This is a genomic window from Bacillus cereus, assembly GCF_002561295.1.
GTDB lineage: Bacteria > Bacillota > Bacilli > Bacillales > Bacillaceae_G > Bacillus_A > Bacillus_A cereus_S.
The window spans coordinates 1-49,532 of the sequence record NZ_NTUG01000050.1; the positions used below are offsets into that span (position 1 = coordinate 1).

Below are 49,532 nucleotides of genomic sequence, written 5' to 3' on the forward strand. Positions count from 1 at the left end.
ATCAGAACCGGAAGAAGTAGAAGAAACAGAAGCTGTATCGGAACTGGAAGAAGTAGAAGAAACAGAAGCTGTATCAGAACCGGAAGAAGTAGAAGAAGCAGAAGCTGTATCAGAACCGGAAGAAGTAGAAGAAACAGAAGCTGTATCAGAACCGGAAGAAGTAGAAGAAACAGAAGTTGCATCAGAACCGGAAGAAGTGGAAGAAACAGAAGCTGTATCGGAACTGGAAGAAGTAGAAATAGCAGAGCCTACCGCTCAAGTAGTAGTTGTAGAAACTACGGAACAAGAGAAGGGTACTTCTAAAGAAGAGAACGATATTTCTGAAAGATCTTTAGTAGCAGACGAGCATACGAAGAAAGAAGTTCAAAACTTTGCAAATGTATTAATAGAAGAAGCTGAAGAAAAGCAAGAGGTGGCTGTAGAACAGCCTGTTAAGAAAATAGAAGAACCGAAGCGTGAGAAAAAGCGTCATGTGCCGTTTAATGTTGTGATGTTAAAACAAGATAGAAGAAAATTGATGGAGAGACATGCAAATCGAATGTCAGCAGCGCAGACTCCCGTAAAACAAGCAGAAGAAACTTCGAAAGTGAGCATGCAACCTGTACAACAAGTTGAAGTAGAAGAGAGCCCAATAGAGCAAGTTGCAGTGGAAACTCAAGTAGAAGAGAGACCAGTAGAGCAAGTTGTAGTGGAAACTCGAGAAGAAGAGAGACCAGTAGAGCAAGTTGTAGTGGAAACTCGAGAAGAAGAGAGCCCCGCACAGCAAGTTGTAGTGGAGACTCGAGAAGAAGAGAGCCCAATAGAGCAAGTTGTAGTGGAAACTCGAGAAGAAGAGAACCTAGTAGAGCAAGTTGTAGTGGAAGCTCGAGAAGAAGAGAGCCCCGCACAGCAAGTTGTAGTGGAAGCTCGAGAAGAAGAGAGACCCACACAGCAAGTTGTAGTGGAAGCTCAAGTGGAAGAGAAGCCAGCACAGCAAATGAAAGTAATGACACCTGTTGCAAATGAAGGAGTACAAGAAAAAGCATACGTTGTAGCAAAAAGAGAGAATGATATGCGTAATGTACTGCAAACACCTCCGGAATATACAATGCCACCATTAACATTATTGACGATTCCAACTCAAGCGGCGTTAGACAATACAGAATGGTTGAAAGAACAGCAAGAATTATTAGATACGACTTTTAATAATTTCCATGTTGGGGCTCATGTTATCAATGTGTCACAAGGACCAGCTGTAACCCGCTTTGAAGTGCAACCCGATCCAGGTGTGAAAGTAAATAAAATTACAAACTTAAGTGATGATATTAAGCTAAGTTTAGCTGCAAAAGATATTCGAATTGAAGCACCAATTCCAGGGAAAAGCGCAATCGGAATTGAAGTTCCGAATAAAGAAAGTAAGCCGGTATTTTTAAGAGAAATCTTGAGAAGTCCAGTGTTCACGAAGAGTGAATCACCGCTTACAGTTGCACTTGGACTTGATATTTCTGGAGAGCCAATTGTAACGGATATTAGAAAAATGCCACATGGACTGATTGCTGGTGCAACTGGTTCAGGGAAAAGTGTGTGTATTAACGCGATTTTAACGAGCATTTTATATAAAGCAAAACCACATGAAGTGAAGTTGATGTTGATTGATCCGAAAATGGTTGAGCTTGCACCATATAATTCTGTTCCGCATCTTGTAGCACCTGTTATTACAGATGTGAAGGCAGCTACAGCAGCGTTAAAGTGGGCTGTAGAAGAGATGGAACGTCGTTATGAATTGTTTGCACATGCTGGCGCACGTGATTTAAATCGTTATAATACAATTGTGGGCGATCAAGAAGTTCCAGGTGAGACATTGCCATATATCGTCATTGTAATTGATGAGTTAGCAGATTTAATGATGGTTGCTCCTGGCGATGTTGAGGAAGCAATTTGTCGTATCGCTCAAAAAGCACGAGCTTGCGGTATCCATCTATTAGTCGCGACGCAGCGTCCATCTGTAGATGTTATTACAGGATTAATTAAATCAAATATTCCAACGCGTATTGCGTTTACAGTATCCTCTCAAGTCGATTCACGTACAATCATTGACATTGGAGGAGCGGAAAAATTACTTGGCCGCGGTGATATGCTATTTTTAGGGAACGGTACATCAAAACCTGTTCGCGTCCAAGGTGTATATGTATCGGATGATGAAATTGAAAACACAGTTGAACATGTGAAAAAGCAAATGAAACCAAACTATTTATTTAAACAAGAGGATTTATTAGCAAAATCAGAGCAGAGTGAATCTGAAGATGAACTGTTTTTTGATGCATGTCAATTTGTTGTAGAACAAGGGGGAGCGTCCACATCTTCTGTACAGAGAAAATTCCGCATCGGTTATAATCGTGCGGCACGTCTTATTGAAGAGATGGAAGCACAAGGGATTATTTCTGAAGCACGGGGAACAAAACCGAGAGATGTCCTTATTTCAGAGGATGAGTTTGCTGCTATGCAGGAAACGAATGTATAGGGAGCGGTTTTGCTGTATACTAAGAGAAAATGTTGGATAGTAAAGTAGGGAGTAAACGACATGAAAGAAATTGAATTAAAATTAAAAGGTGAAATCAATCGACTAACAAATAATACATTTAAATTTGATGAACGAGTTGGGGAAGGCTGGTTCTCTGCCGTTTACTTTTTAAAAACTCGTGACATTATTCAAGAATTTCGCCCGAAAAGTGTTGTGACAATGCAATTTTTCCAAAAAGAGCATGCGGTACTTTGCGGAACAGATGAAGTATTAGCATTGTTACAAACATTTGCTGCACATCCTGAAGAACTTGAAATTCATTCTTTAAAGGATGGAGACAATATTAATCCGTTTGAAACAGTTTTAACAATTACAGGGCCTTATGAATATTTCGGGTTTTTAGAAGGTGTAATTGATGGGATTTTAGCACGTCGTACATCTGTTGCAACAAATGTATATAACGTTGTACAAGCTGCCCGTAGCGGTGAAAAAGAAAAACCTGTTATTTTCATGGGAGACCGTGATGATCATTATACACAGCAAGCTGGTGACGGATATGCCGCTTATATTGGTGGCATGAGTGCACAGGCAACGCATGCTATGAATGAATGGTGGGGCAAAAGTGGAATGGGGACGATGCCTCACGCATTAATTCAAATGTTTAATGGTGACGTTGTAGAAGCTGCGAAAGCATACCATAAAAAGTTTCCAGAAGACGACCTTGTTGTGCTGATTGATTATAACAATGATGTTATTACAGATGGACTTCGTGTTGCACGCGAATTTGGTCCAGAATTAAAAGGTGTACGTATTGATACATCACGTACGATGATTGATCAATACTTCATTCGCCACCCAGAAGTACTTGGAACATTTGACCCACGTGGTGTAAATCCATCACTTGTTTTCGCTCTTCGTAAAGCGCTCGATGATGAGGGATTCCAGCACGTTGATATTGTTGTAACGGGTGGATTTGACGAAAAGCGTATTCGTGAATTTGAAGCGCAAAATGTTCCTGTAGATTTATACGGAGTAGGAAGCAGCTTGTTAAAAATGAACATTGGTTTTACAGGTGATAATGTAGAATTAAATGGAAAGCCAGAAGCGAAGGCTGGACGTAAATATCGTCCAAACCCACGTTTAGAGCGTGTTCAATTAGAAAAAAGAGAAGATATGTAAGAAACGGAAAACTGATAGGTGATTGACCCTATCAGTTTTTCTGTTATCATAGTATAACGGATTGTTTTTTGCTATAATAGGTTTGTTATGGACATATAAGAAGTACGTACGTGTTTATCCCGATTGGCGAGAAATGATAAAAGTTCCGCTATATCGAAAATGTATGATGATTACCAAAATAAGAAAAGATTCATATACTGTCTTATAGATAGGCCGTTGTATTAGTTCGAAATGTTGGAGGTTCTTTAAGATGACAGTTTACCATTTTGTAGGAATTAAAGGAACAGGAATGAGTTCATTAGCACAAATTCTTCATGATATGAAGCATACTGTTCAAGGCTCTGATTTTGAAAAGCGTTTCTTTACACAAACAGCATTGGAAAAGCGTGGTATCTCCATCCTTCCTTTTGATAAAAATAATGTAAAAGAAGGACAAGTGATTATCGCTGGAAATGCGTTTCCTGATACGCATGAAGAGATTGTAGCAGCAAAAGAATTAAATATCCCAGTACATCGTTACCATCACTTTTTAGGTGATCTTATGAGTCAATATACAAGTGTTGCTGTAACTGGTGCACATGGAAAAACATCAACAACAGGTTTGTTAGCCCATGTAATACAAGGCGCACACCCAACATCTTACCTTATCGGAGATGGAACAGGGCATGGGGTAGAAAATAGTAAGTATTTTGTGTTTGAGGCATGTGAGTATCGTCGTCATTTCTTGTCTTACTATCCAGATTATGCAATTATGACAAATATTGATTTTGACCATCCAGACTACTTTACAGACGTTAACGATGTATTCAGTGCATTCCAAGAGATGGCGCTTCAAGTGAAAAAAGGAATTATTGCATGTGGTGATGATGAAGAACTTCAAAAAATTCAAGCGAAAGTACCTGTTATTTTCTATGGATTTGGCGAAGATAATGATTTCCAAGCACGTAACATCCAAAAGAGAACAGATGGTACTGTATTCGATGTATTCGTTCGTAATACGTATTATGAAACGTTCAAAATTACAGGATACGGCAATCATAGCGTCTTAAATGCATTAGCAGTTATTGCGCTTTGCCACTATGAAAATGTTGATGTAGAAGCAGTGAAGCATCAATTAACAACGTTTGAAGGCGTAAAACGTCGCTTTAATGAAAAGCCGATGGGAGAACAAGTCATCATCGATGATTATGCGCACCATCCAACAGAAATTAATGCAACGATTGAAGCAGCTCGTCAAAAACATCCAGAGCGTGAAGTTGTCGCTGTATTCCAGCCGCACACATTCTCACGTACAGAAAAGTTCTTAGATGAGTTCGCGGAAAGTCTAAGCAAAGCTGATCAAGTATATCTATGTGATATTTTCGGATCAGCACGTGAAAACAAAGGTGAATTAACGATTCAAGATCTGCAACAACGCATTGATGGTGCAGAGTTAATTACAGATACAACAACAGATGTATTAAAGAAACATAAAAACGGCGTTCTTATTTTCATGGGCGCAGGTGACATCCAAAAATTCGAAGCAGCTTACGTGAAAGAAGTGCAAGTTGCGGAGAAGTAATAAGATGAAAAAGACGTGCAGCGTTGGCTGCACGTCTTTTTTGTTTGTTTTGTATCGAACGCTGTCGGATGGTCGATATATTTTAAAAACCGCCGATATATTGGTGATGCATGTTCTTTTTATAGTGTTTTTACTATTTTTGTTAAAAGTGTTAGAATAATAAGAAAATAAACAAGGGGATGGAGAAATGTTCACACTTCACGTAGATGATGACATTGAACTTCAATTACTAGAAAAGCACCATAAAGAAGAGTTGTATCAATTAATAGACAAAAACAGGGAACATTTAAGAGAGTGGCTTTCATGGGTTGATGGAACAAAATCAGCTGATGCATATGATGAAGTTTTTCCAATGTGGCTGAAGAAATTTGCAGATGGAAATGGTTTTGAAACAGGTATCCGTTATAAAGGAAAGCTTGTTGGGATGGTAGGTATTCATGAAGTAAGCTGGGGGAAGAAAGCAACGAGTCTTGGATATTACCTTGCAGAAGAAGCGGGCGGAAAAGGAATTATGACGCGAAGTGTAAAAGCGGTGCTACATTATGCGTTTGAAGAATTAAAATTGAATAAGATAGAAATCCGTTGCGGGGCAGGGAATCAGAAAAGCCGTGCGATTCCAGAGCGTCTTGGTTTTCGCTTAGACGGGATTCTGCGTGAGGAAGAATGGCTATATGACCATTTTCATGATCTTGCTGTATACAGTTTACTAGCTTCAGAGTGGAAGAAGCATTAAAAAATACCGAATTGTATAGACGGTGAAAACTAGGGAGAAAAGTGTCTCTAGTTTTTTTATTGTTAAAAATGGTATAATTTGGTTAAGGGGTGATGGTATGAATTTTCCTATCCAAAGAAGTACGCCTATTATGGTTTTTGTAAGTGTAATGTTAATTCTTACGGTTGTTTGGCCAATCGGAATGCTCATTATGGACAATGGAAACTGGGGATCAGCACTGATTGGGATGGCAATTTGCCTTGTTGTAAATGTCCCGCTCGTGTGGGAAATATTTATTAAAAAACATACAGTGAAAAATGGTGTATTGAAATACGGAATACTAAATGATGATATTGTCTTATCTGATGTGAGAGTTGTCCGCCAAGTTGGAAAGTCACTTGAAATTACAACAAATCAATATAACGTGCATATGATTGCGATGCCGCGAAATAAAGAAAAGTTATTGTCGCTTATTCAAGAAGCAAATCCACATGTGAAAATAGATGTGAAAGCATAACAGGAGTGAGCAATGAAGCACATTAGACTGTTATTTTGTTTTGAATTATTGATGGTGTTAGTTGTTTGTGTTAGAGGACATATTCGCTGGGGCTCGCCTTTATATTTGTCGATAGCAGTAGGCATTTTAGCAGTTGTACTTTTGTTTTATTATTATTTTCGTCAAACTCGAAGTAAAGGACAGGAAGTGGAGAAATAATATATCGGATTTAATATGCAAAAAGAGCTTTCCCATCAAAGGGAGAGCTCTTTTTCACTTATTTTAAGTTTTCAGGATTCAATGCTTCTAATTCAGATACAACGAAGCGTCCATCTTTACGGATTAATACGTCGTCGAAGTAAATTTCACCGCCGCCGTATTCTGGGCGTTGGATGCATACTAAATCCCAGTGGATGTTAGAGTTGTTGCCGTTCCATGCATCGTCGTAAGCTTGTCCAGGAGTGAAGTGGAAGCTGCCGTCGATTTTTTCATCAAATAGGATATCGCCCATTGGATGTAAGATGTATGGGTTTACGCCGATTGCAAACTCACCAACGTAGCGTGCACCTTCGTCTGTATCAAAGATTTTGTTAATACGTTCTGTATCGTTTGCAGTTGCTTCAACGATTTGACCGTTTTTAAATGTAAGCTGTACGTTTTCGAAAGTGTAGCCGTTATATGGTGATGGTGTGTTATAAGAAACTGTACCATTAACAGAATCACGAACTGGTGCAGAGTATACTTCACCGTCTGGAATATTTAAATGACCAGAGCACTTAATAGCTGGAATATCTTTAATAGAGAATGTTAAGTCAGTTCCAGGGCCAACTAGGCGAACTTTATCTGTTTTGTTCATAAGTTCAACAAGGTTATCCATTGCTTTGTCCATTTTACCGTAATCTAAGTTACATACTTCGAAGTAGAAGTCCTCGAATGCTTCTGTGCTCATTTTCGCAAGCTGTGCCATAGATGCATTTGGATAGCGAAGAACAACCCATCGTGTTTTTGGAACACGGATGTCTCTATGAACTTTTTTACCAACTGTTTGACCATGGATTTTCATGCGTTCACTTGGAACATCTGCTTGTTCGTTAATGTTGTCGCCAGAACGAAGACCGATGTAAGCATCCATATCTTTCATTACGCTTGCTTCATATGCAGCGATTTGCTCGAAATGTTCTTCAGTAGCGCCCATTAATAAAGAGCGGTCAACTTGATGATCTTTTAATGAGACGAATGGGAAACCGCCAGCTGCATACGCTTCTTTTACAAGTGCAGTTACAAGTTCCTTTTGTAAGCCAAAGTTTTCAATTAATACTTTTTCACCTTTTTGTAAACGGATGGAATAGTTAATTAAATTATGTGCTAAAGTTTCAATACGTGGGTCTTTCATATGTAAAAGCCTCCCTATTAATTATGTATCCTTTCTTATTGTACCCTAATTGGTGGTATTTGTTGAATGATTTATGTTACAGTTGACGAACAAGTATGAAAATTCGTACGTCCTTATAAGGATTAGAACGAAACGGAAAATGATTGTATAATAGGGGAAAGTATAAAAAAGATAAAGGAAGTGATGAAATGCAAGTTCTTTTATACGTAAGTGCAGCTATAGCTGCTGTTGCTTTTGCAATCTTAGTGATATATACATGTAGAACATTATTATCATTGCAGAAGACGTTAGAAAATGTTGCAAGTACATTAGAAGGCTTAGAGAAGCAAATGCAAGGGATAAGCGTAGAGACAGAACAATTATTACATAAGACGAATGCATTAGCTGATGATATTCAGCAAAAATCTCAGTCGTTAAATAAAGTAGTAGAAGGCGTAAATGGAATCGGAACAACAATTCATTCTTTAAATACGAAACTACGCGATGTATCAGATTCTGTAACAAATGAAATCGAAAATAATGCAGACAAAGTAGCGCAAGTCGTACAATGGAGTAGTGCAGCGATTGAAGTGTACAATCATTATCGCACGAGTAGACAAGAGAAAAAGCTAGAAAAGGCTGAGAAGAAATTAGAGAAGGCAGAGAAAAAAGAGAAGCGCTCTAGACTTCCGATTCGTATGAGAGGTGAATAACGTGAGCATGACGAAAATTGAAACAATGGAAGAGTTTGACGCAGTATTAGAAACAGCGGAACCATATATTCTTTTTAAACATAGTACAACATGTCCAATTAGCCAAGGGGCATACGCAGAGTTCGAGGCATATTGTCACGATGCAAAAGAAGCACCTGCTTATTATTTATACGTGCAAGACGCAAGAGAGGTTTCGAATCGTATTGCAGAGCACTTTGGTATTAAACATGAGTCACCACAAGTGCTATACATAAAAGATGGGATAGTAGTATGGCATACATCTCATTGGGATATTAAGAAGCAGACTTTAGAAGAGAATGTGAAGTAGGAAAGAAGCAAGCGGAGACGCTTGTTTTTTTGCTATGAAAATGGGAACGATTCCGTCTGTAAAGTATATCATGTGACAACCTGACATCTATCGGATATAATAAATTATCTTAATCATGATAATAAGGTAATCTTTATATATGACTTAAAAGAGGTGGCTTTCTTATGACATCACAAGAATTAGATCGCTTACGTTTTCAAATAGATGAGATGAACATGAAGATACTAGAGTTATTAAACGAGCGAGGTCGTCTTGTACAAGAAGTAGGTAAATTAAAAGAAGTCCAAGGTGTAAAACGATTTGAGCCTGTACGGGAAAGAAAGATGCTTGATTTAATTGCGGAGAATAACGATGGGCCATTTGAAACATCGACTCTTCAACATATTTTTAAACAAATTTTTCAAACAAGCCTAGAGTTACAAGAAGATGATCATCGTAAGGCACTGCTTGTTTCTCGTAAGAAGAAGCCAGAGGATACGATTGTTGATATAAAAGGTGAAAAAATTGGTGATGGCAATGCGCACTTTATTATGGGACCATGTGCGGTAGAAAGTTATGAGCAAGTGCGCCAAGTGGCAGAAGCAATGAAAGAACAAGGTTTAAAACTGATGCGCGGCGGTGCGTTTAAACCTCGTACATCACCTTACGATTTCCAAGGCCTTGGGTTAGAAGGGCTGAAGATTTTACGTCAAGTAGCGGATGAATATGATGTAGCGGTGATTAGTGAAATTTTAAACCCGAGTGATATTGAAATGGCATTAGAGTATGTTGATGTAATTCAAATTGGTGCTCGTAATATGCAAAACTTTGAACTTTTGAAAGCGGCTGGATCGGTGAAAAAACCAGTATTACTAAAACGTGGTTTATCAGCAACGATTGAAGAGTTTATCTATGCGGCGGAATATATTATCGCACAAGGTAATGGGGATATTATTTTATGTGAGCGCGGTATTCGGACTTACGAAAAGGCAACGCGTAATACGCTCGATATTTCTGCTGTGCCGATCTTGAAGAAAGAAACACATTTACCTGTTGTAGTCGATGTAACGCACTCTACAGGGCGACGTGGCCTTTTATTACCGACTGCAAAAGCAGCGATGGCAATTGGTGCTGATGCAGTTATGGCTGAAGTACATCCAGACCCGGCTGTTGCGTTATCAGATTCAGCACAACAGATGGATATTCCAGAATTCAATGAGTTTATGAAAGAACTAAAAGCATTTCGCGGTAGATAGTTATATATATCTAACTTGATTTTCCAACATATAAATCCATTTTGATTTTCAAGCACTTAAGTAGCGGTTATGAAGATAAAAGAAGATCTCCACTCGCTTTCTCCTTTTGTTCTTACTTGGCATGGGGTTAAAAAAGGCACTGACCGCTTCTATGCATGGCAGGATGCTCTCTCCCATCTAAAAAGAATGGTTTGATGTTCGTTTTTTAATTTGGATTTATATAGAATGGATTTTAAAGTCTATGCGACACTTGTTGCATAGACTTTTTCGCGGAAAATGTCCTTTTTTACATAAAAAATACGAAAATAGGAGAAAAGAAGCGAATTTTTTCGAAACTTTTGCGGGAAAATATTGTATGAGCCTGCATTTTTATCGTATCATTAGTAAAAGGACTCGGGAGTGACATCTGCAAGATGAGTTGATGTCTTTTTTTCATTTAAGTGAACCGATACATAAAGATAGATAACATAATATAGAAGGAGTGTGCGGAAGAGATGAACGTAACAATCTATGACGTAGCGCGCGAAGCAAACGTTTCGATGGCAACTGTATCACGCGTTGTGAACGGTAATCCGAATGTAAAACCTACAACAAGAAAGAAAGTATTAGAAGCAATTGATCGATTAGGGTATCGCCCAAATGCGGTAGCACGTGGACTAGCAAGTAAGAAAACAACAACAGTAGGTGTTATTATTCCAGATATCTCTAATACATTTTATGCAGAACTTGCACGTGGAATCGAAGATATCGCAACAATGTACAAATATAACATCATTTTAAGTAACTCTGACCAAAATAGAGAAAAAGAATTTCACTTATTAAATACGATGCTTGGTAAACAAGTGGATGGTATTGTATTTATGGGTGAAGATATTACAGATACGCATGTAGAAGAATTTAAAAAGTCTCCAGTACCAATCGTACTAGCAGCGTCATTTGATGAGGAAAATGAAACATCATCAGTAAATATCGATTATACACAAGCAGCTTATGATGCAATGAAACATTTCTTAGAACAAGGCCATAAGCGTATCGGTTTCGTATCGGGTCCTTACATTGACAAAGCTGCAAGTGCAAAGAAATTACAAGGTTACAAAAAAGCTTTAGAAGAAGTTGGCATCGCTTATGATGAAAATCTTGTAATTGATGGAGATTACACATATGATTCAGGTTTAGAAGCATTTGAAAAACTTTGGGAGCTTGATCAAAAACCAACAGCAATCTTCGTATCTTCAGATGAAATGGCACTAGGTGTAATCCACGCGGCACAAGACGCTGGATTAAACGTACCAGAAGACATAGAAGTACTTGGCTTTGACAATACGCGTCTTGCATTAATGGTACGCCCACAGCTTTCAACAGTTGTACAACCAATGTATGACATCGGTGCAGTAGCAATGCGTCTATTAACAAAGTACATGAACAAAGAAAAAGTAGAAGATCATACAGTTATCTTACCTCACCGTATCCAATTTAGAGATTCAACGAAGTAAGTAAAATAAAAACTCACAGCGTGGTGCTGTGAGTTTTTTATCTATGCTTTATTTTATCCCGCATTAACGTGCAGTAAGATCCCCACCTCAAGATTCAGAGAGAAACGAGGAGAAGATAGGTAGGGAATCAACTGCCCGTAAAAGCCCGATTGGTGCGGGCTGATAATTAGTGGGGGATGAAGAAAACCCCCACTAATTAAAGTTTCACTTTATAAACAATACTAGCCAAAATAGAGGCTGGTACGTAATAGATGATGCCTTGTTGGTGAAGGTGTCTTTGAGATTCTGCGTAGGACATATTTTCATACATTTCTGGCTGAGAAACATTCATTTTTTTCTGTATTTCTTTTAATCTTTTTCAATAAATGCCCATAACTCATCTTGATTTCGCAAGTTATGATCGATACATAGTTGCGCCGTTATTTTGAATCCTGCTAGCAAATCATCAATTTGTAAAGTGCGATACTTTTCTATATCTCCGTTTACTGTTGTTTTGTTTTTCTGTAAATCAAGTGATACCCCTAATAATACTTTACTCGTTTTTATGTCAACGACTTCAATGTAGAAAAACTTGTTTTCTAAATCGATTGTAATATAATCAAATCTTTCTACTTGCTCCAATGTAGCATAACTGGTGTAGGAATCCTCCATTAATTATTCCTCCTTGTATTTGAATTATTATTGTTCATAATTCGTTACATCTTTCATTATTCCCTGTTATTGTGCATGCTTCAAAATCAAATTTTCCTATAACTACGCAATGTCATGTATAATAGAAAGAAAAGGCTTGTGAGGGGGGAAGAGATGATCGTTCTTTGGATAATTACGCTTTGCATGACGGCTTTTTTTGCATATATGACGTTAAAACAAAATGGCTTAAAGCGCTTTGTTCCAGGAAGTATTCTTGCAGGAATTGCCCTTATCACGTATGTAGCTTCTATTTTTGTTGAAAGTATTTCAGTAAATGTAAGTGCAAGTCTCGTATTTGTTGCGATTACATTATTTGCAGGTTCCATTATGGTATTGATGGTTGCTGGCATTATTTTGTTCATTCATATGAATTCGGAAACGTTATAAGATATAAAAAAAAGCATGTCCTATATGGGCATGCTTTTTATCCGTTCCATTATGCGTTGTCTTTTGAAGAATTTTGTTGTTTCAATAAGTCGCGAATTTCGCTAAGAAGTACTTCTTCTTTTGTTGGTTCTGGAATTTCTTCTACTACTTCTTCTTCTTTTTTGAATGTTAGCTTGTTGAACAGCTTAATGAACATGAAGATAGAGAATGCGATAATTAAGAAGTCAACAACTGTTTGAATGAATGCACCATATTTTACAACTGCATCGCCAAATGTAAAGGAAAGTCCTTTAAAGTTTACCCCACCAAGTAGTAATCCAACTAATGGCATGATAACATCAGCTACTAATGAAGAAACAATTTTACCAAATGCACCACCGATTACAACCCCGACTGCTAAATCCATAACATTCCCTTTTAAAGCGAACTTTTTAAACTCGTTCCACATGTATGATTCCCAACCTTTCCACGATTCGGTATAAAATTTATAATTCCTATCAACATATTCTATAGAAGTTTGTGATAGAAATAAAGGGGAAATGGGAATGAAAGTAAATTCTGAAAAATGTATCCGTTTTATTTTGAGGAAGTTTCTACTGTATAAAAATTATCAATTATGGATGAAAAATAATCACTTTCTTCTAAAAAAGGATAATGATTGCTATGTTCAAATGGAATAAAGATAGAACCAGGTATACCTTTGTGCATATCGATAGAATATTGCACTGGACATTGAACGTCATGATTTCCGCAAATGATGAGTGTTTTTGTCTTGATTGAGGAGAGAGCATCTCTTACATCAAATTGTGGATATTCTTTAGCAAAAGCGTTCATGCGACTCACTGCCATAGTCTTATAGATAGGTTTGGAAAAATAAGTTTCATATCGATCGGGCTGATGTAAAGATAATTTGGTCCGTTCAATAGATAATTTTCTTCGATCTTCTTGTGTACGATACAGGAGTTTCAATTCTTCGATAAGGTCTTGCATATATTGAAATCGAGGATGATCAGGATGATAAATACAATCGGGTGTTTCTGTATAGTTACTTGCAGCAGCACCGACAACAACTAAGGATTGCAAGGAGGCAGGATAGGTAATTGCATACAGAAGACCAAGCATACCACCAGTAGAATGACCAGCGAAATGCCACGCTGAAAGGTGCAGAGATTCTTTTATTGCTTCTAAATCTTCAATTGTTTCGCTCATACTTAATTCATGTTCCGTTGTAGCTTTCGCAGAATGACCAGCATTTCTTAAATTAATAAGAAATACTTGGTGAGTAGAAGTAAAGATTTCCGCAAAATAATCACCGGATTCGTTAAATTCGGAGTAATGATGTGTAACACATAGTGGTTCACCAATACCTTTTATGAAAATTTCAAAAGTGCCGCGTTTTGTATGTAAGAGTTGTTGTTTCCACATGAAGTATCCTCCTTCTATTCTTATCCCAAGTGTTGAGAAACGAAAGGAAACAGATTTTGGTGTCGAGATTTGCTGAATGGCCGATATATAGTGAGAAATGGTCGATATATTAAAAAAATCGCTGATAAAATTTCATTTGCCATATTACGCGAACTGTCGATTCCACAATATATCTCCTTTTACAGCATGAATAAGAATAGGAGAAAACCCCCTATTCTTATCACTTAATACAATGCTTTTTTTGTATTATTCCGAATAATTTCAAGGCACTTTGCTACTGTTAACGCATTTTTCTCTTCAATTTCTGGTTTTCGAGGGATCGGATTATACATGTTGTTAGGATCTTCCCATGTAAGGGGAAGGTCTATCGGTGCTTGTCCTTTCCAAGCTTCAATCCATTCTGGAGGGAGATAACCTGAGATGTTTTGGATGTTGTTCATTTCGAGCCAAATGAGTGCCCATGCTCTTGGAACGACGCGCCACATATCGTAGCCACCACCTCCAACAGCAATCCAGCGCCCATCACAATATTCATTGGCAATTTCATGAGCAAGTTTTGGGATTTCACGATAAATTTGCATCGTTGCACAAAGGTGAGTAAGGGGATCGTAATAGTGTGCATCGGCGCCATTTTGCGTTAAAATGATATCCGGTTTAAAGTAATCTGCTACTTCTTTTACAACAGTGCGATACGATTGTAAAAACGATTCATCTTCTGTGAAGGCATCGAGTGGCACGTTAAAAGAATAATTGTAGCCCATGCCTTGTCCACGTTCATTTACAGCGCCCGTTCCAGGGAATAAATAGCGTCCGGTTTCATGTAGTGAGATTGTGCAAACGTTAGGATCATCATAGAAAGACCACTGTACACCATCACCGTGATGAGCATCTGTATCAATATATAAAACGCGCAAGCCGTATTTTTTCTGCATATATTTTATTGCAATTGAGCTGTCATTATAAATACAAAAACCAGATGCCTTCCCACGGAACCCGTGGTGCAGCCCACCGCCTAAATTTAAAGCATGTTTTACCTTACCTGAAAGGACGGCATCTACAGCTGTTAATGTACCGCCAACAAGTAGTGCACCTGCTTCATGCATATTTGGAAACATTGGTGTATCTTCTGTTCCAAGACCGTATGACATAGCAATTGATTGTTCTAATTTACCTTCCCCAGCACGTTTTACCGCATTTATGTATTCCTCTGTATGAATGAAAGCAATTTCCTCATCCGTCGCCATCCGTGGTGGAATTACTTGAGAAGGATGAATGAATCCACTCTTTACTAGTAAATCATAGGTGAGTGTTACGCGAAGCTGATTAAAGGGATGTTCAGGGCTAAAGGAATAGCCCCGAAAATCCTCTGAATAGATGAAGGCACTTGTCATGCCTGCATCCCCATAATATTTGGCCATAAAACATGGTAGCCTTTTTTCTCTAGCGCTTCAATTACTCTTAGAGGATTCATCGTTTGAATGCGGAAAACGAGTACTTTATCATTCTCATCTTTTGCTGGATAGACGAGAACGCTTACGATGTTAATGTGTAAGTCACTAAAAATAGCAACTACTTTTCCGAGAATACCAGGTTCATTTTTCACTTGAATTTCAATTTGTGAACTTGGTTGATGGGCACCTGTTAGTTTAACGAGCGTATGTAATACTGTGGATTCCGATATGATTCCGACAAGTTTACCGCCCTTTGTCACAGGAAGGCAGCCGATTTTATTTTCAAAAAATAATGTGGCAATTTCTTCGACGAAATCGAGAGGATGACACGTCATTACTGGTTGTTTCATAATTAATTGAATCGGTTGTTTAAGCATATCCAGTGAAACTTCTTCATCGAGAATCGATGGACTTGCATCACGTACGTCGCGGTCAGAAATAATACCGACTACGTTGTTGTTCTGCCCAACAATGGGAATATGACGAATTCCATTTGTACGTATTGTACGAATTGCGGTTTCAATTGTGTCATCTGGACGCAGTGTAATTACGTCATGATTCATGATTTCTTCTACAATCACTTCATATGCCCCCTTTCTTAATACATAAAGCGATTTTGAAAGCGTAAGCGATCAAAATCTTGGATGGAATTTGTATCAACGCGCTTGCCGATACGAACCATTAAACAGTTAGCCGGATGCGAACAAATTTCTGGATCGTCTGTTGCCATCCATTCTAAACCACCGGCATTCATCATTTTTTCCATTACTTTTCGATATTCCCAAACATTTAAGCCGGTTTGTTTTAAATCCCAGTGCCAATAATACTCAGTTGTTAATATAATATAATCTTCCATATGATCATCCATCATCGAAACTTCTAATAGATTTTTTCCAACAGAGCATCCACGGAATGCTGGGATCACTTCAATTGCCCCGAGTTCAATTAAATTATCCATTTTTCCTTCTGACCATCTCTCTAATGGGTCAGGATATAAATATGTAACATATCCGACAATCATTTGATCATGCCTTGCAATAATAAGACGAGCTTCTGGCAACTTAGAAATTTCGACAATTGCTTTATATTGTTGATCAGCAGGGCGAAATGCAACTAAGTCTGGGTGAAATTCATACATTTCGAGATTATGGGTAGATACTGGTCCTTCAATGATTAAAGTACCTTTGGAAGTTTTTAAATTTCGTGCATTATATATTTTTTTATGAATCAATGTTTTGCTCACCACCTTGAGGGTTTGAGAATCTACTATATATCGTACATTACAGTATATGCGATGTGAATCGAATTTTGTCAGTAAAAATTTGTCTAAAAAACAACAAATATACTGAAAATTTTAAATAATATCATTATAATAGATAATAGAATACATAGGAGGGGGATGTAAAGTATGAAAGTAGAAACGCTTCCAGTTATTAAAGGAGAAAATAATTTGTTGAACTATGAAGAAACATATGCGGGTTTTAACTGGGAAGAGGTGAATAAAAACTTTTCTTGGTATGAAACTGGTCGAGTAAATATGGCATATGAAGTAATTGATAAACATGCGAAATCTGATCGGAAGAATAAAGTAGCGCTTTATTATCAAGACGGATCGCGTAAAGAGAAATATACATTTAAAGAAATGAAGGAATTCTCCAATAAAGCGGGAAATGTCCTAAAAAACTATGGTGATGTCGAAAAAGGCGATCGCGTTTTTATTTTCATGCCGCGTTCACCAGAATTATATTTTGCGCTTCTTGGTGCAGTCAAATTAGGCGCAATTGTTGGGCCGTTATTTGAAGCATTTATGGAAGGAGCAGTACGTGATCGCTTAGAAGATAGTGAAGCAAAGGTGTTAATTACAACGCCTGAATTACTAGAGCGTGTACCATTAAATGATTTACCAGCATTAAAAACAGTCTTTCTTGTTGGAGAGAATGTAGAAGAAGGTGGAAAGCTTGTCGCATTTAATCCATTATTTGAACAAGCTTCTAATAAGCTGCAAATTGAATGGTTAGATCGCGAAGATGGATTAATCCTTCACTATACGTCAGGTTCTACTGGGAAACCAAAAGGTGTTTTGCATGCACAAAATGCAATGGTGCAGCACTATCAAACGGCAAAATGGGTGCTTGATTTAAAAGAAGACGATGTATACTGGTGCACAGCTGATCCAGGCTGGGTAACAGGAACAGCTTATGGCATTTTTGCACCGTGGTTAGTCGGTGGATCAAATGTCGTTTTAGGAGGACGTTTTAGCCCGGATGCATGGTACGAAGCGCTAGAGAATTATGGTGTAACAGTTTGGTACAGTGCACCAACAGCATTCCGTATGTTAATGGGAGCTGGTGAAGAAGCGATTAAGAAATACGACTTATCAGCACTTCGTCACGTATTAAGTGTTGGAGAACCGTTAAATCCAGAAGTTATTCGCTGGGGAATGAACGCATTCGGTCTTCGTATTCATGATACATGGTGGATGACAGAAACTGGAGGACAAGTAATCTGTAACTATCCTTGTATGGAAATTCGTCCAGGCTCAATGGGAAAACCAATTCCAGGTGTGAAGGCAGCGATTGTTGATAACGAAGGAAATGAAGTGCCGCCGTATACAATGGGGAACTTAGCAATTGCTAAAGGATGGCCATCCATGATGCGTGCTGTTTGGAACAACCCACAAAAATATGAATCTTACTTTATGCCAGGGGATTGGTATGTATCAGGTGATTCGGCTTATATGGATGAAGATGGTTACTTCTGGTTCCAAGGGCGTATTGATGATGTCATTATGACATCTGGTGAGCGCGTTGGTCCTTTTGAAGTAGAAAGTAAATTAATCGAACACCCTGCAGTAGCAGAAGCTGGTGTAATCGGTATTCCAGATCCAGTGCGCGGTGAAATTATTAAAGCATTTATCGCACTGCGTGCAGGATATGAAGCATCAGATGAATTAAAAGAAGAGATTCGTCAATTTGTGAAAAAAGGCTTAGCAGCTCATGCAGCGCCAAGACAAATTGAATTCCGAGATAAATTACCGAAAACGAGAAGTGGTAAAATTATGCGCCGCGTGTTAAAAGCGTGGGAGCTGAATTTACCAACAGGTGACTTATCAACGATGGAAGATTAAGAAGGAAAGGTCTGAACGTATTATTTCGTTCAGACCTTTTGTTTGTTTTATCATAAGTGGCAAACTTATATATACGTGTTGAAGGGGATGCTATTATGAAAACAGAAAAAGAAAAGATGATCCAAGGTGAAATGTACATACCTGCTGATTCAGTGTTAGTACAAGAGAGGGAGCAGGCTCGTATATTAACAAGAAAATTAAATGAAACGCCAGAAGTAAAATTAGAAGAACGTAGTGTAATTGTAAAAGAACTATTCGGGGCGACAGGGGATAATATTCATATTGAATCTTCCTTTAAGTGTGATTATGGTTATAACATCCATGTTGGAGAAAACTTTTACGCGAATTTTGATTGCGTCATTTTAGACGTATGTCCTGTAACAGTCGGTGAGAACTGTATGTTAGCTCCAGGTGTTCATATTTATACTGCAACACATCCCATTGATCCAATTGAACGCATTAGTGGCAAAGAATTTGGTAAACCAGTAACAATTGGGAATAACGTTTGGATTGGCGGGAGAGCCATAATTAATCCAGGGGTTACAATTGGAGATAATGCGGTGATTGCTTCTGGTGCAGTTGTAACGAAGGATGTTCCAAGTAATGTAGTAGTGGGTGGGAATCCAGCGAAGGTAATTAAAAAATAAAATAAATCCTTTTGAACCATTTGCCTCTGTCGGTTGTATAAGTTTATGACATGATAGATTAGGAGGCGACTTACATGCAAATTGGATTTATTGTTTCAGGCGCTGTAGTAGTTATTATAATGATTGTTATTTTTGGAATTCTGATACCTTTTGACAGAAAATATATCGTTCGAACAAACGGATATAAAATTGATTTTACAAAAACCAAAATATATTTTCGCTGGAATGTATTTGATACCATTTCAGTCTGTCTTGCAGTGTATGCGTGCATATGCGTACAAGTATTGAATATTTTAGTCTCGATTGGATTTACGGTTCAAAATCCATATGTCCAGTTTTTTACGAATCAATCACAAGTATGGACACTTGTAGCAAGTATATATTTAATTTCCCGCATTTCATTAACGCTAAAAGGAATAAAGGAGATCAAAAAACATGGCGCAGATTGGGATTGAGGAAGAGCTCATGCTTGCGTATCAAAGTGGAGATAAGCAGGCTGGGGAAAAACTATACGTTTTGATCAAACCAGCGCTATATACATTTTTGTATCGATTTAACCGTGATGAGCAATTGAGTATAGACCTCGTTCAAGATACGTTTTTAATGTTAGAGCGTAAGAAACATATGTATGAGATTGAAAAGGGGAAGATTAAGACATATTTGTTCCAAATCGGTTATCGGCTTATGATTAATAAATTGAATCGAAGAAAAAAATGGCGTTCTCTTTTGCCGTTTTTAGTGCCGATACAGGAGAAGGAATTTTCTCAAGAAGATAGGCTCACGGTAAGAGAGGCAATCTTGAAAGTTCCTGAAGAGCAGAGAGCCGTCCTTATTCTTTCTTATTATCATGATATGCCGCAAAAGGAAATTGCGGAGGTTTTAGGGATTCCTGTAGGAACAGTGAAATCGAGACTTCATAATGGTATAAAGAAATTGAAACAATTGCTGGAGGTGGATGAAATTGAGCGAAAATCCTTTTAAGAATGAATATAAAATAAAGCAACATTTAGATAGCGACCATGTAGAAATACCGGATTTTCCGAAAACGGTAAGTCGTTTTGATAGAATGCTTGGATTCCTTGCCTCTCCAGCAAAAGATCCTGTGGAAGCAACGATTGGAAATGATTTATCAATTGTTTTTCATATCTCACTATTAGTCGGTGTTCCAATGCTCTCCCTTATTACAATATTCATTGCGACTTTGTAAGGGGGTGGTAAGAAAAGAATTCCCACCTCTATTTGACACGCCTATACAAATAATGATATAAAGAAAAGTATATGAATAATTGAGCGTGGAAAGGGAGAAGTAGTGATCATTTCCCTGTTTTAGAGAGCTGATGGTCGGTGGAAATCAGCACATAGATGATCGCGAATTACGCCCCTAGAGCATCTTTTTTCGATTGAATTGTATTCAAAAGGGAAAAGACGGTGCTAAGCCGTTATGTAAATAAGGTGGTAGGCTTTTTTTGCCTGCAACTAGGGTGGTAACGCGATGATCAAAATCGTCCCTTATTTGAAGGGGCGATTTTTTTATGTTTTCAACATTCACGCCAGATTTAACTTAAAGGAGAGTATGTAGGATATGGGTATTTTACAAGATCTTGAATTTCGCGGACTAATTAATCAGCAAACAGATGCTGAAGGTTTAGAGCAGTTATTAGAAAAAGAAAGCGTTAAATTATACTGTGGTTTCGACCCAACAGCGGATAGCTTACACATCGGTCATATGTTACCAGTATTAATGTTACGTCGTTTCCAATTAGCTGGTCACCAACCAATCGCACTTGTTGGCGGTGGTACGGGTATGATCGGTGACCCAAGTGGTAAAAAAGCAGAGCGTACATTAAATACGAAAGATACAGTTGCTTACTACACGGAAAGTATTAAAAATCAGCTTTCAAACTTCTTAGAATTTGAAAATGTGGACAACCCAGCAACAATGGCTAACAACTATGACTGGCTTGGTAACTTAGATGTCATCACATTCTTACGCGATATCGGTAAAAACTTCGGCTTAAATTATATGTTAGCAAAAGATACAGTAGCATCTCGTTTAGAGACTGGTATTTCATTTACTGAGTTTAGTTACATGATTTTACAATCATACGACTTCTTAAACTTATACCAACAACATAATTGCCGTCTGCAAATTGGTGGTAGTGACCAATGGGGTAACATTACAGCTGGTCTTGAATTAATCCGTAAATCAGAAGAAGACGCGAAAGCATTCGGTTTAACAATTCCGCTTGTTACAAAATCTGACGGTACGAAGTTTGGTAAAACAGAAGGCGGCGCAATTTGGTTAGATCCAGAGAAAACAACGCCTTACGAGTTCTACCAATTCTGGATCAACACAGATGACCGCGATGTTGTAAAATACTTAAAATACTTCACATTCTTATCTCATGAAGAAATTCTTGAGCTTGAGAAGCAAGTAGCTGAAGCGCCAGAAAAACGTGCAGCGCAAAAAGCATTAGGATCTGAAATGACAAAACTTGTTCATGGCGAAGAAGCATTAGAACAAGCAATTAAAATTTCAGCTGCATTATTCAGCGGTTCTGTAGCAGAACTTACTGCAAGCGAAATCGAGCAAGGATTTAAAGACGTACCATCTGTAGAACGTACTGCAGAAGATACAGTATTAATCGACTTACTTGTAGAAAGCAAAATTTCACCATCAAAACGTCAAGCGCGTGAAGATGTAACAAATGGTGCAATTTATGTAAATGGTGAGCGTACACAAGCACTAGATTATGTTGTAACAGAAAACGACCGCATTGAAGGTAAATTTACAATTATCCGCCGCGGTAAAAAGAAATATTTCTTAATTCGTTACTAATCAATAGAGAATGATTAAAGAGCTTTGAGGAGATGGATTCCTCAAAGCTCTTTTGTTTTAATCTTCTTTTCATGTTCATACGGAAATCACATGTAAGCGTTATGATGAATGTATATAATCAATTGGACGAAAGGAGTGGTAAAATACAATGTCACTAGAAGCGCTCATCATCTTTTCTTTGCTAAATGCGGGTCAGCTTGCGGAGAATACACAAGGTGAGATACATAAAAGTGCGAAAGATGCTTATGTGTATGTGGAGAAACAAGAAGATAATAAGTAAGTTTATTTTATATATAAGAGTGAATTCAAAAAAGAGGATGAAGATAGCTGCTCGCTACCTTTATCCTCTTTTTAAACAAGTACCATAAGAACGAAAAAAGCCAATCCAAAAGGATTGGCTTTTTGTCATTAACGAGAGTAGAACTCTACGATTAATGCTTCGTTGATTTCAGCTGGTAACTCAGCGCGCTCAGCGTGACGAGTGTAAGTAGCTTCTAATTTGTCAGCATCGAAAGTTAAGTATTCTGGTACGAAGTTGTTAACTTCGATCGCTTCTTTAACAACAACAAGGCTGTTAGATTTTTCGCGAACGCTGATAGTTTGACCAGGTTTTACACGGTAAGATGGGATGTCTACGCGAGCTCCATCAACCATGATGTGACCGTGGTTTACTAATTGGCGAGCTGCACGACGAGTGCGAGCTAAGCCCATACGGTAAACTAAGTTGTCAAGACGAGCTTCAAGAAGGATCATGAAGTTTTCGCCGTGCTTACCAGGCATTTTACCTGCTTGGTCAAATGTGCGACGGAATTGACGCTCAGTCATGCCGTACATGTGACGAAGTTTTTGTTTCTCTTGTAATTGTAAACCGTATTCTGAAAGTTTCTTACGTTGGTTAGGACCGTGAGGACCTGGTGCGTAAGGGCGTTTTTCTAATTCTTTTCCTGTGCCGCTTAGAGAGATTCCAAGACGACGAGACAGTTTCCAAGCTGGACCTGTATAACGAGCCATAGTTGACTCCTCCTTTAAAATGTTTTTATTTTCGTAAAATAAAAACAGACGTAATCGATATTTACGGGTATTTTGTTTTCATGTACCTTCGCTCCAGCAGCAGGGAGTTACGAGATACACCTCCGTAGAGGAACAAAATACAAACGATAAACTCACATTACAAGGCTGCCTTTTTATTTTACACAAACGCTATTATATCTTTTGAATGGAATTTCGTCAAGTGAGTTTCCCTTTTGTTTTATGCATGTAAAGTTTGGAAATTGCAAGAAGGAATTCATAGCGGTATGAAAGAAAGGATAGCAACAGATAGAAAACGCTTACATAAAATAGAAACATAAGGGGGATGTTTGTATGAAAAAGAAACAGATAGAAACAGCACTGATTCATCACGGGTATGATTCTAAGATGCATAAAGGGAGTTTAACGCCACCGCTATTTCAAACGTCAACTTATACATTTGAAACAGCGCAGCAAGGAGAAGCAAGTTTCGCTGGACAGGATCCATCTTACATTTATTCCAGAATTGGAAATCCGACTGTGGAATTGTTTGAGGAGCGTATGGCTGTTTTAGAAGGAGGAGAATCGGCGTTAGCGTTCGGTTCTGGAATGGCCGCAATTTCGGCAACGCTTCTCGCATTTTTACGTGCTGGAGATCATATTATTTGTTCAAACGGTTTGTATGGATGTACGTATGGTTTTTTAGAAGTGTTAGAAGAGAAGTTTATGATCACACATTCATTATGTGATATGGAAACTGAAGAAGAGATTCAGGCAAGTATACGCCCGAATACAAAGTTGATATTTGTTGAAACGCCCATTAATCCAACAATGAAACTTATTGATTTAGAAAAGGTTATAAAAGTTGCAAAACAAAATGGACTGCTTGTCGTTGTTGATAATACATTTTGTTCACCTTATTTACAAACGCCTCTTACACTTGGATGTGATGTTGTTCTTCATAGTGCAACCAAATATATTGGTGGACATGGAGATGTTGTTGCGGGTGTGACGGTTTGCAAAACGAAGGAGCTAGCTGAACAAATTCGACCGATTCGAAAAGATATTGGCGGAATTATGGCGCCTTTTGATGCATGGCTCTTGCTCCGCGGTTTAAAGACGTTAGCTGTACGAATGGATCGGCACTGTGAGAATGCAGAAAAAGTGGTCGAGTTTTTGAAAAATCACGAAAGTATTGAAGCGGTATGGTATCCAGAAGGGGAACTCGCATCTCGCCAAATGAAGCGCGGGGGCGGTGTGATTTCATTTACGATTAAAGGCGGAAAAGAAGAAGCACAAGCATTTATGAATGAGTTGAACTTTATTACGATTGCAGTAAGTCTTGGTGATACAGAAACATTAGTGCAGCATCCGGCAACGATGACACATGCTGTGATTCCAGCAGAAGTGCGCCATGAAATGGATATTTTCGATAATTTAATACGCCTATCTATTGGATTAGAAGCATGGGAGGATATTACTCTAGATTTGGCGGATGCACTGCAGAAGCTATCGGATACATTTTCTCACGTGAACGGAGAATAGAAATGAGCCACCGATTTATGAGATCGGTGGCTCTTATCTTTTACATATGTTTGAGGAGCGTTTCCACAAATTTTTCTAAGTAGTGTTGATCTACTTCATCGAAGCGATTTTTTTCAGGACTATCGATATCTAACACACCGATGACGTTACCTTCTTTTATAATTGGTACAACAATCTCAGAATTAGAGGCGCTATCACAAGCGATATGACCTGGGAATTGATGAACATCTGCAACAAGCTGAGTTGTTTTTGTTTCAGCTGCCACGCCGCAAACACCGCGTCCAAAAGGAATGCGAACGCATGCAGGCATTCCTTGAAATGGCCCTAGTACAAGCTCGCTGCCTTCTGTTACATAAAAGCCAACCCAATTAATGCGCTCTAAAAATTGGTTTAGTAGTGCAGAAGCATTTGCTAAATTAGCGATTACATTTGGTTCACCAGTTAACAATGCATCAAGCTGTTTAATTACTGTTTCATATTGCTGTTCACGTGATCCTGCATAACTTTCTTTTGTAAACATGGAAACGTCACCCTTTCTATCGAGAAATGTAAAATTATAGCAAAATACGCTGTATTTCATATGACTTTGTCGATAGAAAATTAAAGGAATTTGTCTTAAAAGTCAAGAAATTTAGATTATAGCTGTTCAGAGTGAGAGGAAGTGAGCGCATGAAGCAGACGAAACAAAAAGTAATTGATGCGGCAATTTCGTTGTTTTATACGAAAGGATACGATGGGACATCGGTGCGAGATATTGCAAAGCGAGCGGATGTGAATGTAGCTAATATTTCATATTATTTTGCTGGGAAGCAAGGTTTATTAGAACAGCTTATAACAGATTTCTTAGAAGGATATATTGGGGTAATTGAGAGGTCATTTGAACAAAGAGACTATTTGTCAGCTAAAGAAGTGATGAATCAAATCGTACGAGGGATTTTACGTTATCAGTTTGATCATAGGGAACTTACGCGATTCTTTTATAGAGAACTATCTCTTGATACAACGTTAATTCGGGAAGTGATGACTGTTTATTTTTCTAAAGAAAGATATTATATAGAGCAAATTATTAAGCAGGGACAAATGCGACAGGAGTTCCAAAAGGTTTCTTTTACAATGTTTATGACGCAGTTAAAAGGTATGATAAATATGCCTTATTTATATCCGCAGTATATATCGGAGGTGCTGCATTCGTTTCCATCAGAAACATTCTTTTTGGAAATGTATACGAAAGAAATAGAGCAGTGGCTAGATCAAATATTATGTGCAACGAATACGTATTATCCTCTGCCGCGAGCAGTTCATATGTAAAATCCCCCCGCCATATTTATAGGTGGGGGATTTTATAGTTTGTTACGAAGTAGTTTTTTGTTGTACACGCCCTTGTTTTCTTTGCCATAAGTTGTTGCATAGTAAAGCGATAATTGTAATGATCGCGCCGATTACTTCAATTTTTTCAACTTGATATCCGCGGAAAATAGATCCTATCAGTGCAAGAACAGGTACTAAATTCATAAATAATATGCCGTTAATAGGTGAAATAAGGCGATTGCCCATGTTCCAGCAAAAGACGGCGATGACCCCAGCAATGATGGACATATACAATAGTTCGAAACGTACTGTAAAAATCGTATGGAGTGTAGGTACAGAAACGACTTTCATATATGTTAATACAGTAACAGTAAGAATTAACGAAATAGATCCGAATAAACATGTGAGTGTTGTATAGCGAAGCGGTGACCAAGTTGGGAAATGAGAGGCACCATTTGTGTAAATAACCCAGCAAATAACCCCAGAGAGCATGAATATATTTGTGGAGAGATGACTGGCTGTTCCAAATAATAGATGAATATTGCCTTTTGAAATAACGAGTAATACGCCGATAAGTGCACAAAACATACAAAGAAATGTATAGTTTTGAGGTTTTTTATTTTGTAAGCCCCATTGCAATAGTAAGGCAAGCAGTGGCATAAGAGATTGAATCATAGCCGCGTGAATGGCGCCTGAAGGCCCTGCTAATTGTTGTCCGTAAAAAACAAGAAATCCGTATCCAGCAAAACCGACTGTTCCATAAAATAACAAATAGAAACTTTGTTGTTCTAAGCGAAACGCACGTTTCCCTTCAATTATGAAGAGAAGAACGATAAAAATAATAGCTGCTGATCCGTAACGAAAAGTAGTGAAAAAGAATGGATCTATAAATTGTAGAGCGCTGGCCATAACGGGAAACATAAAGCCCCAAGCTGTTACAGCGAGTAAGCATAAGAGAGAGCCAAATAGTATTTGTTTTTTATCCAAGAGTATCTTTCTCCTTTTTATTTCGATATAGTAAGTTCATAAAAATAAGCATGAAATGAGTATATCGCTCCCTTTCTACGTACAGGAAATAGTGATTTGTTATAGCGGTTATAATTTTTTGTTAGAGGTGTATATGAGATGGATTTTGAAGCAGTGCAATCGTTTATTGAGGTGAAGCAGACAAGAAGTTTATCAAAAGCAAGTAAGCATCTGCATATTTCACAGCCAGCCCTTAGTAAACAAATTCAAAGGTTAGAGACGGATTTAGGAGTCAAGTTATTAACGCGGTCTTCAAAAGGGGTAGCGTTAACAGCGGCTGGGGAACTATTTATAAAACGGATAGAGCCAATTAGAGAGCAAATGAATGATTTGAGAAGGGAACTTCAGGAGTATCGAGAAAAGAAGAAGGTTTCAATTGGTGTATTGCCTAGTTTAGCTGCTTATTACATAGCAAACTGTAGAACTGCATTAGAGACATACGAAGTAGAATGGCAAATTGAACATACGAAAGTATTAATGGAATTATTCAAGGAGCGCAAACTTGATGCGATGTTAGTCGATTCGGAAGTGGCAGGAGCCAAGTTTGTTAAAGAAGTGAAGAGGGAAAATATTGTTTGTGTTGTTTCGAATGAACACGCTTATAAGGATGAACGTACGATTCAAATAGAAAGATTACAGCATGAAAAGCTGATTATTTATCCGGAAATTTGTGATATTAGAAAGATGATTATGACAACGTTTAAAGGAATGGGCGTTAAGCCCACAATCGCAGTAGAAACATCATACGCTGAACCAATGCTTGCGATGGTTAGAGCGGGTCTTGGCGTTACGTTATTGCCAGAAATTGCAGTGGAGCAGGCAGTGAAAGATGGAATTAGTGTGATACATGTAGAGCCAGCGTTAACGAGAACGATTTATTTTATATCACATAAGGAAGAGTTGTTTTTTTCATTTTAACGGAGAAGCTCTCCTCCTCTAAATGAAGTGCTTCAATAAAGACATTACAGTAAATGTGTGGAAGCGAAGATGCAGAAACTTTTGTGGAGAAATATTATAACCACAACAAAAGAAACATGAAATTTTAAAAAAAATTAGGTCAAAAACACATCATTACATGGTATGATTAGTACATTGTTAGTTGTTAAATATAGGGGATTTCCCTTTTTATACATAATGCCTTCCATTTCATATAACGGAACGGACAAAAAAAGAGAGATAATAGGAGGCTATTTTGCATGGATTCTATCCTGACGATCGTTATCATCTTAGTAAGCTCTATTTTAGTGCTGCTCATGATAGAGCTTGTGATAAGAAATCGTTTATATAAAGATATTGAAGCACTTGAGCAGTGGAAACAAGAAATAAAAGATAAACCTGTTGCGGATGAATTGAAACGGGTTAAAGATTTAAATATGACTGGCCAAACAGAAGAGCTGTTTGGAAAGTGGCGTGAAGAATGGGATGAAATTGTTACAAATCTTCTACCAAAAGCTGATAAAACATTAGAAAGCGCCCAAAAATCAGCCTCACAATTTTCCTTCCGAAAAGCAAAACGTTTGATGAGTGACTCCATTCGTGATTTAGATGAAGCGGATAACCGCATTACAGAAATGTTAAATGAGTTGCAACAATTGCTAGAGAGCTATGAGAAAAATAGTTCGGAAATTGAAGGTTTACGTGATACATATCGTAGTATGAAAAAGAGCGTGCTGGCTCATCGCCATATGTTTGGACAATCTGAACAGAAAATCGAAGAGTTACTTGATATCGAACAAGCGAAATTTCAAGAATTTGACGAGGCGACAGCAAACGGTGATTACTTAAAAGCGCGTGAGATTGTAAAAAGCTTAGAAGATGGATTAGCGAATTTAGAACTTATCATTCATGAAATTCCTGATTTATTAGTGGAGTGTCAAGCGACATTACCAGTACAATTAGATGATTTATTACAAGGTCATGATGATATGAAAAGACAAGGATATGTATTAAATCATTTAGAAATCCCTAAAGAAGTACGAGAGATGAATAAACAACTACAAACATGTCTGATTGATTTAGAAGAGCTTCATATAGCAGAAGTAAGCGAGAAAATCGAAGGATTAAAAAAGCGTCTAGATACGTTGTATGATCAATTAGAACAAGAAGTACATGCGAAGCATTATGTAGAGAAAAAGTCAGTTAGTGTTTATGAAGATTTAGAGGAAATTCATGAGAAAGCAATTGAGACAAAATCCGAAACGCATTTTGTGAAACAAAGCTATCAATTGCAAGATAAAGATATTGAGTCACAAAAATTGATTGAAAAACAAATGCATATTTTAATGAAACGCTTTGAAGTATTGCAATTACGTGTTGCGGAGCAAGATATTGCTTTCTCTGTTATTCGTGAAGAACTAGAAGAGATTTATGAGCAATGTGAAACGCTAAAAGTACTTCATGTAGAATATAAAGAGATGTTGCAAACGATGCGTAAGGAAGAGTTTGAAGCGCGTGAAACATTACAAGAAATGCGTCATATGATTATAGAAGCAAAACGCTTTATGCAAAAGTCTAACTTACCAGGTCTTCCAGGAAGCATTATGGAAGATTTACAAAGAGGACAAGAGGCAATGCACAGTGTCTATGAGCAATTAGAATTGAAACCACTAAATATGAACGTTGTAAACAGCATGTTAGAAGAAGCGTATACAATCGTAAACGGTGTATCTGAAAAGACGCAGGAGCTAATTGGACAAGCGTACTTAGTAGAAAAGCTAATTCAATACGGTAATCGCTACCGCAGTCATGATGGTGACTTGGCACAGAGCTTAGAAAATGCAGAGAGATTGTTCCGTGAATATGAATATGATGCAGCTTTAGAACAAGCAGCTTCTGTTTTGGAACAACTTGAACCTGGTGTTGTACAAAAGATTGCTGAATTTGTTGATAATGAACAAACCCCTTGATAAAAAAGGGGTTTGTTTTTTTGTGCTAGATTTGTGTAAATTCTTAGATGATGTTGCTATAATGAATAGCGGAATATAGCAGTGTTTTTCGTTTCAAAATATAAAAGAATACTTTTGTACGAAAAAAATAGAACCTTTGAGTATGTTTAGCGTAATTGCATGCATTTGTGATATGATTATATGATGTGACAGCGCTGAAAGGGGAAGAACGATGATCTATTTTGATAATAGTGCGACGACGAAACCATATCCAGAAGTCCTTCAATCTTACGTAACGGTTGCAGGGAAATATTTTGGAAACCCTTCTTCCATTCATTCGCTCGGGGGAGAAGCGGAGCATTTATTAACACAATCAAGAACGATTGCAGCGCAGCTTCTTCATGTTAAGCCTTCTGAGATTATATTTACATCAGGTGGGACGGAAGGAAATAACCTTGCGATTAAAGGAATAGCGATGAAGAATCGTTCTCGCGGCAAGCATATTATTACAACAAATATTGAACACGCGTCTGTGTTTGAAGCATATAAACAACTAGAAGGGCTTGGATTTGATGTAACTTATTTACCAGTAAACGAACACGGTATTGTATCTGTAGAACAAGTAAAACAAGCACTTCGTGACGATACAATTCTTGTTTCTATGATCCATGTGAATAATGAAACCGGAGCAATCCAACCTATTTCTGAAGTGGGAAAATTACTAGAGAATTATCCGAAGGTAAGGTTTCATGTAGACCATGTACAGGGGATTGGAAAAGTACCGCTTGATCTATACGCTTCTCATATTGATCTTTGTTCGATATCTGGACATAAATTTCATAGCGTCAAAGGAACAGGGCTCTTATATGTACGTGATGGCGTAAGGTTAGATCCGATTTTATCAGGTGGTCAGCAGGAGCTTCGTTATCGTTCTGGTACAGAGAATCTACCTGGTATTGTTGCGATGGTGAAGGCACTACGTATGACAATGGAACATATGAAAGAGAAGCGTGACCACTTGCAAAAGTTACAAGCAGAACTTGTACGTTTCTTTGAAGGGATGGAAGACGTAACGATTAATACGTCGCTTCCATATGCAGCACCACATATTTTAAATGTGTCATTCGTTGGTTTAAAACCAGAAGTAGTCGTTCATGCTCTAGAAGAACGTGACGTATATGTATCAACAAAATCAGCTTGTTCTTCCAAAGCGAATGAAGTAAGTCGTGTGTTAGTATCAATGGGTGTGCCGCATGCTGCTGCAGCAAGTGCGATTCGCATTAGTTTAGCACCTGAGAATACGATGGAAGAAGTTATGCAATTTGAAGGAATTATGAAAGAAACATTGCCAAAATTATACGAAGTGATGAGGTAAAGGAATATGATGAAATATGAATATATTTTAGTTCGTTACGGTGAAATGACGACAAAAGGGAAAAACCGTTCTAAGTTTGTAAGCACGTTAAAAGATAACGTTAAATTTAAATTAAAGAAATTCCCAAATATTAAAATTGATGCGACACATGACCGTATGTACATCCAGTTAAATGGGGAAGATCATGAAGCGATTGCAGAGAGACTGCAAGATGTATTTGGTATTCATAAGTTTAACTTAGCGATGAAAGTACCATCAGAATTAGAAGAAATTAAAAAAGGTGCGCTTGATGCTTTCTTACAAGTAAAAGGCGACGTAAAAACATTTAAAATTACAGTGCACCGTTCATATAAACATTTCCCAATGCGAACGATGGAATTACTTCCGGAGATTGGTGGCTATATTTTAGAAAATACAGAAGATATTACAGTAGATGTTCATAATCCAGATGTGAATGTTCGTGTAGAAATTCGTAGTGGTTATAGCTATATTATGTGTGATGAGCGCATGGGAGCTGGTGGATTACCAGTTGGTGTTGGCGGAAAAGTAATGGTGCTTCTTTCTGGTGGAATCGATAGCCCGGTAGCTGCCTTCTTAACAATGAAACGCGGCGTATCAGTGGAGGCAGTGCATTTCCATAGTCCACCATTCACAAGTGAGCGTGCGAAGCAAAAAGTAATTGATTTAGCACAAGAGTTAACGAAATACTGTAAACGTTTGACACTTCACCTTGTTCCATTTACAGAAGTGCAAAAAACAATTAATAAAGAAATTCCATCTAGTTATTCTATGACAGTAATGCGCCGTATGATGATGCGTATTACAGAGCGCATTGCAGAAGAGCGTAATGCACTTGCAATCACAACGGGTGAAAGTCTTGGACAAGTTGCGAGCCAAACGTTAGATAGTATGCATACAATTAATGAAGTGACAAACTATCCGGTTATTCGTCCGCTTATTACGATGGACAAACTAGAAATTATTAAAATCGCAAATGAAATTGGAACATATGATATTTCAATTCGTCCGTATGAAGACTGCTGTACAGTATTCACACCAGCAAGCCCAGCGACAAAACCGAAGCGTGAAAAAGCAAATCGATTTGAAGCGAAATATGACTTTACGCCATTGATTGAAGAGGCTGTTGCTAATACAGAGAAGATTGTATTACAAACAGTAGAAGTGGCTGAAGAAGAAAAATTTGAAGATCTTTTCTAAAATTATTTGTGCAAAATGAAGGATAAAGTGAAACTGTAATGAGCAGAGGCATCCTCCGCTCATTATGAGCCCTCACCAATCGGATTTTTTGAATAACTTTTAAAACCATAAATTACCATCTCTAGATATGTATGAAGTCATATGGTTTATCACACTCTATACTCACAAGGAGGTGATACCATATGGCAAGCACAAACAAATTAGCAGTGTCTGGTGCTCAAGCAGCATTAGATCAAATGAAATACGAAATCGCTCAAGAGTTTGGTGTTCAACTTGGAGCTGATTCAACATCTCGCGCTAACGGATCTGTTGGTGGCGAAATTACAAAACGTCTAGTTTCACTAGCTGAGCAACAATTAGGCGGTTTCCATAAATAATCCCATATACGATGGCTGAGAAGGAGCGGGTTTTCCCGCTCCTTCTTTTTGTCGAAAGGCCATTAAAAAATTTGTCAAAAGAAGTAGGTTTAAAATTTACTGAAAATTCTTTATTATAGAGGGGAGGTATAAAGATAGAGGAGGATGAGATGATGAATAGAGAAGAATTGTTAGCGCCGCCGTCTTATAACTTAGTTGCAGAGATTGAGAAATATACAAATGACAAAGAGAAACTTGCTTTAATTTGGCAAGATGATAAAGGAAATAGACGTGAGGTTACATATCTTGAATTAATAAAAGGAGCGAATAAAATTGGAAACGCTTTTATAAAGAGTGGTTTGCAAAAAGGGGACAAGCTTCTCATTATGATGCCGCGCTTAATTGAAGCGTATATGACATATATTGCGGCCATTAAAGCGGGATTTGTAGTCATCCCAAGTTCAGAAATGCTTCGCAAAAAAGATATTGAATATCGCATTCAGCACGGAGAAGTAAAGGCAATTGTCAGCTATGGACCGTATATCGAGCAGTTTGAAGATGTGGAGATGATGGAGTCTCTTCAAAAATTTGTGCTGAGCGAGCAGTCGGTAGACGGATGGATGAATTTAAAAGACGCGTTAGAAACAGAAAGCGATGAATTAGCAATCGCAAAGACAGACCGAGAAGATATGGTCTTTTTATCCTATACATCTGGGACAACGGGAAATCCGAAGGGTGTGGTTCATACACATGCTTGGGGTTACGCACATTTGCGTACAAGCGCTCCGAATTGGCTTGGAATAGAAGAGAATGATGTTGTATGGGCAACGGCTAGTCCAGGTTGGCAAAAATGGATTTGGAGCCCGTTTTTAGCAACGCTAGGATCAGGAGCAACAGGATTTGTATATCACGGTAAATTCGAGCCGAAAACATATTTACAGTTATTAGATGATAATAAAGTAAATGTTCTTTGTTGCACGCCGACAGAGTATCGCTTAATGGCAAAAGTAGAGAACTTGCAGCAGTATCATTTAGAAGCGTTACATAGTGCGGTATCAGCAGGGGAACCGCTGAACCGAGAGGTAATTGAGACATTCCAAAATCATTTTAATGTGACAGTTAGAGATGGCTATGGCCAAACAGAAAACACATTACTTGTTGGCGTAATGAAAGGCATGGAGATTAGACCAGGGTCTATGGGGAAACCAACGCCAGGTAATCATGTAGATATTGTAAATCAAGAAGGAAAACCTGTATCCGTAGGCGAAGTAGGGGATATTGCCGTTCACATTGAAACACCAGCACTATTTAAGCAATATTATAAAGATGACGAGCGCACAGCAATGCAATTCCGTGGCGATTATTATATTACAGGTGATAAGGCAAAGAAAGATGAAGATGGATATTTCTGGTTTGAGGGACGCGGGGATGATATTATTATTAGCTCTGGCTACACAATTGGACCATTTGAAGTCGAGGATGCACTTGTGAAACATCCTTATGTAAGAGAATGTGCAGTAGTAGCGAGTCCAGATGAAATTCGCGGAAGTGTCGTAAAAGCATTTATCGTTTTAAGAGATAACGTACAAGAGAAAGAAGACACATTGATTCCTTTACTTCAAGAACATGTTAAAGAATTAACAGCACCTTATAAATATCCTCGTAAGATTGAATTTGTAGACGAATTACCAAAAACGATTTCCGGTAAAATTCGCCGTGTTGAACTTAGAACACAAGAGATGGAGATTCCGTCGAAATAATTTTGGAAATGAAGTAGTAAAGAGTTGAATGAAATATAAAACATATGATACTATAAAACAGAACATAAGTTCTATTCTAAAAACTAAAAAAAGAGGTGTCCGTATGATTTTAGGTATTAATCCATACTTAGTTTTAGATGGTAGTGGGCAAGAAGCTGTACAGTTTTATAAAGAGGCATTAGATGCAAAAGTTGAAGTGATTCAAACTTTTGGTGAGATGCCTGAAAATCCAGAATACCCTATTCCAGATGAAGCAAAAGAACGTGTTTTACATGCTCATTTAAAAGTTGGTAATACGGAACTTATGATTTCTGATACATTCCCAGGTCAAGGGCATACGATTGGATCTCAAGTAACGATAGCGGTTAAAGTAAGCACAGTAGAAAAAGCGAGAGAAGTATTTGAGAAATTGCAAGATGGCGGTGAGGTAATCATGCCACTTCAAGAAACGTTCTGGAGCCCAGCATACGGACAAGTAAAAGATAAATTTAATATTGAGTGGCAAGTTACAACGTCTACTACTGAACAAAAGTAATTTGTAGAAAAGCACCATTTTTAATCGAAATGGTGCTTTTTTTATACGTTCTAATCTCGTAGACTAAAAGAAAAAGGGGATGAGATTATGGGAGAAATTTGGCATAGCGGAGCCATTTATACAATGAGAGAAGAAAATGAAAAAGTGGAAGCTGTTTATGTTGAAAATGGAATTATCGTTGATCACGGGAATAAAGAAGAGTTAGAAACACGATATTCAGAGGTGAAGTTGTACGATTTAAAGGGGAAAACAATCATTCCAGGTCTCGTTGATAGCCATATGCATCTTATTGGGCATGGAGAGAGGTTGCTCTGTTTAGATTTATCAAACTGTGCATCTTATAGCGAAGTGCTTACTCTTGTTAAGAAGCGAGTAGAGGAAGCGCCAAAAGGATCTTGGATTATCGGAGAAGGTTGGAATGAAAATCGTTTTATAGATACGAAAGATGTTCATGTAAAAGATTTAGATGCTATTTCGAAAGAACATCCAATTTTATTAAAACGCGTTTGTCGTCACGTTACATGGGTGAATTCATACATATTGCAAGAAGCTAACATAACAGAAGCGACGCAAGACCCAAAAGGCGGGAAAATTGGTCGGGACTCATTAAATAAGTTAACAGGGCTTTTATATGAACAAGGACAAGAGTTAATTAAGCATGTTCAGCCTGAAATTGATGAATCGTATTTACAAAGAGCGTTGCAAACAGCCATTCAAGATTGTTGGCAGTATGGTTTAGTAGGTGGACATACAGAGGATTTAAATTATTACGGTGGTTTTGAAAAAACGTATCATGCATTTTCTCATGTGATAAAAGATGCGCCATTCAAAGCACATTTACTTGTGCATCATGAAGTAGCGGATGAACGAAGTGCATATAAGAATGAGCATTATATTGAATTTGGGGCGATGAAGATTTTTTCTGACGGTTCTTTTGGCGGAAGGACAGCTTTATTAAGTGAACCGTATGAAGATGCGAAGGATACAAATGGAGTGGCCATTTTTTCACGCGAAGAGCTTGCTGGATTAGTGAAGAAAGCTCGTGATTTACATATGCCAGTTGCGATTCATACAATTGGTGACCTGTCTCTTGAATATGTAATTGATGCGCTCGAATTATATCCACCAGCAGAAGGGTTACGCGATCGTATTATTCATTGTCAGCTTGCTCGTGAAGAATTAATTGAAAGAATGAAGAGCCTGCAAGCGATTATTGATATTCAGCCCGTCTTTGTTTCATCGGATTTTCCATCAGTTATTGAAAAACTAGGGGAACATCGTCTTCGTTATGCGTATGCTTGGAACACATTACTTCATGCAGGATTGCATTGTTCAGGTGGATCTGATGCTCCGATTGAACAAGTAAACCCGTTTTTAGGTATATATAGCGCCGTTACACGTAGAAGTTTTATTGATGGGATAAGCTATATGCCAGAAGAAAGAGTAACGGTATATGAAGCAGTCTCTTTATTTACAACAGGGAGTGCCTATGCGATTGGAAAAGAAGCGAAGCGGGGACAAATTGCGAGGGGATATGAAGCAGATTTCACTATATTAGACCGTGACATATTTGAAATTGAAGCAGAGGAAATAAAAAATATACAAGTCGAGATGACCATCATTGACGGGCAAGTTGTCTATCAAAAATAATAGTAGCGGTTCGCCATGGTATATGAACTTTGGCAGATAAATCATCAAAAAAAAGAGTGCCGAGGAATCTCGCGGCACTCTTTTTTTCTTATAAAAACGTTCTCTGTACTTTTTCCCAGAACGAGTTGTTTTTAAGTTTTACTGTTTTAATTTGTTTATCGCTTAAGCGTACAACTGCTTTTTCAACTTGCTTAATGCTAAGCGCTTCGTTATCCATACCGATAACAGGGTAATCATTACCATCTGGAGCAAGTTTTAATGTTAACGTACGCTCATGGTTTAAAATAAACGGTGATCCAAGTGTACGGTATGTGTTGTTGTTTAAAGAAGCGAGTTCGCTTATTTGGAAGCATGGGATGAGTGGATCGACAACTGCACCATGCAATGATTTATTATAAGCTGTACTTCCTGTTGGGGTAGAAATAACTAAGCCGTCCCCTCTAAATGTTTCGAAATATAAATCATCCACATGCACATCGACTACAAATGTTTTAATAATGCTAGAGCGTAAAGAAAACTCATTTAAACAATAGAAAGATGTGTTATGGTCAACATCTATTTGAATTGTTGGATATTTTCGCACTTCAATTTCATTTTGTGTAATTTCTTGAAGGGCTGTATCGACATGGTCAATATGGAAATCACAGTAGAAAGAAATTTCATCTTTCGTAGAAATACCTGCATATAAGCAATCTTCTCTAAAGCCTGTTTTGCGAACGGCTTGTAGGAAGGTTCCATCATCTCCGACACTGACGATAGCGTTTGCATTTTTTGGATGATCTAATATGGTAAAACCATTCTCCTCTAAAATACGATAGATAGGCTTCATTTTTTCGACAAGTGTTGCTTTGTCATCACCATAAAAGAAAAATAAATTACGACGATCTGCCATTCTGTATCCCTCCATTGCAGTAAAATTTAGCGTTGTGAGCCATTAGAAAAAATCTGATAGTATGCTCAAATAGTATATTTCGATATAAAATGTCAAAATCCCTCTTTATTTTTAGAAAAATTTTTATATTCAATTTTATCATTGCTTGTTTAATCCTGTTTGAACCTGTCGATAATGAATGTGGAGTGAAAGGATGGTACGAATGAAGTGGCTTGTAATTGGAGTTGGAATTCTTCTCTTGCTTATTTTACTTATACTATTGTCGAAACTATCACTGAAAGTGACGTTTTTATATTCAGAAATGGAGAAACAATGTTTATTTCAAGTGAAGATATGGATGATTCGATATACATTTGATGTGCTGGAAAGAATGGAAAAACAGCAAAAAAAGACTGCACAAAAAATTGAAAAGGCAGAGGAAGACGGCGGTATAGAAAATAAAATTATGGCGCAACTCGATAGTATTGGGGAACTGATAAAAAAGCTTCAAGAGACTCATACTATCATTAAAGGTTTTCTTAAAAAAGTGAAAATCAATAAATGGAGATGGCATTCACAAATCGGAACGGGCGATGCAGCTAGTACCGGTATTGTCACTGGTTATGCATGGGGAACGAAAGGAATGGCGGCAGGGATCTTAGGGCAATATACGCATGTTATTGATATACCTGAGTTCGAGATTACCCCTGTGTTCCAAGGGAAGGGGTTTGCATCAAAATGCGAGTTAACCGCTTCTTTTCGTATATATCGTGCTGTAGTGACAGGAGTGAAGTTATTAATGTTCATGAGAAAGCAAAGATCTGGTATAGCAGATAAATCTGTTCAAGCATAGGGAGGATTGTAGAATGGATCATCCAATTCAAGGATTAATGACAACTGCGATGCAGCATTTAAAACAGATGACTGATGTAAATACAATTATCGGTGATCCAATTAAAGCGGCCGATGGAAGTGTCATTTTAACGGTTTCTAAAGTGAGTTTTGGATTTGCGGCTGGTGGGAGTGAGTTTGGAAAGGTAGAAAACTCTGGCCGTCATCCATTTGGAGGAGGAAGTGGTGGTGGTGTTTCCATTAATCCAGTCGCTTTTCTCGTTATAAATGGAGAAGGGGTAAAAGTACTGCATTTAGATAAACAAACCCATGTGATTGATAAAATCATTGAGTTAGCACCACAAGCTGTTGATAAGGTAAAAGAAATGATGGAAAATCGAAAAGGCGATGAACCAGAATTTGAAATCTAGAAGCTAAGTGAAAAAGAAGGGCTAAATAATAGCCCTTCTTTTTATTTTCATACCTAAAATTAACACTTGCCACTTTCATATTTATGTATAATGGTAAATATGGATTATTGTGGGAGGGAGATTCGAAGTATGAAGGAAATTGTCGTTTCTAAATCATTATTTTCGAGATATAAAACCATCGCAGATGCTGTAAAAGGGGCTACACCAGGTACAACGATTGTATTAAAACCTGGTGTATATAGAGAAGATATACATATTGATAAAGATATCAACATAATTAGTGAAGGGGATAAGAGTGATACTGTAATTGAAACATTTCAAACTGCCGTATCCATTCAGAATGGAAGTGAAACATTTATAAAAGGGATTCAGATTCGTCATCTTGGCCAAACTGATGCAGCTTTAGTAAATTGTGATTCTGGAACATTACAAATACAGGACTGCGATATTTATCCGGAAAATGGTTCGGGGATATATGTGCAAAGACAAGCTTCATTGTACATTCAAAAGTGTCAAGTAATCGGGGGATATAAAAATGCAATCAATTTTGGAGATGGAAGTCAAGGGAAGGTAGAAGATTGCGAAATATATGGGGGGAAGAGCGAAAAATATCCAGCTCTATTTCTTAATAATAGTAATCCAATTATTAAGAATTGCCGTATTTATAATTGTGTGAGTGATGCTATTTTTATAAAAAATAATAGTAAACCGACTATAGAAAATTGCGAAATATTTGATATACAAGCTGCCCATATATATATGTCTAGTAGTGCTCCTACTATAAAGAATTGTAAACTACATGATGGGAAAAAACAGGCGATTTACATGGAGCAGGGAAGTAACCCAATCATAGAAAATTGTGAGATGTTTAAATTTGAAAATTCAATAATATATATTCAAGGGAGCCAACCAGCTATAAAAGGCTGCAAAATATTTGATGGGAATGCAAATGCGATAACCTTTAAAGAATACAGTGGAGGATTAATTGAGGACTGTGAAATCTTTAATTTATTGGGTAAGGAGTACCCCGCAATTTGGATTGAAAAAAGTCAACCTACATGGAAAAAATGCGAAATTCGTTATACTGCTAATAACGCTTATCAAATAGTTGGTGGAAGTAAACCAGTAATAGAAAATTGTAGGATGTATAAAATAAATGGGAATGTTTTTCGGATTAAAAACTCAGAGCCTAGTGTTAGATTTTGTAAGATGTACGAGGGAGAATTATCAGCTTTTTATATTGAAGAAGAAAGTCAACCTTTTGTTGAAGCGTGTGAAGCTTTTAACTTTAAAAAACAAGCTGTAACAGTACTTATGAGTAGCCCAACATTTAAAAAGTGTAAATTTTATGATGGTGAAACGAACGGAATATCATTTCAAAAAAATGCTGGTGGTCTATTTGAGGAATGTGAAATATACCAGTTTTTAAATGAAAAGTATCCTACTATATTTGTTGAACAAAGTAGTCCACAGTTTAAAGAATGTAAAATTTATAAAGGTGCTAGTAATGCGGTTTATTTAAAAGACAGCAGTAACCTTACATTGGAAGAATGTGAAATATTTCAATTTCAACATGAATCCAGTTCAGTGATTTATGGGACACAAAGTAGTTTACATGCAATGAAATGTAAAATATATGAAGGAAATCATAATGCTTTTAATTTTATAGAAAACAGTCATTTGACAATAGAAGGCTGTGAAATAGTTGGATTTGATAGTGAGGTCAATCCGATAATCTGGCTAGGTAAGAGTCATTTAAAGCTTACAAACAGTGAATTGCATAAAGGAAAGTGCACTGCTGTAAATATCAATAATAATAGTGTTGCTTCAATTGAAGATTGTAATTTATCAGAATTCAATAAAGAGTGTATAAGAATTTCTGAGGGAAGTGAAGTGCTTTTACAACGGAATAAAATGTATAATTCTTTAAATGGGATTGGAATCATGAGTGATAGTCAATCGAAAGTAATAGAGTGCGATATATATGATTGTCGGGGGACAGGTTTATTTGTAAACAAGGGACGAGCGACAATTGAGAAAACTCATATTAGAAATTGTGAGGGGAATGCACTCAATATAAAAAATAATAGTCATGTTGTCTTTAGTAATGGAAGCATTTCTCAATTTACATATCCAATGGTATACAGTGAAGAAAGTCAATTTGATATAAAGAAAAGTAATTTTGAGCATAGCGAGAATTCAGTATTTTTAGTAGGAAAAGAAAGTGAATGTTGGATTGAACAATGTGAAATATCTCAAGTAGATAAATCACCAGCAATTGAAATTAATTCGCATGTAAAAGGTGTTATTCAAAAGTGTAACATCTATGATGCTTTCAAGGGGATTACTATTGCCGCTGAAAGTCAAATGAGTTTAAAGGATATAAAGTGTTTTGATATAGAAAAAACGGCGTATCAAATTGCTGATAACAGCGCAGCTACCTTAGAAAATTGTAAAACATATGTAGAGGTATCACGACAGAGGGTACAATCTGATGAAGTGTTACAAGAAAAACAAGCTGTAGAACAAGTGAAAGAACAAAAAGAAGACATAGATCCAGAAGATATAATGACGGAGTTAAATCGTTTTGTCGGAATGAACAGCATTAAGGAACAAATTGAACAATTAATGAATCTTGTAGAAATTACTCGTTATCGGAAAGAAGTAGGCCTTGATTCAGGTGAGGACATTAAACCAAAGCATACAGTTTTTTATGGAAATCCTGGTACTGGAAAAACAACGATAGCTCGTTTGCTTGGTAAAGTATATAAATCACTAGGTTTACTTGAAAAAGGGCATATTGTAGAAGTGAAACGTGAAGATTTAGTTGGATCGTATATTGGACATTCTGAAGAGAGAACAAAAAAATACATTGAAGAAGCAATGGGCGGCGTCTTATTTATTGATGAAGCATATTCATTAAGTGTCGATGACAGTAGCCGTGACTATGGTAATCAAGTTATTGATGTTTTATTAGCAGCTCTTGAGAATCATCGTGGGGAATTTTTATGTATTGTTGCTGGTTATGAAAAAGAAATGGAACGCTTTATCTCTTCTAATCCAGGCTTAAAAAGTCGATTTGTATCTTATATGAAATTTGAGGATTATACGCCGGATGAACTGATAGAAATTGGAAAGCGATTGTTAAGTGATAAGAAATACGTTTTAACAGAAGAAGCGATAAACTATGTATATGAACAGTTTGTATGGCTATATAGAAAACGCGATGAACATTTTGGAAACGCACGAATGGTCCGAGAACAAGTGGATAAATGGATTACATTGCAAGCGAATCGAATTAGCACATTGCCAAGAAGTGAGTGGAAGAAAGAAGGCGTATTGACAACAATTTGTTTGGAAGATGTTGAACAATCCTTCCAACAAAAACAGGCAAGAAAAGTAGCTGTTCCGATTAATGAAAAGTTATTACAAGAGCAAATGGAACGTTTGAATAGTTTAATTGGATTAAAAGCAGTGAAAGAAGAAATTGAGCGATTAATCCAGCTCGTTTCTTATTACCGAGAAGAAGGTAAGGATATAAGTGAGCTCTCTATGCACATTGCATTAATTGGTAACCCGGGGACAGGGAAGACTGAGGTTGCACGGATTATTGCTAAGGTGTACGAAGCGTTAGGGATTTTATCGCGTGGGGATTGCGTTGAAGTAGATCGAAAAGAATTAGTTGATAAATATCGAGGTGGTACGGAAGAGAAAACTGCTAGTGTATTACAAAAAGCAATGGGAGGAACATTGTTTATCGACGAAGCATATACACTGACAAATAAAGATAGTAATGACCCTGGACATACAGCTGTGGAATTATTGTTAAAGCAAATGGAGGATAAGCGTGGGGAGTTTATCGTATTAGTTGCTGGATATGAAGATGAAATGGAAGAATTTTTAGAGAGTAATAAGGGTCTTCGTCGTCGTTTTGATCGTCGTCTTGTATTTGAAGATTATATGCCGGAAGAAATGATTCAAATTGCAAATTATTATATGGCTAAAAAGCAGTATAAGATGACAGACGACGCAAGACATATGTTATTTGAGTATTTTACGTATCTGTATGAAAATCGTGATAAGACATACGGTAATGCAGGATTGTCCCGTAAAATTGTTGAACAAGCGATGAAAAATTTAGATTACCGTATTGCTACGCTACCGATAGAGGAACGTACGGAGGAGCAGAAATATATGATTGATGTAGCAGATATACAGGCGCTTTTACAACAACAGGAGCAATAATAAAACGAAAGCTGAAAATATATTCATATTGGAATGTGATATCTTTTTTGAAAAAATATATAAATTGAGTTAGTTTCATTTGTATTTTAGAAGCATTATGACTATCATGAATACTATACATACTTTGTTTTATTAAAAGGAGGATTTTCAAGTGGCAAATGTAACTTTTAAAGGTAACCCAATTACTTTAGTTGGAACAGAAGTTAAGGTTGGCGATCAAGCGCCAAACTTCCAAGTGTTAGCAAATGACTTATCTCCAGTAAGTTTAGAAACATACAAAGGTGAAGTGAAATTAATTAGTGTCGTACCATCTATCGACACAGGTGTATGTGATGCACAGACTCGTCGTTTTAACCAAGATGCAGCTGGTATTGAAAACACGAAAGTATTAACAATTAGTGTGGACCTACCATTCGCTCAAAAACGTTGGTGTGCAGCAAACGGTTTAGAAAACGTAGCAACACTTTCTGACCACCGTGACCTTTCATTCGGTGAAGCTTACGGCTTGGTAATGAAAGAGCTTCGTTTACTTGCTCGTGCAGTATTCGTAGTAGATAGCAACGACAAAGTAGTTTACGTAGAATACGTAAGCGAAGGTACAAGCCATCCAAATTACGAAGCGGCATTAGAAGCAGCAAAAGCTGCTAAGTAATAGGAATAAAAGCGGCCTCTTAATAAGAGGTCGTTTTTTCTCATGTATTGTCCAATGGTTAGTATTTTATGGCGAACCGCTGATATAAACTTTAATCTGAAAAGGGAGCTCTAAAAAAGAGGTCGCTTTTTCTTTTGGCAAAAAATTAGGTTGCTCAATTGGTGAGGGCTAATAATCAGTGAGGGAAAGAAGCTTCTCCACTGATTAAAGTTTCACTTTATGGTATGATATAAGTTATGTGTAATTGACTGAAGGAGGAATATGCGTGAGTCAGACAGTAGAAACATTATTTTCTATTTTTGATTCTTCTACCGTAATTTTACGTAAAGAATTGGATGTAACATATTTAGAAGCGCTTGTAGAAACAGGAGATAACTTGTTTGAAGGAGCGATTCTGCAAGAGGAATTATCTGAATCGACAATTGAACGATTGAATCGTGAATATAGTAAGTTTAATGAAGAAAAATATAAAGGCGAAGAAATTCGCAAAGCATTTCAACTTGCCATTCTAAAAGGAATGAAAGAGGGTGTGCAAGCCAATCATGAAATGACGCCTGATGCAGTTGGAATGTTTATGAGTTACTTATTCCATAAGTTTATGAAGGATCAGAAAGAAATCGTTGTTTTAGACCCAGCTATTGGAACAGGGAATTTAATGACGACAATTTTTAATGGCGCGTCAGAAGGTACAACGATAAGCGGGTTTGGTGTAGAAGTGGATGATGTACTTGTTAGACTTGCTTTAGTGAATGCGAATTTACAAAAGCAAGCAATCGAGTTCTTCAATCAAGATGGATTAGCGCCGCTTTATATTGATCCAGTAGATGCAGTTGTTTGTGATTTACCAATTGGGTTTTATCCAAACGAAATAGGTGCAAGTGAATATACTTTAAAAGCAGATGAAGGAATGTCTTATGCACATCACCTATTTATTGAACAAAGTGTGAAGCATACAAAAGACGGCGGGTATTTATTCTTCTTAGTACCGAACTTCATCTTTGAAAGTGATCAAGCACCAAAATTACATGCATTTATTAAGGAGACAAGCTTTATTCAAGGATTATTACAGCTTCCTGTTTCCATGTTTAAAAACGAGAAAAATGCAAAAAGTATATTTGTTCTCCAAAAGAAAGGTCCGAATGTAACGATGCCGAAACAGGCGTTACTAGTAGAATTACCTAAGTTTTCTAATATGAAAGCGATGGAGAACATCATGGATCAATTAAATGAGTGGTTTGCTACTCATAAGTCATAACGTGTGTAACAGTAGTACTCATAGATATAGTACAGTTTTGTATTGTGTGTAATAATTTTTAATATATACAAGATAAAACTGAATTTTTTTGAAATCTGTAATATATTTTTTTTCTTGGTGTTACAATTTTTTCACTTGAAATATATGTCGTACGATGTTTAAATTAAACTCGTGAGTATAAAATTTACTAAAAGTGAAACGTTTTCATATTTGGTAAATTTAATCAGATAAAATCGAGCGGTTTGTGGAGTAATCCACACAGCGACCAAGAGAAAAAGGGGCGAAAGACAGATGTCAAAAATCATCGCGATTAATGCAGGAAGCTCTTCCTTGAAATTCCAATTATTTGAAATGCCAAGTGAAACAGTATTAACAAAAGGTTTAGTAGAACGTATCGGTTTAGAAGATAGTATCTTCACAATTACTGTGAACGGCGAAAAACAAAAAGAAGTTACAAATATTCCAGATCATGCAGTAGCAGTTAATATGCTTCTTAACAAATTAACTGAAAACGGAATCGTGAAATCTCTTGATGAGATTAGCGGTATCGGCCACCGCGTTGTACACGGCGGCGAAAAGTTTGCTGATTCTGTTTTAATTACAGACGAAGTGTTAGCAGATATCGAAGAGTTAAGCGATTTAGCACCACTTCATAACCCAGCAAATATTGTTGGTATTAAAGCGTTCCAAGAAGTACTTCCAAATGTACCAGCGGTAGCAGTATTCGATACAGCATTCCACCAAACAATGCCAGAATCTGCGTATCTTTACAGCTTACCATATGAATACTATGAGAAATACGGCATCCGTAAATACGGTTTCCACGGAACTTCTCATAAATATGTAACTGAGCGTGCGGCTGAATTATTAGGTCGTCCACTTGAAAGCTTACGCTTACTTTCTTGCCACTTAGGTAACGGTGCAAGTATCGCAGCTGTAGAAGGCGGAAAATCTATCGATACTTCTATGGGATTCACTCCACTTGCTGGTGTAACAATGGGTACACGTTCTGGTAACCTTGACCCTGCGTTAATTCCATACATCATGGAAAAAACAGGACAAACTGTAGAAGAAGTTCTGAACGTATTAAACAAGAAAAGTGGTATGCTAGGTCTTTCTGGATTCTCTAGTGACTTACGTGACATCGAACAAGCGGAAGAAGAAGGAAACCACCGTGCAGAAGTAGCGCTAGATGTATTCGTAGAGCGTATTCATAAATATATTGGTTCTTATGCAGCTCGTATGAAAGGTGTAGACGCAATCATCTTTACAGCTGGTATTGGAGAAAACAGTGCTCTAATTCGTGAGCGTGTATTAGAAGGCCTTGAGTTTATGGGCGTATACTTCGATCCAAAACGCAACGACATTCATGGTGAAGAAGCATTCATCAGCTTCTCTCACTCTCCAGTAAAAATTATCGTAATTCCAACTGACGAAGAAGTTATGATTGCTCGTGACGTATTACGTCTTGGAGACATTGGTTAATATATGTAAAAAAGACGGGATCCTATAGGATTCCGTCTTTTATTTTTATTGCAAGTAACTCGATTAGTCCATTTGGATACAAAACTTTTTCTTGCCCGAGAAATGCTGTAATAGGAATCCACTTCGCATATGTATTCGACTCTTCATCTCGTATAGGAATCATTTTGATTTCATATAGTGATGGATCTAAAAACCGAATAGAGTACAATTGAATGATTTCATGTCCTCCATGAAACATGTTTTCGAGACATCCTAAGTAATCCATCACTTCTACCTGTGTCCCTAATTCTTCCTTCCATTCACGAATCACGGTTTCATTTGATTTCTCTCCAAATTCAATAGAACCGCCAAGTGGTCTGTAATAGGTTTCGCTTTCCGTCATGTACTCTTGAACGAGAATTCGTTCGTTGTGAAGTGCAATTCCAAATGCCTTTGCGCGTGGATACATACAATGACCTCCTATGTACTGGATAAATATATGTTTAGCTTATCAGATTTACAAAGAAAAACCGGAAATATGTTACAATAGAAAAAAACTGTGCGAGGTGGTTGTTACGATGCGATCAAAGCGAGAACAAGCCATTTTACAAGAGGTTAAAAATTGGGAAGTGCAATTGTTAGAACAGGAGTCTACCGATTTTCAAAAGATGTTTGATAAATGGTTGCATGCTTCAGTTGCGAAAGTTCCAGAGAAAAAGCGAAAAGAGTTTTTTGCGAAAGCGGACGGATGGTTATTCCATCTCCATGCATTGATTCAAAGCTCACAATCACAGCTTGATGCGAGAAATCGTATTTTAGGAACAGCGCGGTTGTTTGATGAATCGATTGAACAGTTGGAAGGATTGAAAGAGTTATCCATAGATCAATTAACATATATAGCGGAGCAGCAGACGGCGCGTCATCGTTTATATTCTTTCGTGCAGGGAGGAGCGACTGGAGTAGGTGGTTTGTTATTATTGACAGCTGATTTTCCAGTCATGATTGCGTTGAACGTAAAGGCTGTGCAGCTTATTGCAACGTCGTTTGGCCATGATGTGAACAAGCCTTATGAAATGATGCTTGCTTTAAAAGTATTCCATGCTGCGCTGTTGCCAGCAAGGCTTCAGCAATATGCTTGGTATAACTTGCTGCAGGAGTTAGAACAAGAAGATCCGTTCTTTTATGAAGGAGAAGAAGACGTATTAAAACCAGCTTCTACAGAAGTTGTGTTAAAACAAATTTTGAAGACATTTTCTATTTATGCGCTTCGTCGTAAACTATTTCAAGGTATTCCTGTGTTAGGAATAGCGATTGGTTCTACGGTGAACTATCGTCTAACGCGGAATGTAACAGAGTTTGCAAATAGGTTCTACCAAGTTCGTTACATATTAGAGAAAGAAAAGAGAGCATGAAAAAAGCGAGAGGCAAAGGCCTTTCGCTTTTTAGTTTGTTGCATGTTTTTTTGACATTGGAATAGATACCGTTTTCTTTTCTGTTTTTGGATAATAAATTAAATCCAATGTTTTTGCCTGTACGGCAATTGAAAGAATAGTAAAAGCAATTTCTGTCCAAGTTAAATAATATAATGAAAGTGCAAGTACGATCGCATCAAAGACGAAGAAAATCTGCCCAATTGTAAAGCGAGTTCTTTTACTTAGGACAATTGTTAAAATATCGTCTCCGCCGGTTGCACCACCAAATCGTAATATAAAACCGAGTCCAATCCCAGCTAGCGCGCCACCAAGTACTGCAGCGATCCATAAATGATTTGATAAATCTACTGTAAATGGAGAGAAATTTTCCATTAAAGAATAGAATACGCCAAATGAAATCGAACCCATAAATGAATAACCAACCATCTTCTTACCTAAAAATGTAGCACATAATAAAATGACCGGAATATCCATCAATACAGTTGAAATTGACGGTGAAATATCAAAAAAGTTTTGGATAAATAGCGCAATTCCTACAAAGCCACCTTCAGTTAAGTGGTTTTGGAAATGAATGTGATATAGTGCTGCTGATAAAATAAATGAACCGATTAAAACCATAAAAATCTCTTTAATAATTTGTCGACTTTGGATGTTCCTCATCGTTATTCCTTCTTTCCGTAGTTAGTAGTTCTTTTCATCTTGTAAACTAACTACGTTATATATCACTGAAGAAATAACGAATAATCCTCTCGTCCATCAATTCTCCCTACTTTCGTTTTAGTTTAAGTCTAAAAACGACTAAACAAAACTTGGAGTAGGATTTGTTATTTAGCAATCCTGCCCTCTTCTTTGTTTTGTTTAGAAATTACCGATGTGACTTAAACAAAACGCTATGTGTAAGAAGAGTCTTTTCGTTGCCAAATTATCCTTCGGGCAATCATAATTTCCCCACTCTCGTATTTTTTTCGCTAGACAAAAGTATCTGAGCAAAAAAATACGCTACGTGTAAGATTCATCAATTCGATGCCACATGCTCCTTCGAGCGATCATGATATCTAAATCCTTTCTATAAAAGATTTTATATTATTATATCATACTTTCAAAAAATGTATGTGGATGGAAACCGATAACAACAAAAGAAAAAACTACATAATTTGCAAGTTCATAACGTCGGAATTAGGATTCTCGTATATTTTTGTAGAATAATCTTGGTGATGGCGAGTTTGGTATAAGGACTAAAGAGGAAAATCCATACTAAAGAAAAATTATTCATCCCGCAGATTTAGATTATTTTTATCATCTTTGTCTTTAAAAAAAGCCTCCCAACTAATGACACTAAGAAAAGTAAGAACGATAATAATAAATGCTTTCATAAATTGTATGCTCCTTTCAAAGTCTCGTTTATTTATTATATGGGATAAAGACAAATATTTATAAGTGGTTTAGGGAAATAGGAGTGTATGATAAAAGAATTAAATTTATAAAAAAAAGAGCTAAAATGAATGCCATTTTGAACTGCACCCCAATTG

48 protein-coding genes, 1 pseudogene and 1 other annotated feature are annotated in these 49,532 nt (G+C 37.3%); of the genes and pseudogenes, 35 read left to right on the plus strand and 14 right to left on the minus strand.

Annotated features, from left to right (window positions below):
• From CN373_RS25960 to CN373_RS23185, 6 genes are all read left to right on the plus strand, one after another.
• A partial coding sequence (locus CN373_RS25960; RefSeq protein ID WP_276307615.1) for a DNA translocase FtsK occupies nt 1–2,500 on the plus strand: 2,500 nt, incomplete at its 5' end.
• 60 nt (nt 2,501–2,560) lie between these two features.
• Complete coding sequence (locus CN373_RS23165) at nt 2,561–3,679, plus strand: nicotinate phosphoribosyltransferase (protein WP_000658376.1); 1,119 nt, start codon at nt 2,561–2,563, stop codon at nt 3,677–3,679.
• A 250-nt stretch (nt 3,680–3,929) separates the two neighbouring features.
• The gene (gene murC, locus CN373_RS23170) at nt 3,930–5,240 is read left to right on the plus strand and encodes a UDP-N-acetylmuramate--L-alanine ligase (RefSeq protein WP_098360267.1); all 1,311 of its coding nucleotides are present in this window, start codon (nt 3,930–3,932) and stop codon (nt 5,238–5,240) included.
• Nucleotides 5,241–5,427: 187 nt separating this feature from the next.
• Entirely contained in the window at nt 5,428–5,973 is a 546-nt protein-coding gene (locus CN373_RS23175; RefSeq protein WP_098360268.1) for a GNAT family N-acetyltransferase, read from the plus strand.
• Nucleotides 5,974–6,070: 97 nt separating this feature from the next.
• Nucleotides 6,071–6,469, plus strand: coding sequence for a PH domain-containing protein (locus CN373_RS23180; protein WP_098360269.1), 399 nt, complete (start codon nt 6,071–6,073; stop codon nt 6,467–6,469).
• 12 nt (nt 6,470–6,481) lie between these two features.
• Entirely contained in the window at nt 6,482–6,667 is a 186-nt protein-coding gene (locus CN373_RS23185; RefSeq protein WP_000680627.1) for a hypothetical protein, read from the plus strand.
• 58 nt (nt 6,668–6,725) lie between these two features.
• On the opposite strand, the gene CN373_RS23190 is transcribed toward CN373_RS23185, so the two are convergent.
• Complete coding sequence (locus CN373_RS23190) at nt 6,726–7,841, minus strand: aminopeptidase (protein ID WP_000654746.1); 1,116 nt, start codon at nt 7,839–7,841, stop codon at nt 6,726–6,728.
• Nucleotides 7,842–7,984: 143 nt separating this feature from the next.
• On the opposite strand from CN373_RS23190, the gene CN373_RS23195 reads away from it, so the two are divergent.
• The 4 genes from CN373_RS23195 (at nt 7,985) to ccpA (ending at nt 11,589) form a co-directional block, all read left to right on the plus strand.
• Nucleotides 7,985–8,533 (plus strand): DUF948 domain-containing protein, encoded by a 549-nt coding sequence (locus CN373_RS23195; protein ID WP_002058103.1) that lies wholly within the window; start codon nt 7,985–7,987, stop codon nt 8,531–8,533.
• 1 nt (nt 8,534) lies between these two features.
• A complete protein-coding gene (gene ytxJ / locus CN373_RS23200) occupies nt 8,535–8,861 on the plus strand; it encodes a bacillithiol system redox-active protein YtxJ (RefSeq protein ID WP_000063054.1) in 327 nt (108 codons plus the stop codon).
• 164 nt (nt 8,862–9,025) lie between these two features.
• A complete protein-coding gene (locus CN373_RS23205; RefSeq protein WP_098360270.1) occupies nt 9,026–10,096 on the plus strand; it encodes a bifunctional 3-deoxy-7-phosphoheptulonate synthase/chorismate mutase in 1,071 nt (356 codons plus the stop codon).
• A gap of 494 nt (nt 10,097–10,590) precedes the next feature.
• Entirely contained in the window at nt 10,591–11,589 is a 999-nt protein-coding gene (gene ccpA, locus CN373_RS23210; RefSeq protein ID WP_001103315.1) for a catabolite control protein A, read from the plus strand.
• Between the two features lie 196 nt (nt 11,590–11,785).
• On the opposite strand, the pseudogene CN373_RS25965 reads toward ccpA, so the two are convergent.
• Nucleotides 11,786–11,947, minus strand: a pseudogene (locus CN373_RS25965) (DUF3949 domain-containing protein); the annotation flags it as partial.
• Nucleotides 11,938–12,240, minus strand: a complete 303-nt coding sequence (dhp61, locus tag CN373_RS25670) for a protein Dhp61 (protein ID WP_000390244.1) — start codon at nt 12,238–12,240, stop codon at nt 11,938–11,940. The gene dhp61 and the pseudogene CN373_RS25965, both read right to left, overlap by 10 nt.
• A gap of 153 nt (nt 12,241–12,393) precedes the next feature.
• On the opposite strand from dhp61, the gene CN373_RS23225 reads away from it, so the two are divergent.
• Complete coding sequence (locus tag CN373_RS23225; protein ID WP_000636583.1) at nt 12,394–12,666, plus strand: DUF3917 domain-containing protein; 273 nt, start codon at nt 12,394–12,396, stop codon at nt 12,664–12,666.
• Nucleotides 12,667–12,715: 49 nt separating this feature from the next.
• On the opposite strand, the gene mscL is transcribed toward CN373_RS23225, so the two are convergent.
• From mscL to acuA, 5 genes are all read right to left on the minus strand, one after another.
• Complete coding sequence (gene mscL / locus CN373_RS23230; protein WP_098360272.1) at nt 12,716–13,114, minus strand: large conductance mechanosensitive channel protein MscL; 399 nt, start codon at nt 13,112–13,114, stop codon at nt 12,716–12,718.
• 128 nt (nt 13,115–13,242) lie between these two features.
• Nucleotides 13,243–14,091 (minus strand): alpha/beta fold hydrolase, encoded by an 849-nt coding sequence (locus CN373_RS23235; protein WP_000265829.1) that lies wholly within the window; start codon nt 14,089–14,091, stop codon nt 13,243–13,245.
• A 224-nt stretch (nt 14,092–14,315) separates the two neighbouring features.
• The gene (locus CN373_RS23240; RefSeq protein WP_000199490.1) at nt 14,316–15,482 is read right to left on the minus strand and encodes an acetoin utilization protein AcuC; all 1,167 of its coding nucleotides are present in this window, start codon (nt 15,480–15,482) and stop codon (nt 14,316–14,318) included.
• Nucleotides 15,479–16,123, minus strand: a complete 645-nt coding sequence (locus CN373_RS23245) for an acetoin utilization AcuB family protein (protein WP_098360273.1) — start codon at nt 16,121–16,123, stop codon at nt 15,479–15,481. Before CN373_RS23245 ends, CN373_RS23240 begins: the two co-directional genes overlap by 4 nt.
• A 17-nt stretch (nt 16,124–16,140) precedes the next feature.
• On the minus strand, nt 16,141–16,773 hold the full coding sequence (gene acuA / locus CN373_RS23250) for an acetoin utilization protein acetyltransferase AcuA (protein WP_000581409.1): 633 nt from the start codon (nt 16,771–16,773) through the stop codon (nt 16,141–16,143).
• Between the two features lie 177 nt (nt 16,774–16,950).
• Between acuA and acsA the strand changes: the two genes are divergently transcribed.
• From acsA to CN373_RS23285, 7 genes are all read left to right on the plus strand, one after another.
• The gene (gene acsA, locus CN373_RS23255; protein WP_000862037.1) at nt 16,951–18,669 is read left to right on the plus strand and encodes an acetate--CoA ligase; all 1,719 of its coding nucleotides are present in this window, start codon (nt 16,951–16,953) and stop codon (nt 18,667–18,669) included.
• A 95-nt stretch (nt 18,670–18,764) separates the two neighbouring features.
• A complete protein-coding gene (locus tag CN373_RS23260) occupies nt 18,765–19,316 on the plus strand; it encodes a maltose acetyltransferase domain-containing protein (protein WP_000845600.1) in 552 nt (183 codons plus the stop codon).
• A 74-nt stretch (nt 19,317–19,390) separates the two neighbouring features.
• A complete protein-coding gene (locus CN373_RS23265; protein WP_001165455.1) occupies nt 19,391–19,771 on the plus strand; it encodes a hypothetical protein in 381 nt (126 codons plus the stop codon).
• Entirely contained in the window at nt 19,752–20,297 is a 546-nt protein-coding gene (locus CN373_RS23270) for an RNA polymerase sigma factor (protein WP_000057182.1), read from the plus strand. Before CN373_RS23265 ends, CN373_RS23270 begins: the two co-directional genes overlap by 20 nt.
• Nucleotides 20,278–20,523: a hypothetical protein gene (locus CN373_RS23275; RefSeq protein WP_001293772.1), complete on the plus strand. Its 246-nt coding sequence runs from the start codon at nt 20,278–20,280 to the stop codon at nt 20,521–20,523. Before CN373_RS23270 ends, CN373_RS23275 begins: the two co-directional genes overlap by 20 nt.
• A gap of 77 nt (nt 20,524–20,600) precedes the next feature.
• Nucleotides 20,601–20,829 (plus strand) — a binding site (T-box leader).
• Between the two features lie 69 nt (nt 20,830–20,898).
• Nucleotides 20,899–22,155: a tyrosine--tRNA ligase gene (gene tyrS / locus CN373_RS23280; protein WP_097905702.1), complete on the plus strand. Its 1,257-nt coding sequence runs from the start codon at nt 20,899–20,901 to the stop codon at nt 22,153–22,155.
• Nucleotides 22,156–22,303: 148 nt separating this feature from the next.
• Nucleotides 22,304–22,435: a hypothetical protein gene (locus tag CN373_RS23285; protein WP_000050946.1), complete on the plus strand. Its 132-nt coding sequence runs from the start codon at nt 22,304–22,306 to the stop codon at nt 22,433–22,435.
• Between the two features lie 128 nt (nt 22,436–22,563).
• Here CN373_RS23285 and rpsD read toward each other — a convergent pair whose 3' ends face one another.
• Entirely contained in the window at nt 22,564–23,166 is a 603-nt protein-coding gene (gene rpsD / locus CN373_RS23290) for a 30S ribosomal protein S4 (RefSeq protein WP_000135315.1), read from the minus strand.
• 351 nt (nt 23,167–23,517) lie between these two features.
• On the opposite strand from rpsD, the gene megL reads away from it, so the two are divergent.
• A complete protein-coding gene (megL, locus tag CN373_RS23300; RefSeq protein ID WP_098360274.1) occupies nt 23,518–24,708 on the plus strand; it encodes a methionine gamma-lyase in 1,191 nt (396 codons plus the stop codon).
• 40 nt (nt 24,709–24,748) lie between these two features.
• On the opposite strand, the gene CN373_RS23305 is transcribed toward megL, so the two are convergent.
• The gene (locus CN373_RS23305) at nt 24,749–25,228 is read right to left on the minus strand and encodes a GAF domain-containing protein (protein ID WP_000494325.1); all 480 of its coding nucleotides are present in this window, start codon (nt 25,226–25,228) and stop codon (nt 24,749–24,751) included.
• Nucleotides 25,229–25,377: 149 nt separating this feature from the next.
• Between CN373_RS23305 and refZ the strand changes: the two genes are divergently transcribed.
• Entirely contained in the window at nt 25,378–26,016 is a 639-nt protein-coding gene (refZ, locus tag CN373_RS23310; RefSeq protein WP_000814944.1) for a forespore capture DNA-binding protein RefZ, read from the plus strand.
• Between the two features lie 42 nt (nt 26,017–26,058).
• Here refZ and CN373_RS23315 read toward each other — a convergent pair whose 3' ends face one another.
• The gene (locus tag CN373_RS23315) at nt 26,059–27,003 is read right to left on the minus strand and encodes a DMT family transporter (RefSeq protein WP_098360275.1); all 945 of its coding nucleotides are present in this window, start codon (nt 27,001–27,003) and stop codon (nt 26,059–26,061) included.
• 138 nt (nt 27,004–27,141) lie between these two features.
• Between CN373_RS23315 and CN373_RS23320 the strand changes: the two genes are divergently transcribed.
• The 8 genes from CN373_RS23320 to CN373_RS23355 all read left to right on the plus strand — a co-directional run bounded on the left by CN373_RS23320 (nt 27,142) and on the right by CN373_RS23355 (nt 36,821).
• Nucleotides 27,142–27,960: a LysR family transcriptional regulator gene (locus CN373_RS23320; RefSeq protein ID WP_000344988.1), complete on the plus strand. Its 819-nt coding sequence runs from the start codon at nt 27,142–27,144 to the stop codon at nt 27,958–27,960.
• A gap of 278 nt (nt 27,961–28,238) precedes the next feature.
• Complete coding sequence (ezrA, locus tag CN373_RS23325) at nt 28,239–29,948, plus strand: septation ring formation regulator EzrA (protein WP_098360276.1); 1,710 nt, start codon at nt 28,239–28,241, stop codon at nt 29,946–29,948.
• A 211-nt stretch (nt 29,949–30,159) separates the two neighbouring features.
• Complete coding sequence (locus CN373_RS23330; RefSeq protein ID WP_000638994.1) at nt 30,160–31,302, plus strand: cysteine desulfurase family protein; 1,143 nt, start codon at nt 30,160–30,162, stop codon at nt 31,300–31,302.
• Nucleotides 31,303–31,308: 6 nt separating this feature from the next.
• Entirely contained in the window at nt 31,309–32,520 is a 1,212-nt protein-coding gene (gene thiI / locus CN373_RS23335) for a tRNA uracil 4-sulfurtransferase ThiI (protein WP_000978812.1), read from the plus strand.
• Between the two features lie 182 nt (nt 32,521–32,702).
• Nucleotides 32,703–32,897: a small, acid-soluble spore protein, alpha/beta type gene (locus CN373_RS23340; RefSeq protein WP_000168892.1), complete on the plus strand. Its 195-nt coding sequence runs from the start codon at nt 32,703–32,705 to the stop codon at nt 32,895–32,897.
• A 152-nt stretch (nt 32,898–33,049) separates the two neighbouring features.
• On the plus strand, nt 33,050–34,636 hold the full coding sequence (gene mbcS / locus CN373_RS23345) for an acyl-CoA synthetase MbcS (protein WP_001078300.1): 1,587 nt from the start codon (nt 33,050–33,052) through the stop codon (nt 34,634–34,636).
• Between the two features lie 103 nt (nt 34,637–34,739).
• Nucleotides 34,740–35,171: a VOC family protein gene (locus CN373_RS23350; protein ID WP_000600345.1), complete on the plus strand. Its 432-nt coding sequence runs from the start codon at nt 34,740–34,742 to the stop codon at nt 35,169–35,171.
• Between the two features lie 87 nt (nt 35,172–35,258).
• Nucleotides 35,259–36,821 carry an amidohydrolase gene (locus CN373_RS23355; protein WP_000503952.1) on the plus strand — a complete coding sequence of 521 codons (1,563 nt, stop codon included), beginning with the start codon at nt 35,259–35,261 and terminating at the stop codon, nt 36,819–36,821.
• Between the two features lie 88 nt (nt 36,822–36,909).
• Here CN373_RS23355 and CN373_RS23360 read toward each other — a convergent pair whose 3' ends face one another.
• The gene (locus CN373_RS23360; protein WP_000785188.1) at nt 36,910–37,713 is read right to left on the minus strand and encodes an NAD kinase; all 804 of its coding nucleotides are present in this window, start codon (nt 37,711–37,713) and stop codon (nt 36,910–36,912) included.
• Nucleotides 37,714–37,906: 193 nt separating this feature from the next.
• On the opposite strand from CN373_RS23360, the gene CN373_RS23365 reads away from it, so the two are divergent.
• The 6 genes from CN373_RS23365 (at nt 37,907) to CN373_RS23390 (ending at nt 46,591) form a co-directional block, all read left to right on the plus strand.
• A complete protein-coding gene (locus CN373_RS23365; RefSeq protein ID WP_098360277.1) occupies nt 37,907–38,545 on the plus strand; it encodes a DUF2953 domain-containing protein in 639 nt (212 codons plus the stop codon).
• A 13-nt stretch (nt 38,546–38,558) separates the two neighbouring features.
• Nucleotides 38,559–38,954 (plus strand): GerW family sporulation protein, encoded by a 396-nt coding sequence (ytfJ, locus tag CN373_RS23370; RefSeq protein WP_000349999.1) that lies wholly within the window; start codon nt 38,559–38,561, stop codon nt 38,952–38,954.
• A gap of 129 nt (nt 38,955–39,083) precedes the next feature.
• Nucleotides 39,084–43,199: a right-handed parallel beta-helix repeat-containing protein gene (locus tag CN373_RS23375; protein WP_098360278.1), complete on the plus strand. Its 4,116-nt coding sequence runs from the start codon at nt 39,084–39,086 to the stop codon at nt 43,197–43,199.
• Nucleotides 43,200–43,350: 151 nt separating this feature from the next.
• Nucleotides 43,351–43,851 carry a thiol peroxidase gene (tpx, locus tag CN373_RS23380; RefSeq protein WP_000024521.1) on the plus strand — a complete coding sequence of 167 codons (501 nt, stop codon included), beginning with the start codon at nt 43,351–43,353 and terminating at the stop codon, nt 43,849–43,851.
• 265 nt (nt 43,852–44,116) lie between these two features.
• Nucleotides 44,117–45,106, plus strand: coding sequence for a class I SAM-dependent methyltransferase (locus CN373_RS23385; RefSeq protein WP_000084372.1), 990 nt, complete (start codon nt 44,117–44,119; stop codon nt 45,104–45,106).
• A gap of 291 nt (nt 45,107–45,397) precedes the next feature.
• Nucleotides 45,398–46,591: an acetate kinase gene (locus tag CN373_RS23390; protein ID WP_000034587.1), complete on the plus strand. Its 1,194-nt coding sequence runs from the start codon at nt 45,398–45,400 to the stop codon at nt 46,589–46,591.
• 22 nt (nt 46,592–46,613) lie between these two features.
• On the opposite strand, the gene CN373_RS23395 is transcribed toward CN373_RS23390, so the two are convergent.
• Nucleotides 46,614–47,039 carry an NUDIX hydrolase gene (locus CN373_RS23395; RefSeq protein ID WP_098360279.1) on the minus strand — a complete coding sequence of 142 codons (426 nt, stop codon included), beginning with the start codon at nt 47,037–47,039 and terminating at the stop codon, nt 46,614–46,616.
• Nucleotides 47,040–47,148: 109 nt separating this feature from the next.
• Here CN373_RS23395 and CN373_RS23400 point away from each other — a divergent pair, with 109 nt between their 5' ends.
• Nucleotides 47,149–47,982, plus strand: a complete 834-nt coding sequence (locus CN373_RS23400; protein WP_001256879.1) for an EcsC family protein — start codon at nt 47,149–47,151, stop codon at nt 47,980–47,982.
• A gap of 30 nt (nt 47,983–48,012) precedes the next feature.
• Here CN373_RS23400 and CN373_RS23405 read toward each other — a convergent pair whose 3' ends face one another.
• A complete protein-coding gene (locus tag CN373_RS23405; RefSeq protein WP_098360280.1) occupies nt 48,013–48,663 on the minus strand; it encodes a YitT family protein in 651 nt (216 codons plus the stop codon).
• Nucleotides 48,664–49,532 lie beyond the last annotated feature (869 nt).

What these genes read in the sequence shown, in the direction of transcription:
- rpsD (WP_000135315.1), bottom strand. Translation starts at nt 23,166, where the DNA reads ATGGCTCGTTATACAGGTCCAGCTTGGAAACTGTCTCGTCGTCTTGGA.
- CN373_RS23360 (WP_000785188.1), bottom strand. Translation starts at nt 37,713, where the DNA reads ATGGCAGATCGTCGTAATTTATTTTTCTTTTATGGTGATGACAAAGCA.
- thiI (WP_000978812.1), top strand. Translation starts at nt 31,309, where the DNA reads ATGATGAAATATGAATATATTTTAGTTCGTTACGGTGAAATGACGACA.
- CN373_RS23350 (WP_000600345.1), top strand. Translation starts at nt 34,740, where the DNA reads ATGATTTTAGGTATTAATCCATACTTAGTTTTAGATGGTAGTGGGCAA.
- megL (WP_098360274.1), top strand. Translation starts at nt 23,518, where the DNA reads ATGAAAAAGAAACAGATAGAAACAGCACTGATTCATCACGGGTATGAT.
- CN373_RS23400 (WP_001256879.1), top strand. Translation starts at nt 47,149, where the DNA reads ATGCGATCAAAGCGAGAACAAGCCATTTTACAAGAGGTTAAAAATTGG.
- CN373_RS23270 (WP_000057182.1), top strand. Translation starts at nt 19,752, where the DNA reads ATGGCGCAGATTGGGATTGAGGAAGAGCTCATGCTTGCGTATCAAAGT.
- CN373_RS23180 (WP_098360269.1), top strand. Translation starts at nt 6,071, where the DNA reads ATGAATTTTCCTATCCAAAGAAGTACGCCTATTATGGTTTTTGTAAGT.
- CN373_RS23305 (WP_000494325.1), bottom strand. Translation starts at nt 25,228, where the DNA reads ATGTTTACAAAAGAAAGTTATGCAGGATCACGTGAACAGCAATATGAA.
- ccpA (WP_001103315.1), top strand. Translation starts at nt 10,591, where the DNA reads ATGAACGTAACAATCTATGACGTAGCGCGCGAAGCAAACGTTTCGATG.
- ezrA (WP_098360276.1), top strand. Translation starts at nt 28,239, where the DNA reads ATGGATTCTATCCTGACGATCGTTATCATCTTAGTAAGCTCTATTTTA.
- refZ (WP_000814944.1), top strand. Translation starts at nt 25,378, where the DNA reads ATGAAGCAGACGAAACAAAAAGTAATTGATGCGGCAATTTCGTTGTTT.
- CN373_RS23225 (WP_000636583.1), top strand. Translation starts at nt 12,394, where the DNA reads ATGATCGTTCTTTGGATAATTACGCTTTGCATGACGGCTTTTTTTGCA.
- CN373_RS23395 (WP_098360279.1), bottom strand. Translation starts at nt 47,039, where the DNA reads ATGTATCCACGCGCAAAGGCATTTGGAATTGCACTTCACAACGAACGA.
- CN373_RS23340 (WP_000168892.1), top strand. Translation starts at nt 32,703, where the DNA reads ATGGCAAGCACAAACAAATTAGCAGTGTCTGGTGCTCAAGCAGCATTA.
- CN373_RS23285 (WP_000050946.1), top strand. Translation starts at nt 22,304, where the DNA reads ATGTCACTAGAAGCGCTCATCATCTTTTCTTTGCTAAATGCGGGTCAG.
- CN373_RS23235 (WP_000265829.1), bottom strand. Translation starts at nt 14,091, where the DNA reads ATGTGGAAACAACAACTCTTACATACAAAACGCGGCACTTTTGAAATT.
- CN373_RS23165 (WP_000658376.1), top strand. Translation starts at nt 2,561, where the DNA reads ATGAAAGAAATTGAATTAAAATTAAAAGGTGAAATCAATCGACTAACA.
- CN373_RS23390 (WP_000034587.1), top strand. Translation starts at nt 45,398, where the DNA reads ATGTCAAAAATCATCGCGATTAATGCAGGAAGCTCTTCCTTGAAATTC.
- murC (WP_098360267.1), top strand. Translation starts at nt 3,930, where the DNA reads ATGACAGTTTACCATTTTGTAGGAATTAAAGGAACAGGAATGAGTTCA.
- mbcS (WP_001078300.1), top strand. Translation starts at nt 33,050, where the DNA reads ATGAATAGAGAAGAATTGTTAGCGCCGCCGTCTTATAACTTAGTTGCA.
- CN373_RS23260 (WP_000845600.1), top strand. Translation starts at nt 18,765, where the DNA reads ATGAAAACAGAAAAAGAAAAGATGATCCAAGGTGAAATGTACATACCT.
- CN373_RS23355 (WP_000503952.1), top strand. Translation starts at nt 35,259, where the DNA reads ATGGGAGAAATTTGGCATAGCGGAGCCATTTATACAATGAGAGAAGAA.
- mscL (WP_098360272.1), bottom strand. Translation starts at nt 13,114, where the DNA reads ATGTGGAACGAGTTTAAAAAGTTCGCTTTAAAAGGGAATGTTATGGAT.
- CN373_RS23185 (WP_000680627.1), top strand. Translation starts at nt 6,482, where the DNA reads ATGAAGCACATTAGACTGTTATTTTGTTTTGAATTATTGATGGTGTTA.
- CN373_RS23240 (WP_000199490.1), bottom strand. Translation starts at nt 15,482, where the DNA reads ATGACAAGTGCCTTCATCTATTCAGAGGATTTTCGGGGCTATTCCTTT.
- CN373_RS23330 (WP_000638994.1), top strand. Translation starts at nt 30,160, where the DNA reads ATGATCTATTTTGATAATAGTGCGACGACGAAACCATATCCAGAAGTC.
- acsA (WP_000862037.1), top strand. Translation starts at nt 16,951, where the DNA reads ATGAAAGTAGAAACGCTTCCAGTTATTAAAGGAGAAAATAATTTGTTG.
- CN373_RS23205 (WP_098360270.1), top strand. Translation starts at nt 9,026, where the DNA reads ATGACATCACAAGAATTAGATCGCTTACGTTTTCAAATAGATGAGATG.
- CN373_RS23320 (WP_000344988.1), top strand. Translation starts at nt 27,142, where the DNA reads ATGGATTTTGAAGCAGTGCAATCGTTTATTGAGGTGAAGCAGACAAGA.
- CN373_RS23405 (WP_098360280.1), bottom strand. Translation starts at nt 48,663, where the DNA reads ATGAGGAACATCCAAAGTCGACAAATTATTAAAGAGATTTTTATGGTT.
- CN373_RS23265 (WP_001165455.1), top strand. Translation starts at nt 19,391, where the DNA reads ATGCAAATTGGATTTATTGTTTCAGGCGCTGTAGTAGTTATTATAATG.
- CN373_RS23190 (WP_000654746.1), bottom strand. Translation starts at nt 7,841, where the DNA reads ATGAAAGACCCACGTATTGAAACTTTAGCACATAATTTAATTAACTAT.
- CN373_RS23375 (WP_098360278.1), top strand. Translation starts at nt 39,084, where the DNA reads ATGAAGGAAATTGTCGTTTCTAAATCATTATTTTCGAGATATAAAACC.
- dhp61 (WP_000390244.1), bottom strand. Translation starts at nt 12,240, where the DNA reads ATGGAGGATTCCTACACCAGTTATGCTACATTGGAGCAAGTAGAAAGA.
- tyrS (WP_097905702.1), top strand. Translation starts at nt 20,899, where the DNA reads ATGGGTATTTTACAAGATCTTGAATTTCGCGGACTAATTAATCAGCAA.
- ytfJ (WP_000349999.1), top strand. Translation starts at nt 38,559, where the DNA reads ATGGATCATCCAATTCAAGGATTAATGACAACTGCGATGCAGCATTTA.
- CN373_RS23175 (WP_098360268.1), top strand. Translation starts at nt 5,428, where the DNA reads ATGTTCACACTTCACGTAGATGATGACATTGAACTTCAATTACTAGAA.
- CN373_RS23365 (WP_098360277.1), top strand. Translation starts at nt 37,907, where the DNA reads ATGGTACGAATGAAGTGGCTTGTAATTGGAGTTGGAATTCTTCTCTTG.